This is a genomic window from Pseudomonas sp. KCJK9111 (assembly GCF_046231935.1).
Lineage (GTDB): Bacteria > Pseudomonadota > Gammaproteobacteria > Pseudomonadales > Pseudomonadaceae > Aquipseudomonas > Aquipseudomonas parafulva_B.
This window is the reverse complement of the sequence record NZ_JBJJMO010000006.1, coordinates 1-55,470: the sequence shown is the minus strand read 5'-3', so window position 1 is coordinate 55,470 and position 55,470 is coordinate 1. Positions and strand designations below refer to the sequence as shown.

Below are 55,470 nucleotides of genomic sequence, written 5' to 3'. Positions count from 1 at the left end.
CACCTGGACGGTCTGGGCCTCGAAGCCTTCGACCAGTTCCATGGTCTTGGGGTCCAGTGGGATCTGGCCAGACATGTACACGGTGTTACCGGCCTTGATCGCCTGCGAATAGGTGCCGATGGCGGCAGGGGCCTTGTCGCTGTTGATGACGGTCTTGCTCATGATGACTCCTTGCGGTTGGCGGACTACGTACGCATGCGGGTGATGCGAACCACACCGGTCAGGGTACGCAGCTTCTTGATCACACGCGCCAGGTGCACGCGGTCGTGCACGCTGACCACCAGTTGGACCACGCTGATACGGCCGTCGCGTTCGTCCATGCTGATCTTCTCGATGTTGCCATCGGCCGCGTTGACGCTGCTGGCCAGCAAGGCAATCAGGCCGCGCTGGTGCTCCAGCTCTACGCGCAATTCGACGTTGAATTCGCCAGTGATGTCCTTGGCCCAGGAAAGCTGGACGCATTTCTCGGGGTTGTGGCGAATTTCACTGATGTTTCGGCAGTTCTCAAGGTGCACGACCATGCCCTTGCCCGCCGAAAGGTGACCCACGATCGGGTCGCCCGGAATCGGCGTGCAGCACTTGGCATAGCTGAGCACCAGGCCTTCGGTACCGCGAATCGCCAGCGGACCTTCGGGGGCCGGCAGTTGCTCGCCTTCTGCAGACAGCAGGCGGCGCGCGACCACGTAGGCCATGCGGTTGCCCAGCCCGATGTCTTCAAGCAGGTCTTCAATCAACTCCAGGCGGTATTCGCTGAGGATGGCCTGCACGCGCTCGCGGGGAATCTGCTCCAGCGCACTGTCGAAACCAGTCAGTACCTTGTTGAGCAGCCGCTCGCCCAGGCTGATGGATTCGGAGCGGCGCTGCTGCTTGAGCGCATGGCGAATATGTGTGCGCGCCTTGCCGGTGACCACGAAGTTGAGCCAGGCCGGATTGGGTCGAGCCCCCGGTGCGCTGACGATCTCTACCGTCGAGCCACTCTGCAACGGCTCGGAGAGCGGTGCCAGGCGTCGGTTGATACGGCATGCGATGCAGCTGTTGCCAACGTCGGTGTGCACTGCGTAGGCGAAGTCCACGGCAGTGGAGCCCTTGGGCAGCTCCATGATGCGCCCTTTGGGCGTGAAGACGTACACCTCGTCCGGGAACAGGTCGATCTTGACGCTCTCGATGAACTCCAGCGAGTTGCCTGCACGCTGCTGCAATTCAAGGATGCCTTTGACCCACTGCCTGGCACGGGCATGGTTGCCCTTGGGCTGCTCATCCCCATTGGCCTTGTACAGCCAGTGCGCAGCGATACCGTTATTGGCCATCTCTTCCATTTCGCGCGTACGGATCTGGATTTCGATGGGCACGCCGTGCATGCCGAACAAGGTGGTGTGCAACGACTGATAGCCGTTGGCCTTGGGAATGGCGATATAGTCCTTGAACCGCCCTGGCAGCGGTTTGTACAGGTTGTGCACGGCACCGAGGACGCGGTAGCAGGTATCGACCTTGTCGACGATGATGCGGAAGGCATACACGTCCATGATTTCGTTGAAGGCGCGACGCTTGCCGCGCATCTTCTTGTAGATGCCATAGAGGTGTTTTTGCCGGCCACTGATCTCGCCTTCGATACCGTCGGCAGCCAGGCAGTTGGCAAGCGACTGCTCGATCTTGGCGACGATTTCCTTGCGGTTGCCCCGTGCACTTTTGACGGCGCGATGAATCAGCGACGAGCGCATCGGGTGCATGGCCTTGAAGCCAAGGTCTTCGAACTCGACGCGTACCGTGTGCATCCCCAGGCGGTTGGCGATGGGGGCGTAGATCTCGAGGGTTTCCTTGGCAATCCGGCGTCGTTTTTCGCCGGACAGCACTTCCAGGGTGCGCATGTTATGCAGGCGGTCGGCCAGCTTGACCAGGATCACGCGAATGTCGCGTGCCATGGCCATGGCCATTTTCTGGAAGTTCTCGGCTTGCGCCTCGGCCTTGGTTTCGAAGTTCATCTGGGTCAGCTTGCTGACGCCGTCCACCAGCTCGGCAACCGTCTCGCCAAACTGCTGGCTGAGGGCTTCCTTGGCAATGCCGGTGTCTTCGATCACGTCATGGAGCATGGCTGCCATTAGGCTTTGATGGTCCATGTGCATGTCGGCAAGGATGCTGGCCACGGCCAACGGGTGCGTTACGTAGGGCTCGCCACTGCGGCGACGTTGCCCATCGTGCGCTTGTTCTGCGTAGAAGTAGGCACGCCGTACCAGGTTGACCTGTTCGGGGCCCAGGTAAGTCGACAGCCGTTCGGCCAAGGCCTCTATACCCGGCATGGCTTAGCCTCCTGCCGAGATAGGGGGCCTTGCGCCTTGCGACGTCGACCGGGCATCAATCAGACAGCCTCGTTCGACTCGTCCTCGAACGCGGCAAAGACCGGATCCTCGGTGACAATTTCTTCAGCGGCGATGAATTCGTTGGTCACGATGCCTTCGGCGATTTCGCGCAGGGCAACGACGGTGGGCTTGTCGTTTTCCCACGCAACGCGTGGCTCTTTACCGCCGGTCGCCAGCTGGCGAGCGCGCTTGGTCGAGAGCATGACCAGCTCAAAACGGTTATCCACGTGTTCCAGACAGTCTTCAACAGTTACGCGGGCCATGGTCTTCCTCAGTAGCAAATGCGGTAGGCGTGCAGCCCATTAGTGGGCAGGCGGACTCGATAGTATAAAAATTCACCAGCCAATAGGGAAGCGCTGTTTTGTCGAGCGCCGCCGTGCGGTGCGCTGCGAGTCATTCAGGTACTGCGGTGCATGCCCGCGTTTGCCAGGCCTGACGATACCTCTGGGACACAGTGCAAGGACCGCCATAGACGCCTTGCAATGGCCCCGACAATAACCTCAGAGCATTGCGTCGCGCAACCGCGGGGTGAGCTCCTCGAAAAGGGTTTGGACCGAGCGCAGCGCGCGGCAGTCCGGTCGGGTCAAGAGCCACAACTGGGTGTCGCAACCTGGCAGCGGCCCGCTGAGTGCATCGACCCCTGGCAGGCTATGCACCATGTAGTCCGGCAGCGCTGCCACGCCCAGGCCAGCGGTGACCAGTTGGGCAATGGTGGACATGCCGCTGCACTGGTAGCGCGGGCTCAGGCCAGGGTGTTGCTGGTTGCGCCAGACCACCGTCGGATGGTCCTGCATGGCGTCATCCGGCGCGATCCATGGCACCGCGCTGGCGCTTTCACCGAGGCGGTCGCGCCACTGAGGTTGGCCACATATCACGTAGGACGTTGACCCCAGGTTGCGCCCCACCAGGTGTTCGGGAGGCGTGTTGGTCAGGCGCAGGGCGATGTCTGCATCTCGCCGACTGAGGTTGGCGAACACGTTTGAGGTGCCCATCTCCAGCGACAGCGCGGGGTAATTCTGCATGAAGTCGGCCAGTGCAGGCAGCAGCAGGCTGTGCATGACGGCCTCAGTGCAGGTCAGCCGCACGGTGCCGCTGACGACCTGTTCACCGCTGGTCATGGCAATGCGCGCCGCCTCGAGTGCTTGCTCGGCGCGCTCGGCCTGCTCGGCGAGGGCCTGTGCAGTATCGGTAGGCAAGTAGCCTTTGCGGCTCTTGACGAACAGAGCCGTGCCCAGCGCCGACTCCAGGCGGCGTATCGACCGGAAAACGGTCGATACGTCCACTTTGAGCAACTCGGCCGCCTTGGCCAGAGAGCGCCCGCGTTCCAACGCCAGGACCAGGGAAAGGTCGGCATGGGTAATTTGATATTGCATCGGTGCACGCTCTCGTTGCCGAATTGCCAATGTCTGTTGCGTCAGGGCCATTTTATAGTGAAACGACCCCCGGGAATCAATGCGCCCGCTGCGGTTACCAATCCCCACGATGGGAAAGTGAAAACAACAACAGCTGCAACCATCGTCGCCTACCAGGCGCCAGCCGTCTCTCCACATCGCCGCAGCCCAGCAAAGGATGTACAGCCATGACGTCGGTAGCCCCGTGCGCCCGTTCCTCACGCGAGATGAATGACTTCCTGCAGGCACACCCCGACACCCAGTACGTCGACTTGCTGATTGCCGATATGAATGGCGTCGTGCGCGGCAAGCGCATCGAGCGGGCCAGCTTGCACAAGGTGTATGAGCGAGGCATCAACCTGCCGGCATCGCTGTTTGCGCTCGACATCAACGGCACCACCGTGGAAAGCACCGGGCTGGGCCTGGATATGGGCGATGCCGATCGCATCTGCTACCCCATTGCCGGTACGCTTGCGCACGAGCCCTGGCAGAAGCGTTCCACCGCCCAGTTGCTCATGACCATGCACGAACTGGACGGTCAGCCGTTCTTCGCTGATCCGCGCGAGGTCTTGCGTCAGGTCGTGAGCCGGTTCGACGCGCTGGGCCTGTCACTGTGCGTTGCGTTGGCGCTCGAGTTCCATCTGATCGACCAGGACAACCTCAATGGGCGACCGCAGCCGCCGCGATCGCCGTTATCCGGAAAGCGTGCCCATTCGACCCAGGCCTACTTCATCGACGACCTGGACGAGTACGCCGACTGTTTGCAGGACATCCTCGAAGCGGCAAAGGCCCAGGGCTTGCCGGTGGATGCCATCGTCAAGGAAAGCGCGCCTGCGCAGTTCAAGGTCAATCTGCATCACGTGGCCGACCCCCTGAAAGCTTGTGATCAAGCGATCCTGCTCAAGCGCCTGATCAAGAACGTTGCCTACGACCACGAAATGGACACGACATTCATGGCCAAGCCCTATCCCGGCCAGGCGGGCAGTGGTCTGCATGTTCACCTGTCGCTGGTGGAAAAACACAGCGGCAGGAACCTCTTTGCAAGCGAAGATCCACTGAGGTGCGACGCGTTGCGCCATGCTATCGGCGGCATGCTGCAGACGCTCCCTGCGTCCATGGCCTTCCTGTGCCCGAACATCAATTCGTATCGCAGGTTCGGCGCCCAGTTCAATGTGCCAAATGCCCCAGGCTGGGGCTTGGATAACCGTACCGTCGCCCTGCGTGTACCGACGGAAAACAGCCGAAGCACGCGCCTGGAACATCGCGTGGCAGGTGCAGACGCCAATCCTTACCTGATGCTTGCGGTGATTCTTGCTGGCGTTCACCATGGCCTGACCCACCAGATCGAGCCGCAGGCGCCCATTGAAGGCAATGCTTTCGAGCAACTGGAGCAGAGCCTTGCGAACAACCTGCGCGACGCGTTGCGTGCGCTGGAAGACAGTGACGTACTCAGGCAATACATCAGTGCGCACTACATCGATATCTTCGTGGCCTGCAAGGACAGCGAGCTGGCCGAATTCGAGGCGTCGATTTCCGACCTCGAATACAACTGGTACCTGCACACCGTGTAGCGCCAAGGCGCCTGCATGAGGCCAGGGGAAGGTTTTGCAGCGGGCTCTGAGTGGGCAGGCCTTGGCGAGAGGCTTGTTAAAAACAATTCCAACATCTACGGCTGATACTCATGAGCGATTACACAGAAGCCGGCCGCCCACCCGATGTGGCGGCTGGCGAAAGCATCCAACAGGGTGGCAAGGGCCTGGCCAAGGGCCGATTGGGGCTGTTGGCCAGCGTGGTGCTGGGCATCTCCACCATTGCGCCGGTCTACACCCTTACCGGCGCCTTGGGCCCGACCGTGCGCGAGGTCGGGGCTCACCTGCCGGCGGTGTTCATCGTCGGGTTCCTGCCCATGCTGCTGGTCGCCCTGGGTTATCGCGAGCTGAATTCGGCCGAGCCGGACAGCGGTACGTCGTTCACCTGGTCGGCGCGAGCCTTCGGCCCGATGATCGGGTGGATCGGCGGTTGGGGGCTGGTGGTGGCGACTACCATCGTGCTGTCGAACCTGGCCGGTGTGGCGGTGGATTTCTTCTACCTGTTCCTCGGCCAGATCACCGGCAACCCTGAGCTGGCGGCGCTTGCCGACAACTTGATGATCAACATCGTGACCTGTTGCGTGTTCATTGCCTTGGCAGTGTGGATCTGTTGCCGGGGCATGACCACGACCATGACCGTGCAGTACGGTCTGGTGGCGTTGCAACTGCTGGTACTGGTGGGCTTTGCCTTCGCAGCGTTCGGCGAAACAACGGCGCCACCACCCCTGGCGTTCGATTTCGCCTGGTTCAACCCGTTCGGGGTCGAATCCTTCTCGGCGTTCGCCGCCGGCCTATCGTTGTCGATCTTCATTTTCTGGGGCTGGGACGTATGCCTGACTGTCAGTGAAGAGTCGGTAGGCAGCGAAGAGGTTCCGGGCAAGGCAGCCACCTGGACCGTGCTGTTGATTCTGGGCCTGTACCTGCTGACGGCCATTGCCACCTTGCAGTTCGCCGGCATCAGCGAGTCGGGGCTGGGCCTGAACAACCCGCGCATCCAGGAAAACGTGTTCGCCCATCTGGCCGGCCCGGTCATGGGGCCGCTGGCAATCCTGATGTCCATCGCGGTACTGGCCAGCACTGCCGCTTCCTTGCAATCGACCTTCGTCTCGCCTGCGCGCACCCTGCTTGCCATGGGCTATTACGGGGCGGTACCGCAGAAGTTTGCCAAGGTCTGCCCGCGCTCACAGACGCCGCGTTACGCCACGATCTGCGCCGGGGTCGCCGCCGGACTTTTCTACGTCACCATGCGCACGCTCAGCGAGAACGTACTGGCCGACACCATCACCGCCCTGGGCATGATGATCTGCTTCTATTACTCACTCACGGCCTTCGCCTGCGTCTGGTATTTCCGCAGCAGCCTGTTCGGCAGCCTTCGGCATTTACTCATGCGCGGGCTGTGCCCTTTGGTGGGCGGGGTGATCCTGTCGGTGATCTTCGTGCGCACGGCCATAGACAGCGCCTCGCCGGACTTCGGCAGTGGCTCGCACGTGGGCGGGGTCGGGCTGGTGTTCGTGATCGCGGCGATCATCTCCGTCCTGGGGATCGTGTTGATGCTGATGTCCCGGCTGCGAGCCCCGGCCTACTTCCTGGGGGCCACGCTGCGTCAGCACGCCACCTTGCCGTTGCAGGACTAACCAGGGCCGGGGCCCTGCCTATGACGTGCTGAAGGTTATGCAAGGGCCTCCCAGGAGGCCCGTGCACATCAGCCGATCAACTGCTCGAGCAGTGCCCCATGACGGTGTTGCTGCTTCTTCAGGAGCAGGCGATTGGCACGGAACACGGCCTTCAAGTCCGCCAGTGCCGTATCGAAAACATCGTTGATGATCACGTAGTCGTACTCGTCGTAATGCACCATCTCGCTGACGGCCTCTTTCATGCGCCCAGCGATGATCGCGTCACTGTCCTGGCCTCGGCCATCAAGGCGCTCGCGCAATGCGGCCTGGCTTGGCGGCAGGATGAAGACCGACAGCGCCTGTGGCATCAGCTTGCGCACCTGCTGCGCGCCTTGCCAGTCGATTTCCAGGATCAGGTCGAAGCCTTGGTCCAGCGTCTGCTGCAGGGCGCTGCGCGAAGTGCCATAGAAGTTGCCGAACACTTCGGCATGCTCCAGAAAATCGCCCTGTTCAATCAGTGCCCTGAAGGCATCATGCTCGACAAAGTGGTAGTTCACACCATGCTGCTCGCCAGGACGCATGGCGCGGGTGGTGTGCGAGACGGAAACACGGATCTGCTTGTCGTCCTGGGTCAGGGCGTTGACCAGGCTGGTCTTGCCGGCGCCGGACGGAGCGGAAACGATATAGAGGGTGCCGCTGGTGAGGTTCATGGTCGGTGTGGCCTTACTCGATGTTCTGTACTTGTTCACGCATCTGTTCGATCAGTACCTTCAGGTTGACCGCCGCCTGCGTGCTGCGGGGATCGAAGGCTTTGGAACCGAGCGTGTTGGCTTCGCGATTGAGTTCTTGCATCAGGAAATCCAGACGACGCCCGGCGGCACCTGCACCCTTGAGTACGCGTCGTACTTCGGCGACATGGGTGTCGAGGCGATCAAGCTCCTCGGCCACGTCGCTCTTCTGGGCCAGCAGGACCATTTCCTGTTCCAGGCGCTGCGGGTCGATTTCAGCCTGAAGGTCGTTGAAGCGGTCCAGGATCTTCTGACGTTGCGCGGCCAGCATCTGCGGCACCAGCGCTCGCAGCGTCGTGACCTCTTCGGCCATGCTGTCCAGGCGCTCGTTGATCAGACGGGCCAGTTCCTGGCCTTCGCGCTGACGCCCGGCCTTGAGTTCAGCAAGCGCGTCGTTGAACAGCGCCATGGCCTGGGCATTTAGTGCCTGTGGGTCGCTGGCATCAGCGACCAATACGCCTGGCCAGGACAGCACTTCCAAGGGGTTGAGCGGCGCCGGCTGCTGGATCAACGCCGCCACTTGCTCGGCGGCGGCCACTAGCTGCGCAGCGCGCTCGCGGTCGACCTGCAACGGCTTGCCGCTGCTGTCCTCGTTCAGGCGCAGGGTGCACTCCACCTTGCCTCGGGAAAGGCCTTGGCGCAGGCCTTCACGCACGCCACCTTCAAGGTCGCGCAGGGCGTCGGGCAGGCGCAGGTGCGGCTCCAGGTAACGGTGGTTGACCGAGCGCAGCTCCCAGACCAGGGTGCCTTGGCTGCCGGCGCGCTCGACCCGTGCGAACGCGGTCATGCTGTGCACCATGGGGGTACCTCGCGTATAGGTTGGACATTGCAGCCTGCTGGCTGCGAGGCGCAGGATTGTAGCGCACTGGGGCCTTGCGGCCCAATGCGCCGCTGCGCCTGAGCGACGGACAGGACCGCCGCAAATGCAGGCGTGCTGGACCGTCAGCGACGATAGGCGTGTCCTCACTAGGCTACGGGCTCTATAATGCCTGCCAGATTCAATGTCCCAGTACAGGTATCCCAGATGAAACGTCCAAGTGGTCGCGCCGCCGATCAGCTCCGCTCGATCCGCATCACCCGCAACTACACCAAGCACGCCGAAGGGTCGGTACTGGTCGAGTTCGGTGACACGAAAGTCATCTGCACGGTCAGCGTGGAAAACGGCGTGCCGCGCTTTCTCAAAGGCCAGGGCCAAGGTTGGTTGACCGCCGAATATGGCATGCTGCCACGCTCGACGGGTGAACGTAACCAGCGCGAAGCCAGCCGTGGCAAGCAAGGTGGTCGCACGCTGGAGATCCAGCGCCTGATCGGCCGCTCATTGCGCGCGGCGCTGGACATGAGCAAGCTCGGTGACATTACGCTTTACATCGATTGCGACGTCATCCAGGCCGATGGCGGCACCCGTACAGCCTCCATTACCGGTGCCATGGTTGCCGTCTGCGATGCCCTGGCCGTGATCAAGAAGCGTGGTGGCCTGAAGGCGGGCAATCCGCTCAAGCACATGATCGCCGCCGTGTCGGTGGGTATGTATCAGGGTGAAGCGGTACTCGACCTGGACTACCTGGAGGACTCGGCAGCCGAAACCGACTTGAACGTGGTCATGACCAGCGCTGGCGGGTTCATCGAGGTGCAAGGTACGGCAGAAGGTGCGCCGTTCCAGCCAGAAGACTTCAACGCCATGCTTGCCCTGGCGCAGAAAGGGATGGACGAGATCTTCCAGCTGCAGCAAGCCGCGCTGGCAGACTGAACCTGATCAGGAGGGTGCAGGCATGACCGATCCGAATCTTTCGATCATCCCGCCCAGTGCCGAGGTCAGGCAGTGGGCGATGCTCTGCCACCTTTCCGCGCTCCTTGGCCTGGTGATCCCGCTCGGGCACCTGCTGGGGCCGTTGGTGCTGTGGCATCTGAAGCGCGAGCAGGACCCGTTCATCGATGCGCAAGGCAAGGAAGCGCTGAATTTCCAGATCAGCGTGACCGTGGCAGGGTTCATCTGCCTCCTGCTGATATTCGTGGTGATCGGGCTGGTGCTGTTTGCCGTGCTGTCAGTGGCGGTGATGATTCTGATCGTCATTGCTGCGGTACGGGCCAACGAAGGCAAGCCTTACCGCTACCCCATGATCTGGCGACCGATCAAATAGCCAGGTGGGGCTGCAAGGCAGCCCCACTGGTTGCTCAGATGGTCAGCGTCCAGTCGTAGTCGACGATCAGCGGCGCATGCTGGGAGAAGCGCGGCTGGCGTGGCAAGCGCGCGTTGCGCACGAAGCGGCGCAGGCCGGGGGTAAGGATCTGGTAGTCGAACCGGTAGCCCAGGTTCAGCATTTCGGCCTGCTCGTTGTCCGGCCACCAGCTGTACTGGTCACCCTCACGGCTGACTTCTCGCAGGGCATCCACGTAACCCATCTCGCCGGTAATGGCATCCATCCAGGCACGCTCTGGCGGCAGGAAGCCCGGCGACTGCTGGCTGTCACGCCAGTTCTTGATGTCGAGCTTCTGCTGGGCCACATAGAACGAGCCGCAATAGATGTACTCGCGGCGCTTGCGACGCTGCTTGTCCAGGTACTTGGCGAAGTCGTCCATCAACTTGAATTTCTGGTTCAAGTCTTCATCCCCGTTCATGCCCGAAGGCAAGAGCAGGCTGGCAATACTGACTTTGTCGAAATCTGCTTGCAGGTAACGCCCGTAACGGTCGGCTGTCTCGAAGCCCAGGCCGGTGATGACTGCCTTGGGCTGCATGCGCGAATAAAGGGCCACACCACCTTGGGCAGGCACCTCCGCGTCGCAGGCATAAAGGAAATAGCCATCGAGCTGGAAAGCTGGGTCATCGAGTTCAAAGGCCGAGGCGCGGGTATCCTGAAGGCAGATGACGTCGGCATTCTGGGCCTGTAGCCAGCTGAGCAAACCACGCTCGGCCGCAGCCTGAATGCCATTAACGTTCACACTGATGATCCGCATAAATGGCCCCATAAATCTCGTGCGTGTATGATACCCGAGCTCAACCCATTTAGCTAAATCCGTGGTGTCCGGGACTTTCCATGCAGCCGTATCAGCGCGACTTCATCCGTTTTGCCATCGATCGCGGGGTCCTGCGTTTCGGTGAATTCACTCTCAAGTCCGGGCGTACCAGCCCGTACTTCTTCAACGCTGGCCTGTTCAACACAGGTTCGGCGCTGGCCGAGCTGGGGCGTTGCTACGCCGCCGCCATCGTTGACAGCAAGATCTCGTTCGACGTGCTGTTCGGCCCGGCCTACAAGGGTATTCCCCTGGCCGCGACCACTGCCGTCGCGCTGGCTGACCAGCATCGGCAAGACGTGCCCTGGTGCTTCAACCGCAAGGAAGCCAAGGACCACGGCGAAGGCGGCAGCCTGGTCGGTGCGCCCCTGGCAGGCGATGTGCTGATCATCGACGACGTGATCACTGCCGGTACCGCCATTCGCGAAGTCATGCAGATCATCAAGGCGCAGCAGGCCAACGCCGCTGGCGTGCTGATCGCATTGAATCGTGAAGAGCGTGGCAATGGTGAGCTCTCGGCCATCCAGGAGGTGGAGCGCGACTTCGGCATACCGGTGGTCAGTATCGTCTCGCTGACTCAGGTACTGGAGTTCCTGGCTGACGATCCGCAGCTCAAGCAGCACCTGCCGGCGGTTGAGGCCTATCGGGCGCAGTACGGGATCTGACCCAGGGCCTGGAAGCGAAAAAGGCGACCTCGGTTTGAGGTCGCCTTTTTTTGTGTCGCCAGTTTGGCCCTGTCACCGGCTGCCGGCGACAGGGCCATGCAGGTCAGGAAAGCGACTTGTGGTTGGTGATCAAGGTACCCACGCCGCTGTCGGTGAAGATTTCCAGCAGCACCGCGTTCGGCACGCGGCCATCGATGATGTGTGAGCTGTTCACGCCGCCTTGCACCGCATCCAGGGCGCATTTGATCTTCGGAAGCATGCCACCGTAGATGGTGCCGTCGGCGATCAGCTCGTTGACCTGCTCTGTGGTCAACCCGGTCAGGACCTGGCCCTGCTTGTCCATCAGTCCGGCGATGTTGGTCAGTAGCATCAGCTTCTCGGCCTGCAGCGCTTCGGCGACCTTGCCTGCTACCAGGTCAGCATTGATGTTGTAGGACTCGCCATTGATGCCGACGCCGATGGGGGCGATCACGGGAATGAAATCACCCTTGACCAGCATGTTCAGCAGGTCGGTGTTCACGCTCACCACTTCACCCACATGGCCGATGTCGATGATCTCGGCGGTGGTCATTTCCGGCGTCTGGCGGCTGACGGTGAGCTTGCGTGCACGGATCAGCTCCGCGTCCTTGCCGGTCAGGCCGATGGCGCTGCCGCCGTGCCGGTTGATGAGGTTGACGATGTCCTTGTTGACCTGGCCGCCCAGTACCATTTCCACAACGTCCATGGTCGCCGAATCGGTCACGCGCATGCCGTCGATGAAATGGCTTTCGATGGAGAGACGCTTGAGCAGATCACCGATCTGCGGGCCGCCACCGTGCACCACCACCGGGTTGATGCCCACGGCCTTCATCAGCACGATGTCGCGGGCGAAGCCCGTCTTGAGCTCCTCGCTTTCCATCGCGTTGCCGCCGTACTTGATCACCAGCGTCTTGCCGACGAAGCGGCGAATGTAGGGCAAGGCTTCGGACAGCACTTCGGCTACGTGGGTGGCGGCATCGCGATCGAGGGTCATGCAGGGCTCCTGTGAGGCCAGATAGTCGGTCAGAACGGCAGTTGCAGATCAGGTTCTACCCGCAGCAACTGAGTGCGAAAAACATCCTTGATACGCTGCAACTGCGCATGGCTGTCGGCCTCGAAGCGCAGTACCAGAACCGGCGTGGTGTTGGAGGCACGCACCAGGCCCCAGCCCTGTGCATAGTCCACTCGCACACCGTCGATGGTGGTCAGGCGCGCGTCACCCCAATCGGCGTCGCGTTGCAGTGCATCAATGATGCTGAATTTACGTTCGTCGGTCACATCAATATTGAGTTCCGGCGTGGAAATATCGTTGGGGAACGCGGCGAACACGGTTTCGGCGCTCTGCTCGGTCTTGCTGAGGATTTCCAGCAGGCGCGCAGCGCTGTAGATGCCGTCGTCGAAACCGTACCAGCGTTCCTTGATGAAGATATGACCGCTCATCTCGCCTGCGAGCAAGGCGCCGGTCTGCTGCATCTTCTTCTTCATCAACGAATGACCGGTCTTCCACATCAGGGTACGACCGCCCAATCGTTCGATCAGGGGGATCAGGCGTCGGGTGCATTTGACGTCGAAGATGATTTCGGCGCCTGGGTTGCGAGCCAGGACATCCTGGGCAAACAGCATCAGCAAGCGGTCGGCGTAGATGATGCTGCCGGCCTCGGTTACCACACCGACGCGATCCGCGTCGCCGTCGAATGCCAGGCCGAGGTCCGCCCCCGTGCGCCTGACGGTGTCGATCAGCACCTGAAGGTTCTGCGCCTTGCTGGGGTCGGGGTGGTGGTTCGGGAAGTTGCCGTCCACTTCGCTGAACAGCGCAATCACCTCGCAGCCCAACGCTTCGATCAGTTGCGGTGCGATCACGCCAGCGACGCCATTGCCGCAATCCACGACCACCTTGAGCTTTCTGGCCAGCCTCACGTCACTGACGATCCGCTGGAAATAGCGCTCCAGAATCGCTACCTGTTGCACATGCCCTGTGCCGAAGGTCAGGTCATTGGCCTGCAAGCGGCCGAGCAGCGCCTGGATCTGCTCGTTGGCCAGGGTGTCGCCGGCAATGACGATCTTGAAGCCGTTGTAGTCCGGGGGGTTGTGACTACCGGTGAGCATCACGCCCGACTTGCCGCCTAGTACGTGGGTGGCGTAGTACAGCGCCGGCGTGGGGACCAGACCGAGGTCGTTCACATGGCAGCCTGCCTCGACCAGGCCGCGGATCAGAGGCTCGACGAGCAATGGGCCGGACAGGCGACCGTCGCGGCCCACGCTGACCTGGGGTTCGCCCATGGCCAGGCTCTGTGCGCCGACGGCGCGGCCTATCCAGTAGGCAGTATCGGCGTACAGCGTCTTGCCGACGATGCCGCGGATGTCGTAAGCGCGAAAGATACCTGGCGGCAAGTGGGCGCGAACCGCCGGGGCCATGTCGTTCATCTGGAAAACCCCATCAGTCAGAAGCGCTCGGTTGCAGGCGCACGCAGAGCGCTTGGACGAAGGTTACGGCCCGGAGTTCGCCATCCGTGGCGATTTTGCTCATGTCCGGTTCAACGGGTGCCGGAATGACCAAAGCCACCGGCGCCGCGCTGGCTCTGGTCGAACGACTCGACGATCTCGAACTGCGCCTGTACCACGGGCACGAGCATCAGTTGGGCGATACGCTCACCGACTGCGATGGTGAAGGTGGTGGTACCGCGGTTCCAGCACGACACCATCAGCTCGCCCTGGTAATCCGAATCGATCAGCCCAACCAGGTTGCCCAGCACGATGCCATGCTTGTGGCCCAGGCCCGAGCGCGGCAGCACCAGTGCGGCAAGACCCGGGTCGCTGATATGGATGGACAGGCCTGTCGGAATCAGCACCGTCTGGCCGGGTTCGAGCACCGTGTCTTGCGCGAGCAGGGCGCGCAGGTCCAGGCCGGCAGACCCCGGCGTGGCGTATTGCGGCAACGGAAATTCGGTACCCAGGCGTGGGTCGAGGATCTTGGCTTGTAATGCGTGCATGTAACTTATTGAACCTGGTTGAGCCGTTCGGCGATGAAGGCAACCAGCTGGCGGGCGATCTTGCCCTTGCTGGTCTGCGCGAAGAGGGTCTGGTGCTGCTGGCGATCGATCACGGTCAAGGCGTTCTCTTCACTGTTGAAGCCGATGCTGGGGTTGGCCACATCGTTGGCGACGATCAGGTCGAGGTTTTTATCCTTGAGCTTGCGCGTGGCGTAATCGAGCAAGTGTTCGGTCTCGGCGGCGAAGCCGACACTGAAAGGGCGGTCGGTGCGACCGGCCAGGGTGGCAAGGATATCGGGATTGCGCACCATCTGCAGCAGCATGCCATCGCCAGTCGTGGGATCTTTCTTCAGTTTTTGTGGCGCTATCACCTCTGGGCGGTAGTCCGCCACCGCCGCCGACGCGATGAACAGGTCGCATGGCATGGCCGCCTCACAGGCCGCCAGCATGTCCCGCGCGCTGACCACGTCGATACGGCTGACCCGGTCGGGGGTGGGTAGGTGCACAGGGCCGGTCACGAGGGTCACCCGAGCCCCGGCTTCGGCGGCCGCCTCGGCTAGGGCAAAGCCCATCTTCCCGGAGCTATGATTGGTGATGTAGCGCACCGGGTCGATGTTCTCCTGGGTGGGGCCGGCGGTGATCAGCACGTGCTTGCCGGTCAATGCCTGGCGCTTGAAGCTCTCGGCGGCGCACCAGGCCAGGTCGGTGGCCTCGAGCATGCGGCCCAGGCCTACGTCGCCACAGGCCTGGCTGCCCGAGGCAGGGCCGAACACCTGAATGCCGCGGCTCCTGAGCACCTGGAGGTTGGCCTGGGTCGCAGCGTCACGCCACATGGCCTGGTTCATGGCCGGGGCGACGGCAACGGTGGCATCGGTGGCCAGTACCAGGGTCGTCAACAGGTCATCGGCCATGCCCTGGGCCAGGCGTGCCATGAGGTCGGCGGTGGCCGGAGCGATCAGTACCAGGTCAGCCCATTTGGCCAGCTCGATATGGCCCATGGCCGCCTCTGCTGCCGGGTCGAGGAGGTCCAGGTGCACCGGGTGGCCGGACAGCGCCTGCAAGGTCAGCGGCGTGATGAATTCAGCGCCACCGCGGGTCATGACGACACGCACCTGGGCGCCGTGCTCCAGGAGTCGGCGGATCAGTTCGGCGCTCTTGTAGGCGGCGATGCCACCACCGACGCCAAGAACGATGCGCTTGCGATACAGCCGCTGCATAGGGTTGCCTTTTTCCAGTGAAAGCGGGCGGCGACAGGAACTGCGTGCGGCAGAGCGTCGCATGTACGAGGGCAAATAGATTAACACAGGGCCGAAATGGGCCGCAGCAAGGGCAGGGCAGCGATGAACATCAGGGAATGGCCGGCTCAGGATCGGCCAAGGGAAAAGCTACTGCAGCGTGGGGCGGCGGTGCTGTCTGACGCCGAACTGCTGGCTGTGCTGCTGGGGTCAGGCGTTGCAGGGCGCAATGTGCTTGACCTGGCGCGCGGCCTGCTGGTGCGCTTTGGCGGCTTGCGGCCGTTTCTCGAGGCCGATCGGCGGGCGGTCTTGCGCGAGCCTGGCATAGGGGAGGTCAAATACGCACAGCTGCAGGCATTGCTGGAAATCGGTCGTCGCTACCTCGATGAAGGGATCACCCGCGCCGCGGCGCTGGAGGAACCCCAGGCCGTACGGCGCTACCTCAAGGCCATGCTGCGCCATGAACCCAGCGAGGTGTTCGGTTGCCTGTTTCTGGACACCAAGCACCGACCGTTGGCGTTCGAGATCCTGTTCAGGGGTACCATCGACCGAGCCAGTGTCTATCCGCGGGAAGTGGTGCGGCGTGCATTGATGCACAACGCCGCGGCGCTGATCCTCTGTCACAACCACCCTTCGGGCAACAGCGAACCCAGCAAAGAGGATGTGCACCTGACCCTTTCGCTCAAGCGTGGGCTGGCCTTGATCGATGTACGCGTGCTGGATCACATCATCATTGGCGACGGGGAGCCGCTGTCCATGGCCGAGCACGGGTGGGTCGTAGCTTAGGGCACGCCACCGCGAGCGCGGCGCAGTTCAGGATGACCTGTCATGACCGGGGGTAAGGGTGGCGCCTTACCCGATCGCCGCAACGCTCAAGCGTACTAAGGCCTACTTGGTCACGCTCACCTTGCTGAAGTCCAGCCGGCCGAACGGGTTGACCTGATAACCCTCGACACCCTGACGCAGCAGGGCCGCCGCCGTGGGATGCGCCAATGGCACCCACAGCGCCTGCTGCTGGATCAGGGTCTGCGCCTGCTGGTACAGCCGGCTGCGCACGCTCTGATCATTGGTGGTGCGACCGGCACTGATCAGCTGATCCAGGCGATTGTCACAGAACCGCGCGAAGTTGGTCCCGGACTTGACCGCTGCACAGGAGAACTGCGGGGTGAGGAAGTTATCCGGGTCGCCGTTGTCGCCTGCCCAGCCCATGAACAGCAGGTCATGCTCGCCGGCCTTGGCGCGGCGGATGAGTTCGCCCCATTCGATCACCCGAATTTCAGCCTTGATGCCCACCTTGGCGAGATCAGCCTGCAGCATCTGCGCGCCCAGGCTGGGGTTGGGGTTGAGCAGGCTACCGGAAGGGCGTGTCCAGATCGTTGTGCTGAAGCCGTCCGCCAGGCCGGCCTTGGCCAGCAGGGCCTTGGCTTTCTTCACATCCAGTGGGTAACCGGGCAGGTCCTTGGCATAGCTCCAGGTATTGGGCGGATACGGGCCATTGGCCGCAATCGCCGAGTCTTCGAAAACAGCCTTCACGTAGGCCTGTTTGTCGAAGGCCAGGTTGATGGCCTGGCGCACCTCTGGCTTGTCCAATGGTGGGTGCTGGCTGTTGAGCGCGATGAATGCCGTCATGAACGCTGGCGTGCTGGCCACCTTGAGGCTGCTGTCCTGGCTGGCCTCGGCAATGTCCAGTGGCTTGGGCGACAGGGCTACCTGGCACTCGTTGCGCTTGAGTTTCTGCAGGCGCACGTTCGCATCGGTGGTGATGGCGAAGATCAGTGGGTCGACGGCTGGCTTGCCGGCAAAGTAGTCAGGGTTGGCGCGATAGCGCACCACCGCGTCCTTCTGGAACCGCTGGAAGACGAATGGCCCGGTGCCGATGGGTTGGCTGTTGAGTTTCTCGGGCGTGCCCGCCTTGAGCAACTTGTCGGCATATTCGGCTGAATAGATCGAGGCAAAGCCCATGCTCAGGGTGGCCAGGAAGGTCGCATCCGGGTGGGTAAGGGTAAAGCGCACGGTATTGGGCGCCGGCGCGTCGATCGTCTTGATCAGGCTGCCCAGTTGCAGCGACTGGGCATGGGGGTAGCCGCCGGGCGCTGTCTTGTGCCAGGCGTGAGCGGGGTAGAGCATGCGCTGGAAGCTGAACAATACGTCGTCGGCATTGAGCGTACGGCTGGGCTTGAAATAGGCAGTGGTATGGAACTTCACGTTGTCGCGCAGGGTGAAATCGTACACCAGGCCATCGGCTGACACCGTCCAGCTGGCGGCCAGGCTCGGCACCACCTTGCCTTTGCCTGCGTCGAATTCCACCAGGCGGTTCATCAGCACATCGGCCGTGGCATTGGTGGTGGTCAGCGAGTTGTACTGCACCACGTCGAAGCCTTCGGGGCTGGCTTCGCTGCAAACGCTCAGTGGCGCTGCCTGGGCTGCACCCACGGCAAGCAGGGAGGTGAACAATAAGGAAAGGGCGGCGGCACGCATGGTGGCTCCTTGGCTGTCAGTGGCCCATCTGCCAGTGCAGTCTGGAAAAGGCCTACCCTAGTGTGACTGCCAGAAAATGACCACACTCTTTTTTACAATATTGGCGACGAACGGTCGGCGCCTGATAGGGCCTTCGGTCATGCTGCTCGCGGCGGTTCGCCTCGGCTCGAATGTTGATCAGGTATTGTTGCAATCGAGTCTTTCTGGTATAAAGCAGCGCTCTTTTCTAGGGGCTCGGCCTGTCGCATCAGCGAATCCGGTCGATAAGACCTCCAGAATCACGGCGCCTCGGCGCCAAAGACTGAGAGATTAAGCGGCCAACCCATGCCGGGTTGGGCATGTGGTTTTAGAGGGCTGAGTCATGTCGAGAGTCTGTCAAGTTACTGGTAAGGGTCCAGTAACCGGGAACAACATTTCCCACGCAAACAACAAAACCCGTCGTCGTTTCCTGCCAAACCTGCAGCACCACCGTTTCTGGGTTGAATCCGAGAAGCGTTTCGTGCGTCTGCGCGTTTCCGCCAAAGGCATGCGCATCATCGACAAGCGCGGCATCGATGCCGTACTGGTTGACATCCGTAAAGCTGGCGCCAAGGTTTAAGGGAGAGCATCATGCGTGAATTGATCCGTCTGGTTTCGAGTGCCGGTACCGGCCACTTCTACACCACCGACAAGAACAAGCGCACCACCCCGGACAAAATCGAGATCAAGAAATACGATCCCGTTGTTCGCAAGCACGTGGTGTACAAGGAAGCCAAGATCAAGTAATTGATCGGCGACCTGAAAAAAACCCGCCCCTGAAGAGAGGCGGGTTTTTTTATGTCTGGCCGAAAGGGTCAGCTGGCCAGGGATCACTTCTGCTCGAACAATGCATAGATCTTGCGGCAAGGCTCCAGCACTTCCCATGTCCCTTTGAATCCGGCGGGTATGACGAACCGATCACCCGCACGCAGCGTCTTGCTGGCGCCCCGTTCGTCGCGCAGCACCGACACGCCCTGCACGATTTCGCAGTACTCATGCTCGGTGTAGTTGACCTCCCACTGGCCCACTTCCCCCTCCCAGACGCCAGCGGCAAACTGCCCGCAGGGGCTTGCATAGTGGTTGTACACGGCCTGGTCCGGCTCGCCTTTGAGCACTTTTTCGGCGGCGGGGCGATAGCGCTCGGCCTCGGTGATGGCCTGGGCGAAGTCGATGATACTGTCGATACTCATAAAGAGGCTCCTGCATGTTCAATAAAATTAACATCACTGGGCGTTTGAGCTGATAGTGTCAAATATATTGATAGTTTGAAAGCGCTGGTTTAGGGTATCGCATGCCTGTGTGCGCCTGCCGCACGCCCGGACCCTGACAACGCCTGCAAGTCCTCAGTGCAGCGTTGCACCTAAACAAGAGGAGGAGTTTCGTATGACCACCCTGACTCGTGCAGACTGGGAACAACGTGCCCAGCAACTGAAGATCGAAGGCCGCGCCTTCATCAACGGCGAATACACCGATGCCGCATCCGGTGAAACCTTCGAGTGCCTGAGCCCGGTCGACGGACGCTTCCTGGCCAAGGTTGCCAGCTGCGACCTGGCCGACGCCAACCGCGCGGTCGAAAACGCCCGCGCGACCTTCAACTCGGGCGTATGGTCACAGCTGGCCCCAGCCAAGCGCAAGGCCATCCTGATCCGCTTCGCCGACTTGCTGCGCAAGAACGTCGAAGAGCTGGCGCTGCTCGAAACACTGGACATGGGCAAACCGATCGGTGACTCCTCCAGCATCGATATCCCAGGCGCTGCCAATGCCATTCACTGGACAGCCGAAGCCATCGACAAGGTGTACGACGAAGTCGCTCCGACGCCGCACGATCAACTGGGCCTGGTCACACGCGAGCCAGTGGGCGTGGTGGGTGCCATCGTTCCCTGGAACTTCCCGCTGCTGATGGCGAGCTGGAAGTTGGGCCCAGCGTTGGCTACGGGCAACTCGGTCGTGCTCAAACCTTCCGAGAAGTCACCGCTGACCGCTATACGCATCGCTCAGTTGGCAGTGGAAGCCGGTATCCCAGCAGGTGTGCTGAACGTGCTGCCTGGCTATGGCCACACCGTGGGCAAGGCCCTGGCCCTGCACATGGACGTCGACACCCTGGTATTCACCGGTTCGACCAAGATCGCCAAGCAGCTGATGGTGTATGCAGGCGAGTCGAACATGAAGCGCATCTGGCTGGAAGCCGGTGGCAAGAGCCCGAACATCGTCTTCGCCGACGCGCCAGACCTTGAGGCCGCCGCCCAGGCTGCTGCCAGCGCCATCGCCTTCAACCAGGGTGAAGTGTGCACCGCAGGTTCGCGCTTGCTGGTGGAGCGCTCGATCAAGGACACCTTCCTGCCCATGGTGGTCGAGGCCCTCAAGGCCTGGAAGCCCGGCAACCCGCTGGACCCGCAGACCACCGTGGGTGCACTGGTCGATACCCAGCAGATGAATACCGTGTTGTCGTACATCGAGGCGGGCCACAAGGACGGCGCCAAGCTGCTGACCGGCGGCAAGCGGACGCTGGAAGATACCGGCGGCACCTACGTCGAGCCGACCATCTTCGACGGCGTGACCAATGCCATGAAAATCGCCCAGGAAGAAATCTTCGGCCCAGTACTGTCCGTGATTGCCTTCGACACGGCCGAGGAGGCGGTTGCCATCGCCAACGACACACCCTATGGGTTGGCGGCAGGCATCTGGACTTCGGACATTTCCAAGGCGCACAGGACGGCCCGTGCCGTACGCGCCGGCAGTGTCTGGGTCAACCAATATGATGGCGGCGACATGACCGCGCCATTCGGTGGCTTCAAGCAGTCGGGTAACGGCCGTGACAAGTCGCTGCACGCGCTGGAGAAGTACACCGAGCTCAAGGCCACCTGGATCAAGCTGTAAGTCCAGCGGCCCCTCGGCAGGTCGGCTTCCAAGGCCCTGGCACGCTTTCGCGAGCTGAGCCGGGACTGAGCAAGCTCGACTGCCCGAGGGGCCTGACATTCCAACACTGGCCGGGGCGGCGCATACCGTCCCGGCTTCGTCGTTTCTGCCGTACAAGAATGCTGCCTGGGAGGCCGTCATGCGTTGGGGAACCTATTTTGCCGTGCTGGCATCGGTGCTGAGTGTCGGGCTCGCATTGGGTGTGAGCATGCCGTTGGTGTCCTTGCGTCTGGAAGCCTGGGGTTATGGCAGCTTCGCCATTGGCGTCATGGCCGCCATGCCTGCCCTGGGCGTGCTGGCCGGCGCCAGCCTGGCCAGCCGGCTTGCCGGGTGGGTGGGCGTGCCTGCGGCCATGCGCCTGTGCCTGTGGGGCGGGGCATTGTCCATTGGCCTGTTGGCCCTGCTGCCAAGCTATCCGCTTTGGCTGGTGCTGCGGCTGTTGATCGGCATGGCGTTGACCGTGGTGTTCGTGCTGGGTGAGAGCTGGATCAACCAACTGGTGGTCGAGCAGTGGCGCGGACGGCTGGTGGCTCTGTACGGGAGTAGCTATGCGCTTAGCCAACTGGCGGGTCCGCTGGTGCTGGGCATGCTGGGGTCGGATGACGACTTCGGCTTCTGGGCGGCGACCGGCCTGCTGCTGGTATCGCCCTTGCTGTTGCTGGGCCGCGGGGGCGCGCCCTCTACAGAGGCTTGCAACGTCACCTTTGCCGACCTGTTCGCCTTCTGCAGAAGGCTGCCCGTGATCGCCTGGGCCATTGCGTTGTTCGCTTCGTTCGAAGCCATGATCCTGACCCTGCTGCCTGTGTACTGCCTGCAACAGGGCCTGAGCACGGAAATCGCGTTGTTCATGGTCAGTACGGTAGTGGTCGGCGATGCGGTGCTGCAGTTGCCCATTGGCGCACTGGCGGACCATATGTCGCGGCGCGCGCTGTTCACCGGTTGCGCGCTGGCATTGCTGGGGTCGAGCCTTGCCATCCCCCTGCTGTTGCACACCTGGGCCATCTGGCCTGTGTGGGTATTGTTCGGCGCTAGCGCTGGGGGGTTGTTCACCTTGTCGCTGGTGTTGATCGGCGAGCGCTATCGAGACGATGCCCTGGTGCGGGCCAATGCCCACGTGGCCCAGCTGTGGGGCATCGGTTGTCTGCTGGGGCCGTTGCTGGCCGGCGCAGGCAGCCAGTGGATCAGTGGGCATGCCTTGCCGCTGCTGATGGCAGCAGGCGCCGCTGGGCTTGTGGTGCTGACCCGGCGACGCGGAGCGTTCGAGCCAGCGGCTGCGTGACGGTGCAGCGCTAGAGCATCTTTTCCAGCCCGACCGCCTTGCTGATCCAGGCATTGAACCGTCGCCACAGGCTACCAGGCTCTGACGTGAGCACCCGCCGCTGCCCGTCTTGCTCGGTCACCCAGACCAGCTTGCCGGCCACGAGCTCAGGCTGGTAGCTCAGGGCCGGTGCCATGCCCTGCACCGCCAGTGCACGGGTGTATTCGGCAAGTTCGGGGCTGTCGACCAATACGCCGACTTCGGTGTTCCACAGCACCGAACGTGGATCGAAATTGAAAGAGCCAATGAACGTCTTGTGACGGTCGAACACGATCGCCTTGCTGTGCAGGCTGGAGTTGGAGCTGCCATGGAAACTCAGTTTGCCCGCGCTGGGGTCTCCGGGCTGGCGGCGCATTTCATACAGCTTCACCCCGTGCTCCAGCAGCGCCTTGCGGTAAGGTGCATAACCGCCGTGTACGGCAGGCACATCGGTAGCCTCCAGTGAGTTGGTCAACAGCTTTACTGAAATACCCGCGTCGGCACTCTGGGTGAGGTAAAGCAGCCCCGGTTCGCCGGGTACGAAATAAGCGGAGACCAGAATCAGTTCGTGACGCACATCGCGCAGGTCAGGGCCCAGTTGTCGGGTCAGCAGTAGCTGTGGATCAGGCTCGTCATCGGCCAGCACCTTGCTGGGGGCGTCCCATAGCGCCTGGGCATGAGCCCAGATGAGTTCGTTGCGCCAGGCGTCCAGTCGCGGCTGGGATTGGTAGGCCATCAAGCGGTCGTACAAGACCTTGCGCCGGGTTCTGGCTTCGGCCAGCGAGACTTCCAGCCGATGGCGGCTGGTGCGCAGGTCGCTGGCATTGGGCTGGTGCCAGAGGAAATCGGTGATCGGGCGGCTCAGGGCGCTGTTCCAGTACTGATCGAAGCTGTGTCCCAACTGTTCTGCTATAGGGCCCACACCCAGCAGATCGATGTCGGTGAAGTTCAGGTTGGGCTCGGCATCGAAGTACTCGTCGCCCAGGTTTCGCCCGCCGACGATGGCCATGCTGTTGTCCACCAGGAACAGCTTGTTGTGCATGCGTCGGTGCTGACGCGACAGGTTGAGCAACCGGCCCATGGCGCGCGTGACCCCGGTGGCGCGCCCCAGGTGCAGGGGGTTGAACACACGGATCTGGATGTTCGGGTGGGCGGCGAGGGTGCCCATGATTGCATCCAGGCCGTCACTGGTGGTGTCGTCCAGCAGGATGCGTACGCGCACGCCCCGGTCGGCCGCCCGCAACAGCTCATGGACCAGGGCGCGGGTGCTGAGCCCGTCATGGACGATGTAGTACTGCACGTCGATGCTGGCCTGCGCATTGCGTATCAGCTCGGCGCGCGCCCGGAAAGCCTCGTTGCTGTTGGGGAGTAGGCGAAAGCCGGAACGGCCTTCATAAGGGGCTGCCTGGCGCAGCACCGAGCGGCCGAACGACGAGCCATCGGCGGGCAGGGCTTGACTGGTTTGGCGCGGCGTATCGACGCTGGCGCAGCCGCAGACGCCGAGCAGCAGCGTCAGCAGCAAGGGTAGGGCTCGCTGGAGTTTCAACGGTGGATCGTCCTGTGCAGCAGGGCTTTGGGATTGGACAGTGGCGGGCAACGCAAAGTTACGTCGCGATGATGTCCTCGTCCAGCAAGCGTTGGGCGGTCTCACCAACCTTGCGCACCGCCGCCTCGATTTGCGCAGTGGGCCTGGCGGCGAAGTTCATGCGCAGGCAGTGACGGAACTTGCCGGAAGCGGAAAAGATGCTGCCCACGGCCACTTGTACGCCTTGCTCCAACAAGGCGTGATTGAGCTGCAAGGTATCGAAATGTTCCGGCAATTCCACCCACAGCATGAAGCCGCCTTGCGGACGGCTTACGCGGGTGCCTTGCGGAAAATACCGGGTCACCCAGTCGCTCATCAATTCACGGCTGCGTTGGTACTGGCTGCGCATGCGCCGCACATGGGGTTGGTAATGCCCGTTGGCGATGAAGTCCGCCACCGCCAATTGAGGCTGACTGGCGGTGCTGCCCGTGCTGATGTACTTCATGTGCAGGACCCGCTCCAGGTAGCGCCCAGGCGCTACCCAACCGACACGCAGGCCAGGGGCAAGCGTCTTGGAAAATGAACTGCACAACAGCACGCGGCCTTGCGTATCGAATGACTTGACCGTCCGTGGCCGAGGGTAGGTATAGGCCAGGTCACCGTAGACATCGTCCTCGAGAATGGCTACGTCGTAGCGCTGTGCAAGGTTCAGCAGGGCCTTTTTACGAGCCTCGGGCATGATGTACCCCAGCGGGTTGTTGCAACTTGGGGTGATCTGGATGAGCTTGATCGGCCACTGCTCAAGGGCCAGTTCGAGCGCCTCGAGGCTGATGCCCGTCACCGGGTCTGTGGGGATCTCCAGCGCCTTCATGCCTAGGCCCTTGAGCGTCTGCATGGCGCCATGGAAGCTGGGCGAGTCCACCGCAACGATATCGCCAGGCTCGCACACGGCGCGGATGCTGCACGACAGGGCTTCGTGGCAGCCTGTCGTCACCACCAACTCAGAGGGCGAGAGCCTGCAACCAGAGTCCAGGGCCAGGCGTGCCACCTGTTCACGCAAGGCCAGGTTGCCGTGGATATTGTCGTAATACAGCCCGGGCATGTCCTGGCGACGGCTGAGCCTGGCGAGGCTGCGCAACAGCGGCTTGAGGGTAGGGCTTTCAATGTCCGGCATGCCCCGTCCAAGCTGTATCACCCCCGGTTGCGGGGTACTGCGCACCAGCTCCAGAACCTGCTCCCATTGGGAAATGTCCACCGGGCGCTGGGCTGGCCGGCTGACCGCCGGCAAGGCCGGCAGATGGCGATGGTCGCTCACGAAGTAGCCGGACTTTGGCCGTGGCGAGACCATGCCACTGTCTTCGAGCATGCGGTAGGCCTGCTGCACGGTGCTCAGGCTCACCCCATGCTCCACGCTCAGTGCCCGCACCGATGGCAGCCGCTGGCCGGGCCGATAGAGGCCCTGTTCGATACGCGCGCCGAGTACCTCGGCAAGGTTCAGGTAGAGTGTCACGTCATACTCCTGGGCTGCGCCGGTCAACGCACCATACAGATTGGCAGAAAAGGCAGCATTCAGTTACCTGTAAGTCGGATCTGTATCCAAATAATAACGCTTTTTTGGATCTGTATTGTCAGGCCGTGCACCCGGCATGCTGTCCCCACATTGTCATCGAAAGGGAGACAGCAGCGATGGGAAGCTTGAGCGATGTGCGCATCGAACAGTCGGTAGGCGAAAAAAAGGCCCTGCAGCGAAGCAAAACCCACGTTGCGCCCCAGGCTTTGAGCCGCTGGCGGCTGATGCTGCGCCGCTGGCACACCCGCAGGGCGCTATTACAGTTGAGCGACCATGAACTGCGCGATGTGGGTCTCAGCTGGCAAGAGGCGCGCTCAGAAGGCTGCAAGCCTTTCTGGAAGCCGTGACTGTTTTCACACCAGCTCCTTGAGCCTGTGCCACAGCATGCCCAAGGCCAGTAAAGGTGAGCGCAAGTGCTTGCCGCCTGGGAAAGTCATGTGTGGCACCTTGGCAAACAAGTCGAAACGCCCGCTCTGCTGGCCGCTGATGGCTTCCCCGAGCAGGCGGGCGACCAGGTGAGTAGCGTTCAGCCCGTGGCCTGCGTAGGCCTGGGCGTAGTAAACGTTCGGCTGATCAGGCAGGCGGCCCACCTGAGGCAGGCGGTTGGCGCCGATCCCGATCATGCCGCCCCACTGGTAATCGATGCGTACGTCGGCCAGCTGAGGGAACACGCGCAGCATCTTGGGCCGCATGTAGGCGGCGATATCCTTTGGATCGCGCCCGGAATAATGGCAAGCGCCGCCGAACAGCAGCCGGTGATCTGCGCTCAGGCGGTAGTAGTCCAGCGCCACGCGCTGGTCGCACACGGCCATGTTCTGTGGCAACAGCGAGCGTGCACGCGCTTCACCCAGCGGCTCGGTGGCGATGAGGTAACTGCCGGCGGGCAATACCTTGCCGCCCAGCTCACCGTTCAAACCATTGAGGTAGGCGTTGCAGCACAGGACCAGCGTTTGCGCCCGGACCCGGCCCTGGGCGGTGTGTACCTGCACCTGCGGGCCATAGTCGATGCGGGTCACCTCGGACTGCTCGTGGAGTTTCACACCCAGGCGCGCGGCTGCCGCGGCTTCGCCCAACGCCAGATTAAGGGGGTGCAAGTGGCCAGAGCCCATGTCCACCAGCCCGCCTGCATAGCGCTGCGAGCCCACCACATCGTGAATGTCATCCTTTGCGACCAGCCGCAGTTCGTGGGCGTAACCCAGGCTGCGCAAGTGTTCGGCCTCTTCGGCCAGGCCCGCCATTTGCGCCGGCTTGTTGGCCAGGTCGCAATAGCCCCAGGTCAGGTCGCAGGCGATGGCGTGCCGCGCTACACGATCGCGCACGATCTGCACGGCCTCCAGCCCCATCAGTTGCAAGTCGCGAACGCCCTGCTCGCCGATAACCGGCAGGAACTGCTCCAGACCATGGCCGACCCCGCGGATCAACTGCCCACCGTTGCGCCCACTGGCGCCCCAGCCGATCTTGCGCGCTTCGAGCAGGATCACCGAGAAGCCACGCTCGGCCAACTCCAGGGCCGTGTTCAAACCGGAGTAGCCACCACCGATGATGCACACATCGGCGGTGTGCTCGCCTTGCAGGAAGGAGTAGTCAGGGTGTGGCGCGCTGCTGGCGGCGTAATAAGAGGCGGCGTGCCGCGCGCTGTGTGTCATTGAGCGGATCCTGAAGTTATCGGCCAGCAGAGGAAGACAAGCCCGAGGGTAGAGGGAGCAACCTGCTATAAGCCCAACGCCTGCGGGTGATTCAGCTGCGCCGTATTGATGAGACATTTAGGAAATAGGTTTGAGACTGTACATGGCGGGAACCATTTCTATCGTAGAGCTGGTGAGCTGTACGAACCGCATCCATGATCCCATTATCCGTCTGCATGGGAAGGGTGCTTTTTATATTTATCTTCAGTGTGCTCATGGCTCTGGATTGGGCAGAGAGTGACAGCCGATTATCTCGGGCATCGTCCATCGCCTTATAATACTCGGTGAGTGACTTGACTTGTATTAATTCGTCATTTCTGAGTTCCAGAACTGCTTCGCCCCTAGCGGGCACCATCAGATAGGAAGGAACATTATCTGTAACTGATGGGTTGCCTCCTGGCGAGTAATCCGGAGGTGGGTCCCCGTAGCCGAAGTAATTGGGCGGGCGTCTTTGATTTGGCCCATAGACAATCGCATCAGGTGCCGCCGGTGAATAGGCAGGTGGCCCTGCCGTGTCTCGAGCAGGTGGTATGAAAATCGATTTGATCCTTTTGATGGTGCCTCTAATGCGGCCTGTAGGGTCTACGTAGTTGACCGGATCGTTTGAGCAATAGGCAAACCCATTGATGTCACCTTTACCGAACGGGCTGAGCATGTCGTAACTGATGAAACGCATCAGGCGAGTGCTGTAGCAGCGACGCCCCGCACCTAATAGATAACCACCAATTTGGAGATCCAGATGCTCACCATTATAGCCGACAGGCTGTGTCTCATCCGCAATTCCAAAGCCAAAGGGCCCTAGACTTGGAACTGTCATTTTGGATCTTGAGTACGCCATCTGGGGTGTTTGTTTGGGATCGACGGCAAGCAACGTGACATCAAGCGGACCTCTGGTCCCGCACAACAGACCTGCCGCTTTGAACAACCGAAGATGCTTCTCGCGGTCCAGGATCAGTGCCAAATTGCCGCTGCAGTAGAAAAAATAATTTGGCGTTATCATGAGAAGCGCTCGCGGGTGATCGAGTCCCATACGGCATGGTAGTAAGTCTTGCACGCGGCCACAACTGGCAAAAATGTTAGGGCCTGGGTGGAAGTCTTGGACGAAGATCAAGCAAGGCGAAAACAGTCGAGGAAGCAGAGTTTAGGGGTTGTGACTAACCATTGCGAAGCTGTCTTCAACGCAGCATCACCGAGTATCATGGCTTTTCGTACAGACCTTAAACCCCACGTCCCCGCTCGTAAACCCGAACCGTTACCCATCCAAAACATGTCCTGTAACCGCCACAAAATTCACTTCCTGCGCGAACTCATCCCTTCGTTCGAATGCGAGCCTGGCTGCCATGACTGCTGCGGGCCGGTTACCACCTCGGCGCAAGAGATGGCTCGGCTGCCGCGCAAATCCCAGGCCGAACAGGACGCTGCCCTGGAGCGCCTGGACTGCGTGCACCTGGGGCCCCAGGGCTGCACGGTATATGAAGAGCGGCCACTGATCTGTCGCCTGTTCGGTACCACCCCACGACTGGCCTGCCCGCGTGGGCGTGGGCCCGAACCCATGATCGACCCTGCGGCCGAGCAACTGGTGCACCAGTTCATTGCCACCACCCGGCAAGTGCTGGTCTAGGCGTTTGCGGTAGGGCCCGGCGTCAGTCCGGGATCGGCAGGCAGAGGCTTTCCTTCACCTCCTCCATCACGATGTAGCTTTTGGACTCACGCACGTGGGGCAGCTTGAGCAGGATGTCGCCAAGCAGCTTGCGATACGAAGCCATTTCCGAAATGCGCGCCTTAACCAGGTAGTCGAAGTCGCCGGAAACCAGGTGGCATTCGAGCACGTGCGGCAGCTTCAGGACCGCCCGGCGAAACTCCTCGAAGGTATCGCCAGACTTGTAGTCCAGGCTGATTTCCACGAAGACCAGCAGGCTGCCCTTGAGGTGCTGTGGGTTCAGGCGGGCGTTATAGCCCATGATGATGCCTTCACGTTCCAGCCGGCGCACGCGCTCGGTGCACGGCGTGGTGGAGAGGCCGACCTTTTCGCCCAGTTCGGTGAAGGAGATACGCCCGTCGTTCTGCAGGATGCGCAGGATGTTCCGGTCGATCTTGTCCAGTTCACGCTTACTTTGATGCTGGGTTCTCATAGGGGATGCCCCTCCGTCAAAGGCCATTGTGCCGAGAATTCTCGCCAATAATAGGCTTTTATATAGTGAATTGCACTGCTCTCGAATTCCTATACTTCGCCCATCAATGGCAGTCCAACAACACACCGCGGCAGGCCGCGAGGGGAAAGAAACGATGCGAGTTCTGGTACTTGGTAGCGGCGTGATCGGAACCGCCAGTGCCTATTACCTGGCCCGGCAAGGGTTCGAAGTGACGGTGGTGGACCGCCAGCCAGCGGTGGCCATGGAAACCAGCTTTGCCAACGCCGGCCAGATCTCGCCTGGCTATGCCTCGCCGTGGGCGGCGCCGGGGGTGCCTCTGAAAGCCGTTAAGTGGCTGCTCGAGCGCCACGCTCCGCTTGCCATCAAGCTGACCGGTGACGTAGACCAGTACCTGTGGATGGCCCAGATGCTGCGCAACTGCACGGCCAACCGCTATGCCGTGAACAAGGAGCGCATGGTGCGGTTGTCCGAGTACAGCCGCGACTGCCTCGACGAACTGCGCGCCGAAACCGGCATTGCGTACGAGAACCGTAGCCTGGGGACTACCCAGCTGTTCCGTACCCAGGCCCAGGTCGATGCAGCTGCCAAGGATATCGCTGTGCTTGAGCAGTCAGGCGTGCCTTATGAATTGCTCGACCGCGATGGCATCGCCCGCGTCGAACCTGCCCTGGCCAATGTGAAGGGCATTCTCGCCGGCGCCCTGCGCCTACCCAACGACCAGACCGGCGATTGCCAGTTGTTCACCACCAAGCTGGCAGAAATGGCCCGCAACCTGGGCGTGGAGTTCCGCTTCGGGCAGGACATACAGCGCCTGGATCATGCAGGTGACCGCATCAACGGTGTCTGGATCGATGGCAAGCTCGAAACCGCCGACCGCTACGTGCTGGCATTGGGCAGCTATTCGCCGCAGATGCTCAAGCCCCTGGGCATCAAGGCGCCGGTCTATCCGTTGAAGGGCTACTCCCTGACCGTACCCATCACCAACGGTGATATGGCACCTGCCTCGACCATCCTCGACGAAACCTACAAGGTCGCCATCACCCGTTTCGACAACCGTATCCGTGTTGGAGGCATGGCTGAGATCGCCGGCTTCGACCTGTCGCTCAACCCCCGTCGACGCGAAACGCTGGAGATGATCGTCAACGACCTTTATCCTCGCGGCGGGGATTTGAGCCAGGCCAGTTTCTGGACTGGGCTGCGTCCCGCCACGCCAGACGGTACCCCCATCGTGGGTGCAACCGCCTTCCGTAACCTGTTCCTCAATACAGGTCACGGCACGCTGGGCTGGACCATGGCCTGTGGCTCGGGTCGTCTGCTGGCTGACCTGATCGCGCGCAAGAAACCGCAGATCAGTGCAGAGGGGCTGGACATCTCGCGCTATGGCAGTAGCCGCGAAGTGGCCCGTCATGGGCATGGTTCGCCTGCCCATCAGCAGTAAGCCATCCATTGGGGTATTCGCCGGTGACCTGCGAATGCTCCAGCTTCGATTTCAACCCGTATGACTTTTAAGGCAGCCGCATGCGCCCCGCCCGTGCCCTGATCGACCTCCAGGCCCTGCGCCACAATTACCGTCTCGCCCGTGGACTGACCGGCGCCAAGGCGCTTGCCGTGATCAAAGCCGACGCCTACGGCCATGGTGCCGTGCGCTGCGCGTTGGCGCTCGAGCCCGAAGCGGACGGGTTTGCGGTGGCCTGCATCGAGGAGGCGCTGGAGCTGCGTGCGGCCGGCATCAGGGGCCCGGTCCTGCTGCTGGAGGGCTTCTTCGAAGCCAGTGAGCTGCCGTTGATCGTCGAGCATGACCTGTGGTGCGTCGTGCATTCGGCCTGGCAATTGGAGGCCATCGAGAAAAGCCCGCTGGCCAGCCCGCTCACCGTCTGGCTCAAGCTCGATACCGGCATGCACCGTGTAGGGCTGCATCCCAAGGACTATCGCGATGCCTATGAGCGCCTGCTGGCCTGCGGCAAGGTAGGGCGCATCGTGCTCATGAGCCATTTCGCCCGTGCCGATGAGCTGGGTGCGCAGGCCACGGCCGAGCAGATTGCCGTTTTCGAAACCGCGCGCCAGGGCTTGGCAGCAGAGTGCAGCCTGCGCAACTCTCCAGCCGTGCTGGGTTGGCCCCAGGCAGCCGGTGATTGGGTGCGCCCAGGGCTGATGCTCTACGGCGCAACGCCGTTCGATATGCCTCAAGCTCAGGCCCAACGCCTGCAGCCGGTCATGACACTGCAGTCACGGGTCATCAGTGTGCGGGAGCTGCCGGCCGGCGAGCCGGTAGGTTACGGCGCCACGTTCGTCAGCACGCGGCCCACCCGTGTAGGCGTGGTCGCCATGGGCTACGCCGACGGTTACCCTCGCCAGGCGCCCAACGGTACGCCGGTCATGGTTGCTGGCAGCCGGGTCCCGCTCATCGGTCGCGTGTCGATGGACATGCTGAGCATCGACCTGACCGACGTGCCGCAGGCGACCGTCGGCAGCCCAGTCGAACTATGGGGCAAGCAGGTCCATGCCGCTGAGGTGGCGAGCCAGGCCGGTACCATTCCTTACCAGATCTTCTGCAATCTCAAGCGGGTGCCCCGGGAATACATTGGGGACTAGGGCGTCAGGCGGGTGGTGTGTTGTAAATACTGAACGGCGTTGCCATGATATCGCTCACATCCACCCGCATACCCGTCTCAGGAGGCTCCAGCTTTGGACGTCGGCGAACGACTGCAAGCCATCCGCACGCTCAAGGGCCTGTCCCAGCGTGAACTCGCCAAGCGCGCGGGGGTTACCAACAGCACCATCTCGATGATCGAGAAAAACAGTGTGAGCCCGTCGATCAGTTCGCTGCGCAAGGTACTGAGCGGCATTCCCATGTCCATGGTCGAGTTCTTTTCCGTGGAGCTCGAACCCGAGAGCCCTGCGCAGATCGTCTACAAAGCCCACGAACTGATCGACATCTCCGATGGTGCAGTGACCATGAAGCTGGTTGGCAAATCGCACCGCAACCGTGCCATCGCTTTTCTGACCGAGGTGTACCCGCCCGGCGCCGACACCGGTGCCGAAATGCTGACCCATGATGGCGAAGAGACTGGCATTCTGCTTGAAGGCCGCCTGGAATTGGTGGTCGGTACCGAGCTGTTCATTCTCGAAGCAGGCGACAGCTATTACTTCGAAAGCACCCGCCCGCACCGTTTTCGTAACCCGTTCGAACAGCCAGCACGCTTGATCAGCGCCGCCACCCCCTCGAACTTTTGATCCAGCGCAGTGCATTGACGCGTCAATACCCCTTTCCTGTGTAGGGTCGTTTCCCGGCTTCGGGCTTGCCGTTATACTTTTCGGCGCTCGAGGATCCGTGGCCGCGAGCATGATTAGCCACCATGAGGGTGTTCGCGTGAATCAAGTCAAGAAGATGCTGGCCATCCCGGCCGCCGTACTGGCCCTGTGGGCAATTACCGCTACCGCTGCGACCAATGACGATATTGCCAAGCGCCTGGAACCGGTCGGTAAGGTGTGTATCCAGGGCCAGGAATGCAAGGGCATGGCCGTGACCGCCAGTGCTGGCGCCGGGTCTGCCAGAACGCCCGACGACATCATCGCCAAGCATTGCACGGCTTGCCATGGCACGGGCCTGCTCGGCGCGCCGAAAGTGGGCGACAGCGCAGCCTGGAAGGAGCGTGCCGACCACCAGGGTGGGTTGGATGGCATCCTGGCCAAGGCCATAACGGGCATCAACGCCATGCCGCCGAAGGGCACTTGCGCGGATTGTTCGGATGATGAGCTCAAGGCCGCTATTGAGAAGATGTCTGGCCTGTAAGTTACTGCAATGTGCAGCGTAGCAGTCCCAGTATTTTAGCTTCGCATCTCGTCTTGCCGGGGCCGCTTCGCGGCCCATCGCGGCCGGTCCGGCGTCCCGGCGAGGCCGCTCATACAGGCACTGCGTACGCTTAGACCGGCGCTGCGCCTGAAGACCACCGAGTTGTCGATTGCCCCAGGTGTCCGCGGCTTCCTCTTCCCGCCCAGGCAACCAACCAGTCCACCTGCCTGTCGAACCTCCTGAACCCAAGCACGAACCAGGAGGCCTCGATGCACCTCAGTTCCATCGACCAGGCCGTCGAACAGGTCCTGTCCCGCCTGCCAACCCATATCCACATGGGCCTGCCGCTGGGCCTGGGCAAACCCAATGCGTTCGTCAACGCACTTTATGCCCGCATCCGTGAGTTGCCCGAACGCCGTCTGACCATCTATACAGCCCTCTCCCTGGGGCGACCAGCGCTGGGTGATGGCTTGCAGCAACGCTTGCTCGAGCCCTTCGTCGAGCGCGTGTTCGGCGACTACGAAGAGCTTCACTATCTGGTCGATCTGCGCAATGACAGCCTGCCGCCGAACATTCGCGTAGAACAGTTCTTCATGCAGCCTGGCAGCCTGCTTGCCAGTGAGTCGGCCCAACAGGATTACGTCAGCAGCAACTACAGCCATGCCGCGCGAGACATCAATGCCAAGGGCCTGAACCTCATCGCCCAGCTGGTGGCGGCTACGCCGGAGCGGCCCGTCCACCTGAGCCTGGCCTGCAACCCGGACATCACCCTGGACCTGTTACCCATGGTCGAACGCCGTCGTGCCGCCGGCGAGACCATTCTCATGCTGGGCCAGGTGCATGCGCAGCTACCGTACATGCCCGGTGATGCCGAGTTGCCAATGGATGCGTTCGACCTGTTGTTGGACGAAGCCGAGCAGCGCCAACTGTTTTCAACGCCCAACATGCCGGTCACCACGCAGGACCACTGCATTGGCCTGCATGCCAGCAGCCTGGTGCGCGACGGCGGCACCCTGCAGATCGGCATTGGTGCCATGGGCGATGCGGTTGCCGCCGCGCTACTCGCCCGCCAGAGCGATAACGTTGCCTACCGTGCAGCGCTCGACGGCCTTGGCGCGGGCACCACGCAGGCACTGATCGAGCGGGAAGGGGGGCTCGCGCCCTTCGACCAGGGGCTGTACGGCTGTAGCGAGATGTTCGTCAACGGGCTGTTGGCGCTGGCCGAGGCGGGCGTGCTGCGGCGTGCTGTGGATGACCGGGGAGTGATCCTGCACGGGGGGTTCTTCCTCGGCCCGCAAGCGTTCTACCAGCGCTTGCGCGACATGACCCTTGAGCAGCGCGCACGGTTTGCCATGACCGGGATCAATTTCGTCAACGAGCTCTACGGTGACGAACAGCTCAAGCGTCGCCAGCGACAAGACGCACGCTTTATCAATACGGTGTTCGGCATGACCCTGCTCGGTGCGGGTGTGGCCGATCAGCTCGAAGACGGGCGAGTGTTGAGCGGGGTAGGTGGGCAGTACAACTTCGTCGCCCAAGGGCACGCGCTGGAAGGTGGCCGCTCGATACTGCTGCTGCGCAGTTGGCGCGAAGCGGGCGGCGAGGTGTCGTCGAACATCTTCTGGAACTACGGCCATTGCACCATTCCCCGCCACCTGCGCGATATCGTGGTGACCGAATATGGCATCGCCGACCTCAGGGGGCAGACCGACAGCGAGGTCATTGCGCGATTGCTTGCGGTGTGTGACGCCCGGTTCCAGGAGAGCCTGATCGAGCAGGCCAAAAACGCTGGCAAATTGGCGGAAGATTTTCAGCTCGACAGGCGTTTTGCCGATAACACGCCGCAGCGCCTGGCCGCGGTCCAGGCACAGCACCCACAGCTGTTCCCGGAATACCCCATGGGGACCGATTTCACGGTTGAAGAGCAGGACTTGCTACGGGCACTGAACTGGTTGAAAAGCAAGTTCAAGCTCAGCGAGGCGCTCGAACTGGGCAAGGCCACGCTGGAGGCGCCAGAGCCGCAAGGATATGAGCGGCATCTGGCACGGATGCAACTTGACCAGCCTCAGGGGCTAAAAGAAGCGCTGTACCAACGGTTGCTGTTGGCGGGCCTGGCGGCGACCTGAAAACGACAGGGGCTGCCACGCAGCCCCCTGTGCCCGGATGCGAGCGAGCCGATGCCGCATCACTCGATGAAGCTGACCACACCGCCTTCCAGCGATTTCACTCGCGCCAGCGACTCCACGCGATAGCCTTGGCGATCCAGCTCGGCGCGTCCGCCCTGGAACGATTTCTCGATCACGATCCCCAGGCCTACCACGGTCGCCCCGGCCTGCTTGATGATCGATATCAGCGCCTGGGACGCCTTGCCGTTGGCCAGGAAGTCATCCATCACCAGCACCCGGTCGCTGCTGCTCAGGTGGCGCGGCGAAATGGCCACGGTGTTCTCGGTCTGCTTGGTGAACGAATACACAGAAGCCGTCAGCAGGTTTTCGGTGAGGGTCAGCGACTGGTGCTTGCGCGCGAAGATCACCGGCACGCCCAGCTTCAACCCGGTCATCACCGCAGGCGCGATGCCCGACGCCTCGATGGTGACGATCTTGGTCACGCCGGCATCGGCGAACAGGCGGGCGAACTTGTCACCGATCAGCTGCATCAGCGCCGGGTCGATCTGATGGTTGAGAAACGCATCGACTTTGAGAACCTGGTCGGAAAGCACGATGCCTTCTTCGCGAATCTTCTGATGCAGTGCTTCCACTATGGTATTCCTCGGAACAAAAATGGCCGCAAACAGCGGCAGTGTTTAAGAGTAATGGTTGATCAGCGTTTGAGCATCGCCCGGATGTCGGCCAGGGCATTGTTGCCGCGTGCGGCCTTGACCTCGACCGGTGCATCGTCCAGCCCTTCCCAGGACAGGTCTTCGGGGGGCAGTTCGTCGAGGAAGCGACTGGGCGTGCAGTCGATGATTTCCCCGTATTGCTTGCGTTTGGCGGCGAACGTGAAGGCCAGCGTCTGGCGTGCGCGGGTAATACCCACATAAGCCAGGCGGCGCTCTTCCTCGATGGTGTCGGCCTCGATGCTGGAGCGGTGAGGCAGGATCTCCTCCTCCATGCCCATGATGAACACGTAGGGAAATTCCAGGCCCTTGGACGCGTGCAGGGTCATCATCTGCACACCGTCGGCGTTTTCTTCCTCTTCCTGCTGGCGCTCGAGCATGTCGCGCAGCACCAACTTGCCGATGGCGTCCTCAATGGTCATGTCACCCTCTTCGTCCTTCTCGAGGGTGTTCTTCAGCGCTTCGACCAGGAACCAGACGTTGCTGATGCGAAACTCCGCGGCCTTGTCGCTGGCGGTCTGCTGGCGGATCCAGTTTTCGTAGTCGATGTCGCGGATCATTTCATGCAGGGCGGCTATGGGGTCGTCCAGCGCCACCTTGTGGCGCACGCCGTCCAGCCAGTGCTTGAAGCGCTGCAGGCGCTCGGTGTAGCGCGCATCCAGGTGCTCGCCCAGGCCCAGTTCCTCACTGGCGGCATACATCGAAATGCCCCGGCCGGTGGCATAGTTGCCGAGCTTTTCCAAGGTGGTCGAGCCGATTTCCCGGCGCGGCACGTTGATGACACGTAGATAGGCGTTGTCGTCGTCAGGGTTCACCAGCAGGCGCAGGTAGGCCATGAGGTCCTTGACTTCCTGACGGCCAAAGAAGCTGTTGCCGCCGGAAAGACGGTAAGGCACCTGGTGGTGCTGCAACTTCAGCTCGATCAGCTTGGCCTGGTAGTTGCCGCGGTACAGGATGGCGAAATCGCTGTAGGGACGGTTGGTGCGCAGGTGCAGCGTGAGGATTTCCATCGCTACGCGCTCGGCCTCGGCATCCTCGTTCTTGCAACGTATCACCCGGATCTCGTCGCCCACGCCCATCTCGCTCCACAGCTGTTTCTCGAACGCGTGCGGGTTGTTGGCGATCAGCACGTTGGCGCAGCGCAGGATGCGGCTGGTGGAGCGGTAGTTCTGCTCCAGCATGACCACTTTCAGTGAGGGATAGTCCTCCTTGAGCAGCATCAGGTTCTCGGGGCGCGCGCCGCGCCAGGCGTAGATCGACTGGTCGTCGTCGCCCACCACGGTGAACTGGTTGCGCATGCCGATCAGCATCTTCACCAGCAGGTACTGGCTGGCGTTGGTGTCCTGGTATTCATCGACCAACAGATAACGCACGCGATTCTGCCAGCGCTCGAGCACCTCGGGGTGTTCCTGGAACAACTTGACCGGTTGCAGGATCAGGTCGTCGAAGTCCACGGCGTTGAACGCCTTGAGCGTGCGCTGATAGTGGGTGTAAACGACCGCAGCGGTCTGCTCGCGCGGGTTGCGTGCTTTCTCCAGGGCCTCGGGAGGCAGGATCAGGTCGTTCTTCCAGGCACCGATCATGTTCTTGATTTCGTCGATGCCGTCGTCGCCGGAGTACTCCTTCTGCATGATGTCCGACAGCAGGGCTTTGATATCCGACTCGTCGAAGATCGAAAAACCAGGCTTGTAGCCCAGGCGTTCGTGCTCCTTGCGGATGATGTTCAGGCCCAGGTTGTGAAATGTGCAGACCGTCAGCCCTCGGCCTTCGCCCGGACGCAGCAGGCTGGCAACCCGCTCCTTCATCTCGCGGGCGGCCTTGTTGGTGAAGGTCATGGCCACGATGTACTGGGCGCGAATACCGCAGTTCTGGATGAGATGGGCAATTTTGCGCGTGATGACGCTGGTCTTGCCCGAACCTGCACCGGCGAGCACCAAAAGAGGGCCGCCGACATAGTCACGGGCTTCCTGCTGCCGGGGATTGAGTCGGGACATGCTAGAAACCGGGGGTCGCCAGAAAATAGCCGCGCATTCTAACAGGCATGCGTGTTCATGGCGTGACCGTCTGACGTTCGAGTCAGACTTTCGAAACGATCATTAGCGCCGCTAATGCTTGCGCCTGAAAAAATCGTATTTGCTGGTTTGTCTGCTTTCGCGCAGGATGCACGACAAAATACGTCGGACCAGGCTGTTAAAAGGCGCGCTTACAAGTGAAAATCATTTCCATTGAATGCGTCGGCCTATTCATCGGTCTACGTTGCATCGTCGAGCCTTAAGGAGCCGTCTTGTCCGCGCCTGTCGAACCTATGCGTTTGCTGCTGTTGGCCAGTGAGCCCGAGTGGGCGGCCTTGCTGCACGCGTGCATGCCTGCCTTGAAGGGCGCGGCCGTACTGCTCACGGCACCCGACTGGGATGCCGTCGACAGTCTGTTCAGCCGCGACCGGCAGGCCGTGGTGCTGACCACGCCGGCGTTGCAGCCAGCACCCGGTCGTTGTGACCTGCCGACCATCCTGCTGTTGCACAGCGAGCCAGAGGCGGCGCCCAGCGGCGTCAGCGACTGGCTGGTGAGCGACCAAGTCAATGTCGACAGCCTGCGTCGGTGCCTGCGCCACGTGCGCGAGCGAGGTGTACTGGTAGCCACCCTGCAACGCTTGGCCGAGCAAGACCCTTTGACTGGCATCGCCAACCGCCAGGGCTTCCAGGCCTTGCTGGCCACGCGTTTGGCCGACCATGACGGGCGCGGCGTCGCCCTTGGGCATCTGGACCTGGACAACTTTCGCCATGTCAATGACGCCCTGGGGCACCAGAGTGGGGATCGCCTCATTCTGCAGGTGGTGCTACGTCTGAAGCATCAACTCGAAGCAGGCGACCAGCTGGCACGCCTGGGCAGTGACGAGTTCGCCTTGCTGATCGACACCCGCCGCGACCCAGGGCGTGCCGAGTGGATGGCCGAGCGCATCGTCGAGGCATTAGCCGAGCCCTACTGGGTCGATGGCGAAAGCCTGCTGCTCGGTTGCAGCCTGGGCCTGGCCCACGCCCGCGCCCAGAGTGGCGCCGACCCGCTGATGTGGCATGCGCACATCGCCATGCGTCAGGCCAAGGCCACCCAGGGCTGTACCTTCCATGTCTTCAACGAGCGCATCAATCGCCACGCACGCAGCCTGGCCGATCTCGAAAGCGAGCTGCGCCGGGCCTTGCGCCGTGACGAGCTGGAACTTCACTATCAGCCGCGCTTGAACCTGGCTGATGGGCGGGTCGTCGGTCTCGAAGCGCTGGTGCGCTGGCGCCACGCCGAACGGGGCTTGCTGCCGCCCAGTGAGTTCGTGCCATTGGCCGAGCAAAGCGGGCTGATCGTGCCGCTGGGTTACTGGGTCATCGCCCGTGCCCTGCGCGACATGCAGGCCCTGAACACGCAGGGGCTTGCGCCGTTGCACATGGCGGTCAACCTCAGTTTCCGGCAGTTTCAGGACAGCCAGTTGCTGGCAACCTTGAGCCGGCTGATCGCCGAGTACGGTGTCGATGCCCACTGGCTGGAATTCGAGCTGACCGAAACGGCCGTGATGCGGCGCAATGAGCGGGTGCGTCAGACCATGGATGCACTGGGGCGCCTGGGCGTGCGCTTCTCGCTGGACGACTTTGGCACAGGGTTCTCTTCGTTCGTGCACCTCAACAGCCTGCCGATCACCTTGCTCAAGGTGGACCGCAGTTTCGTTGCGCAGATGGATATGCGCGAAGAGAACCGCAAGCTGGTGCATGCCATGATCAACCTGGCCCACAATCTCAACCTCGAAGTGGTGGCCGAGGGCGTCGAAAGCGAAGCGCAATTGGCCTTGCTGCGCGGGTTTGGCTGCAACCAGGTACAGGGTTTCCTGGTCAGCAAGCCTCTGCCGGTAGACGCGCTGATCCCGTTCCTGCTGCAGTCGTCACACCGCCAAGTGGGGGTTGCAGGCTAGCTGTCCGCCCCCCTGGCCAATGCGCAAAGCCACCTCAATGGGTTGAAATCAGGCAGATGTGGCCGTTGCGGCGCGTGTTCCGGCGTGGCGCAACAGCCGCCGCATCCGCCATTCGAAGCCGAAGGTCAGCGCCACCGAGGCGCACGCCAGCCCCAAGGCCAGCCCCCACCAGACGCCCACCGCGCCCCCGCCAAAGACGAAAGTGAACAACCAGGCGCTGGGTGCCCCGATGAGCCAGTAGCACACCAGCCCGATCAGGAACGTAGTCTTGGCGTCTTTCAGTCCACGAATAGAGCCCATCGCGATGGTCTGCACGCCATCGAACAGCTCGAACCAGGCGGCTACCATCAGCAGCTGGACCGCCAGCTGGAAGATGGCGGCAAACGCCGGGTCGGCCCTGTCGATAAACAGCCCTACCAATGCGTCTGGCAGCAACCAGAACAGCGCAGCGAAGGCGAACATCAGCATGGCCCCGAAGCCGATCCCCACCCGGCCAGCGCTGCGCGCGGCGAGCAAGTTGCCCGCACCGTAGTAATGGCCTACGCGCATGGTCACGGCATAGGACAGGCCAGTGGGCACCATGAAGGCGGTCGACACGATCTGCAGGGCGATCTGGTGCGCGCCCAACTCGGTACTGCCCAGTACGCCCATGCACAGCGCCGCAAAAGCGAACAGCCCTACTTCCACCATGTAGGTGCCGCCGATCGGCAGCCCCAGCCGCCACAGCTCGCCCAACGCTGGCAGCGATGGCCGCGACAGGCCCTTGCGCAGCGGGTAGGCGGCATAGGCCGGGTGCCAGCGGATGTACAGCGCCAGGGCAATGGCCATGCCCATCGAGACCACCGCAGTGACCAGGCCGATGCCCATCAGACCAAGCTTGGGCAGGCCGAACATGCCTTCGATCAGCGCAACGTTCAGCAAGTAGTTGAGTACGGTGCCTACCAGGCTGATCACCATTACCGGCGTAGAGCGGCCCAGGGCGCTGGTGAAGCCACGCAAGGCCATGAAGGTCAGGTAGCCCGGCAACGCCAGCGGCAGCAGGGTGAGAAACTCGGCCGCCGAGGCGACGTTGTCAGGCTGCTGCCCGAAAAGCAGCAGCACAGGTTCGAGGTTCCACAGCACCAGCGCCGCGAACAAGGCCAGGCCCCAGGCCAGCCACAGGCCGCTTTGCGCCAGCCGTGTGGCGCCCTCGATGTCATTGGCGCCTCGGCGGAAGGCTACCAGGGTGCCGACCGCCGCGATGACGCCCAGGCAGAAGATGGACACGAACGAATAGCCCGCCGCGCCCAACCCGCCACCGGCCAAGGCCTGCGGGCTGATGCGTGCCATCATCAGGGTGTCGGTCAGTACCATGAGCATGTGCGCCAGCTGCGAGGCGATCAGCGGGCCTGCCAAGCGCAGTAATGCCTTGAGCTCGTGGGTAGGTGCGACGTGCATGGATGTGATCCTTGGCGAAGACGGTGGCGGACGAAGGGCGATTCTGAAGCTTGGGTCAGCTTTTAACAAAAGGATAAATGCGATCATTGGCATGAGTTTTAATCATGGCGATATGATGCGCAGGTCGCCGTTTCTCCGCCGAACAAGGAACCTCATGACCCGAAAGCTACCGCCCCTGTATGCGCTGCGTGCATTCGAAGCTACGGCGAGGTTGAACTCATTCACCCGTGCTGGCGAAGCGTTGTCCATTACCCAAAGCGCGGTCAGCCGGCACATTCGCACGCTGGAGGATCACTTTGCCTGCCGACTGTTCGTGCGCAGTGGCCGCAGCCTGCAACTGACCGAAGCTGCACGGGTGCTGCTACCGGGTGTGCGCGAAGGCTTTGCAGCGCTTGAGCGTGCTTGTGACACGTTGCGCGGTGAAGACGAGATGCTGCGCATGAAGGCGCCGTCCACCTTGACCATGCGTTGGTTGCTGGCCCGGCTGAGCCGCTTCCGTCGGCTGCAACCTGGCAATGAAGTGCAACTGACCAGTGCCTGGATGGACGTCGACCATGTGGACTTCAACCAGGAACCTTTCGATTGCGCGGTGCTGCTGGGCGATGGGGTGTTCCCGGCGGAGTGGGAGGTACGCAAGCTGTTCCCCGAACTGCTGGTGCCGGTGGGTGCACCAGGGCTGTTGGATGACGGGCCCTGGAACGCGACGCGCCTTGCGAGTAGCGAACTGCTGCACCCTACAATGGACAAGCGTGACTGGCGGGTATGGCTGGAGCGCCTGGGCCTGAGTAGCAGGGTTTCGCTCAAGGGCGGGCAGGTGTTCGACACGTTGGAACTGGGCATGATTGCAGCGGCCCGAGGCTACGGTGTTTCAATTGGTGACCTGATGATGGTGGCCGAAGATGTGGCGCAGGGGCGCATGAGCCTGCCATGGCCGACAGCAGTCCCCAGCGGCATGGACTACTACCTGGTATGGCCGCGGACCCGGCCGGGCGGCGAGCGCCTGCGCCGCCTCAGTGCCTTCCTGCAAGCCGAGGTGAATGCCATGGCGCTACCCGAGGTGGTGATCCTGCCAGCCCTTTGATTACGAGCGCTATATCCCGGTCCGACACTCAAGTATTCGGCGCCGACGCCGATCAAATGGCACCAGCGTCCCGGAAGAGGGCGCGCTTCCCGTCAAATAAAAGCGGGTGGTCAGCGTGATCAGGATGATCCCGGCCTCTTGCCAGGAGCTTGCCCATGCCTCAACCGCGTGCCCGGATTGCCTCGCAACTCGGTATCGCCCTCGCCATCGTGCTGGCGCTGGTGATTTCCGGCAGTACCCTTTTTGCCCTGCGTTCACTGGACGATGCCAACCTCGCTACGCGCCAGGCCCACCTGGCCAGTGAGGCGCGCTTGCTGGCCGACCAGCTTGACACGTTCCACGGCTCGCTCAAGGACAATACCCAGCGCTTGAGCGGCTTGTTCGAGCGACGCTTCGCATCAGGGCTGTCGCTGCATGCAGGGCAGACCGTGCAGGTCGCAGGGTACGCAACGCCGGCCCTGTACCTGGGCGATCAGTTATTGAACAACGACTTCCAGCAAGTGGACGACTTCCAGCAGATGACTGCCGGTATCGCCACGGTGTTCGTGCGCAGTGGCGACGATTTCGTGCGCATCAGCACCAATTTGAAGAAACAGGACGGCAGCCGCGCCATCGGTACCCAGCTCGACCGCCAGCACCCCGCTTACGCCAAGTTACTGGCCGGGCAGATGTACGTTGGCCGTGCCGTGTTGTTCGACCGCAACTACATGACGCGCTATGTGCCGATGACCGACGGTAATGGCCGGGTGATCGCGGTGCTGTTCGTGGGTTTCGATTACACCGATGCGCAGAACGCCCAGTTCGCCAACCTCAAACGCTTCCGCATTGGCCAAACCGGTTCATTGGCACTGCAGGATGAAAAGGGCCAGTGGCTGGTGCCGCCGGCCAATGCCGAGCAGCCGCTGTACAGCGCGACGGCGCCCTTTGCCCAAGGACCCTGGACGGTGGTTGCGAGCATGCCCCTGGCAGAGATCCGCGAGGTAACCTGGAGCGTGGGTCTGCGCCTTGCCGTCGGCAGCGTGCTGGCCATGCTCATGGCCGTGGCTGCAACGCTGTGGTTGCTCAGGCGCAAGCTGCGCCCGCTGGATGATCTGGTACGGCAAGCACAAGCGCTCGGAGCGGGTGACCTGAACGCACGGCTGAACGTGACCAGCCACGATGAAATCGGGCAGTTGGCGCGCAGCTTCAACACGATGGGTGAAGCCCTCTCCAACATGGTCGAGCACATCCGCAGTGCCTCCGAGCAGGTCAGCACCCGCGCCCGCTCGCTGTCAGGCCTGTCGGCTGGCGCCTGTGTGGGCATGGACCAGCAATCAGGCGAAATCACCAGCATGGCGGGCGCGGTGGAAGAGTTCAGCGCCACGTCCATGAACATCGCCGACAACATGGCTGGTACCGAGCGCATGGCCCGCGACAATGCCCAGCAGACCCGCGTGGGCCGCGGCGCCATGGACGAAGCGTCGCACTCGCTCAAGCAGATTGCCGATGCCCTGGGTGACACAGCCACGGTCGTGAACAGCCTGGGTGCACGTTCGCAAGAGATCGGCAGCATCATAAGTGTCATCACCGCCATCGCTGAGCAGACCAATCTGTTGGCTTTGAATGCTGCCATCGAAGCGGCCCGTGCCGGTGAGCAGGGGCGTGGCTTTGCAGTGGTGGCTGACGAGGTGCGTGGGCTGGCAGCGCGAACCCGTCAGGCCACCGATGAAATATCCGGCATGATCACCAGCATCCAGCAGCAGACCGGGCATGCCATCACCACACTGGAGCAGAGTAACCAGCTGATGCAGGACGGCCTGGAGCGCAATGGCAAGGTCGCGCAGGCACTTGCCCGCATCGACGAACAAAGCCGTGCGGCGGGTGAGCAGTTTGCCGTGATCAGTACGGCGACCCAGGAGCAGAGCAGCACAGCGACCGTGCTGAGCCGCAATTTGCAGAGCATCGCCCAGGCCAACGGTGAGCAGCGCGAGGTGGCCAACGAGCTGGCATTAACAGCGCGGGAGCTGGAAGGGTTGGCAGCGCAGTTGCGTCAGGAAGTGGACCGTTTCCGCTGACACGGTGGGGCACCCAAGTGCCCCTTCAACTTGTCGCTTTACAGCGATACCAGGTTCAGTGCCTGCGCGCACGCCTGCAGCGAGCGGCGCTCGCTTTGCGCATAGAGCGCCAGTTCATCCTGCACCTGCAGCCCCAGCGCCGCTTCGAAGGCTGCGCGGTTGGCGTTGCTGCCGTACTCGGCCCGGGCATCGTCGCCCAGGTTGGACTGGAAGATCCCTGCGGCGCTTACCGGCAAGAAATCTTCGTATACCAGTGCCTCGAAATGCACGTGGTCTGCGTCGATCAGCTCTTGCAGGGTAGTTGGCCTGCCTTGTTCACCGCGCGCGGCCAGGCCTTTCTCGGTCGCGAAGTAGCGAAAATACGCCAGGCCCTGCTCACGCATCTGCATCAGGTCGTCCGGGAAGGCGGCGAAGGTGTCTGTGAGCATCGCCATGTACTGTGGGGCATTGGCCTCGGCGGGTGCACCACCCAATGCAAGGCGAGTCCTGTCGAGCAGCTTGTCATAGAGCTGGCGCCCCTTCGGCGTCAACGCCGCGCCACGTTGCTCGATTTCCCCAAAGCGCGCGGTGTGGCTACCTTCGCTACCGTGCTGACCGCAGAATACGACCTTTTCCTGCAAGGCCTTGAAGCTGGTCTGGCGCAGTAGAATTGGGTGGCGGCGGGGAGGGGGGCCTTCGACCACGGCCTTGGGCGTGATGCCCTTGGCCGGCATGCCGAGCTGGATGGCATCAATATCCAGGGTGCGCGGAGTAAGGTGATTGATGTGCGGGCCCTTGAACGCGACAACATCGGCAAGCAGGCGGTGCTGGTCGTGCAGCTGCTGGTACTGCTCGGCGGTGACGGTAGCGTCGCGGTGCCAGCGGAAGGTGTGCAGGGCTTCCTGTACGAAAGTCTGGGCATCTGCGGTATTCAAGCCGCCATCGCGTTCGCGCTGCTCGATCAGATGGAGTACGCGAGGGGTGAAGATCTGGCGTTTGGCCAGGATATCCTTGGCCATTTCCCGCAACTGCAGGTTGTCGATCAGCTCCAAGCGCAACAGCGAGGTGAAGACACGGAACGGGCTGACGTGCAGCGACTGCTCATGCACGGCACGGAATGCGGTGGAGTGCACCGGGACCCCAGCACTGCTGAGGTCGTAGTAGCCCACTGGCTGCATGCCCATGACCGCAAAAAGTCGCGCGATGGTCGCCAGCTCCTCGGCCGTACCCACGCGGATGGCACCATGGCGTTCATGGCCCAGCCGCTCGAGTTCCCCTGTCCAGCGCAGCGCCTGCGCCACTTCTGGTTGCTCGGCCATCACCTGCTGGTTGATTTCGCTCACCAGCGCCAGCAGCGTGCCGTACAACGGCACTTCCTGTTTGTACATGAGCGACATGGCGGCAGAAAACTGCGCACGGATGCTGTCGGGGCTGACGAAATCATGGGCGGGCATCGCTGGATTCCTGGTTAATGGCTGACCCTTACATGAAAGCGGGGAATGCACCCGGGCCACAAGCGAAAAAAAGTAGGCGTGTCATTCCTTTTTTGATCGACATCGACAGGCGTAGGGTGCTCCTCCTGTCGAGGGCTTCATGCCTGCAGCTGCTCACCGATCCAGTCCACCAGCGCCCGCACCTTGGGCACTTCCGCGGCATGTTCGGCATACGCCAGGTAGTGCGCGCCGGCACTGCGCATCGCATGATTCCAGGGCACGACCAGGCTGCCCTCGGCCAGCTCCTTCGCCACCAGGTAGCGCGGCACCAGTGCCACCCCGCAACCGGCCTGGGCAGCGCTCAGGGCCATGTAGAACGTGTCGAAGCGCGGGCCGTGGTACGCGCTGACGCTTTGCAGGCCCTGCTCCAGGAACCATTCGTGCCAGGCTTCTGGCCGTGAAGTGCTTTGCAGCAACACCAAGTCGGTCAATGCCTCGGCACTCGGCAGGTCACGGCCTGCCAGCAGCTCTGGCGAGCACACCGGCACGACTTCTTCACCGAACAGCTCGATGCAGCTGGCCCCCGGCCAGGTGCCCTGGCCGTAGAAGAACACGACGTCGGCCGAGCCCTGCAACAGTGAAAAGGGCTCCATTTCGTTGCGAATGTCCAAGTGAATGTTGCTGTGCCGCCGGCCGAAGCCCTTGAGGTGGGGGATCAGCCAGCGCACGCCGAAGCTTGGCTGCGTCGCGACCTTCAGGATCTCGGTCTGCTCCCCGTACGTCAGGACGTAGCGGCTGGACATATCGACCTGCGTGAGGATCTTGTTCACCTCGGCCAGATAGAGGCTGCCGGCTGGCGTGAGCTGTAAACGTCGGCGAATGCGCAGGAAAAGGTGGTGACGCAACAGGTCTTCGAGCTGCGCCACCTGCTTGCTGACCGCACTTTGGGTCAAATGCAGCTCTTCGGCGGCTCGGGTGAAGCTCAAGTGGCGGGCTGCAGCTTCAAAGCACTGCAGGGCGGTCATGGACGGCACCAGACGTTTTGACATAGCGTTCTCACGGGCTCGAATCATTACCTGACGGAATGATATGCGGAATAAAGGTCGTTTGTTGCGCTTAACTGATCGGATTAATACTGATCCACATCATATCCAACCTGTCTACCCATGTAGGAGAACACCAATGGTTGCTGGATTGCTCGAGCGCCTGGGCGTTGCTGCCCAGGCTTACACCCAAGGCGATTACGCTGTACACACGCCAATCGACGGCAGCCAGATCGCTTCGGTGACGCTGCTCGGTCAAGCCGAGACCACCGCGCGTATCGAGCAGGCCCAGCAGGCATTCGAGGCGTGGCGCAGCGTGCCTGCCCCACGTCGGGGTGAGCTGGTGCGCCTGTTCGGCGAAGTATTGCGCGAGCACAAGGCAGACCTGGGTGAACTGGTTTCGATCGAAGCAGGCAAGATTACCCAGGAAGGCCTGGGCGAAGTGCAAGAAATGATCGACATCTGCGACTTTGCAGTGGGGCTGTCACGTCAGTTATACGGCCTGACCATCGCCTCCGAGCGTCCTGGCCACCACATGCGCGAAAGCTGGCACCCGCTGGGTGTGGTCGGTGTGATCAGCGCGTTCAACTTCCCGGTGGCGGTCTGGTCCTGGAACACCGCCCTGGCTCTGGTGGCCGGCAATTCGGTGGTATGGAAGCCCTCCGAGAAAACGCCATTGACCGCCCTGGCGTGCCAGGCGTTGTTCGACAAGGCGTTGAAAGCCTTCGGTGATGCGCCGGCAGGTCTTGCGCAGCTGGTCATCGGCGGCCGTGAAGCAGGCGAAGCCCTGGTCGATGACCCCCGCGTAGCCCTGGTGAGTGCCACCGGCAGCACGCGCATGGGCCGTGAAGTCGGGCCGCGTGTAGCGGCACGCTTTGGCCGCAGCATCCTGGAACTTGGCGGCAACAATGCAATGATCCTGGCACCTAGCGCCGACCTGGACCTGGCCGTGCGGGGCATTCTCTTCTCGGCAGTCGGCACTGCCGGGCAGCGCTGCACCACGCTGCGCCGCCTCATCGTGCACCGTTCGATCAAGGATGAAGTACTGGCTCGGGTCAAAGCCGCCTACGGCAAGGTGCGCATTGGCGACCCGCGCAAGGACAACCTGGTTGGGCCCCTGATCGACAAGGCCTCGTTCGATGCCATGCAAGGCGCCCTGGCCAAGGCTCGCGACGAAGGCGGCCAAGTGTTCGGGGGTGAGCGCCAGTTGGCCGACCAGTATCCCAATGCCTATTACGTATCGCCTGCCATTGCTGAAATGCCTGGGCAAAGCGAGGTGGTGCGCCATGAAACGTTCGCGCCGATTCTCTATGTGCTGGCCTACGATGACTTCGACGAAGCCTTGCGCCTGAACAACGAGGTCCCCCAGGGCTTGTCGTCCTGCATCTTCACCACCGACCTGCGCGAGGCTGAGCGTTTCCAGAGCGCGGCTGGCAGTGATTGCGGTATCGCCAACGTCAACATTGGCACCAGCGGTGCTGAAATCGGCGGGGCGTTCGGGGGTGAGAAGGAGACCGGTGGTGGCCGTGAGTCCGGTTCCGATGCCTGGAAAGGCTACATGCGCCGTCAGACCAATACCGTGAACTACTCCCGTGAGTTGCCACTGGCGCAGGGCATCGTGTTCGACTGACTAGCGTGATTGTGTAGAACCAGGGGCACGGCCCTTGGTGGGCGACCAAGCCCGCCTCCATCAGGATCGGTGCGTATGCCTCGATGCCTGGGGACGCGGGCTTGGCTGCGAAAGGCCGCACGGCGGTCTCGAACAAGAATAAATTGCGGGAGCCGGGCCATGTCCGAACTGCGTCAAGAATGCTTGTGGGAATGCGTCACCGTGCCAAGCGTGACCGTCCAGGCCCTGGCGGGGGAACACCACGCCGATGTCTGCGTGATCGGCGGCGGCATTACCGGGTTGTCAGCGGCCATTCACCTGCTCGAGCAGGGTAAGTCGGTGATCGTGCTGGAGGCCTGGAAGGTGGGCCACGGCGGCTCTGGCCGTAACGTCGGGCTGGTCAATGCCGGTACCTGGATTCGCCCGGACGACGTTGAAGCCACCTTGGGCCAGAAGCAAGGCAGCCGGTTGAACACGGTGCTGGGTCAGGCCCCGGCCGATGTGTTCGCCATGATCGAACGCCTGGGCATCGACTGTCAGGCACGGCACCAGGGCACCCTGCACATGGCACATAACGCCACCGGCATCGCCGATCTGCAGGCCCGCCACGAGCAGTGGCGACGGCGCGGTGCCGATGTCGAACTGCTGACCGGCGCACAGTGCCAGGAATATTGCGGTACCGACAAGATCGCCGCCGCCTTGCTCGACCGCCGTGCCGGCACCATCAACCCGATGGGCTACACCCAGGGCCTGGCAGCTGCCGTGGTGCGCCTGGGTGGCAAGCTGTTCCAGCAGTCCTCAGTCCAGGGCCTGACGCGCGAGGGCGACGGCTGGCGTGTGCAGACCGCACGCGGTTCGGTGCGCGCCGAGAAGGTGGTGATCTCCACGGGCGCCTACACCGAAGGGGACTGGAGCAACCTGCAAAAGCAGTTCTTCAAGGGCTATTACTACCAGGTTGCCTCCAAGCCATTGCAGGGCGCGCAGGCCGACAAGATACTCCCTCACGGCCAAGGCTCCTGGGATACCCGCACCGTGCTCAGCAGTATTCGCCGCGATGACCAGGGCCGTTTGCTGCTCGGCAGCCTGGGCCGGGTCGACAACAAGCCCGCGTGGTTCGTGCGCAGTTGGGCCGACCGTATCCAGCGTCACTACTATCCTGCGCTTGGCAAGGTCGAATGGGACATGCATTGGACCGGCTGCATCGACTTTACGCCCGACCACCTGATGCGTCTGTTCGAACCCGCCCCTGGGTTGGTGGCGGTCACCGGCTACAACGGGCGTGGCAATACCACCGGCACCGTCATTGGCCGGGCGTTCGCCGAATTTCTGTCAAAAGGGGAAGCAGCCAGCCTGCCGATACCGTTCTCGACCATGAAAGGCGTGAGCGCGACCTCACTGCGCACGGCGTTCTATGAGTCCGGATTCTCGCTGTATCACGCCGGCCAGTGCCTGCGCGTGGTGCTGTGAGGCAACGCCCCACACCGGCAGGTAACGCGTCATTTGTGCAGCCAGCTCAGGAAACCGCCTTTGCTGATGGAAACAGGCTTGTGCAAGAGTAGCGATTCGCGGCCCTGACGCCGGACGCGTTGCAGTTTGCTCAAGGCGGTCTGCACATCGCCATGTTGCTGCAGATACGCTTTGACCCGTTGCTTGTCGATGCGATACAGCAGGCAACTGGTCAAGGTTCTGAACTCCACCAGCGAGTCGTCTTCATCAACGAGCCCGTCGATGCCCAGTACTTCACCTGGGCCCATGCGTCCGGCCTCCAGGCGCTTGCCATCCTCCAGCACCGCCGCCGATACGACACCTCGCCCTATGATCAGCACGTGCTCGGACTGCTTGCCCACCTCCAGAATCGTCGTATCAGCCAGGTACTCGACGGCGGTCATGTGCTGGCTCAGTGTGTCACGCTCTTCATCACTCAGGGCGCGAAACACCCGTACCTCGTCCAGCACCTCCCGTTGACGACTGCGCGGCGGCATCGTCAAGTCCTGGTTCCAGAGCACCCCGTTCGCTTCCAGGTGCCGGTGGGCCAGGTCGAACAACTGGTTGCGCGTAGCGTTCTTGCCACTCATGTCGGCGATGAAACCGCTGGCTTCGTATTCCACCGAATCGAGCGTCGAGGTCTTCACGGCTACCTTGGGGGCGGGTGCGGGGAGAATCGCACGGGTACCGCGCAGCGCCTTTTCCAGTGCATCGAACACCTTGCCAGGGCGCACGCTGGCAGGCACGACCACGCTGATTGACACCCCATGCACATCAGCCGGACGGCTATGGTTGAGTAAGCGGGCCTTGGCAGCCACGGAGTTCGGGATGACCGCCAGGCTGCCGCTGCTGGTGAGCAGCCGGGTCGCGCGCCAGTCGATGTCCAGCACCTTGCCCTCCGTGCCATCGATGGAAATGGCGTCACCGATCTGATAGGGCCGCGTGGTGTTGAGCACGATGCCGCTGAATACGTCTGCCAGGGTGCTCTGCAATGCCAGGCCGATGACGATGGCCATCACCCCCGATGTGGCCAGCAGCCCCTTGACGGGCAATTGCAGTACATAGCCGGCCGCCGCCACCACGGCGACGATGAAGATCAATGCGCCGAGCACATCCTGCAGCAAGCGGCCGCCGTGGCTGCCGCGCGCCACCAACAACAGGCCGAAAACCACTGTGACGGTACGCGCGCCAAACAGCCACCAGGCAATGGCAAGCACGGTGGCCAGCAAGTTGCGGGCAACGTCGTCCACCCAAGGCGCGGGCTGTAATAGGCCTGGCCGATCTCGGTCAGTGCGAAGTGGCGGCTGGTGCGCTGCAGCAAGCGCACGCCCAGACGCTCTTCGAGGTCGGCAATGCGTCGGCTGAGTTTCGACTTGGGCATGTTCAGCGCCCGACCCGCCGGGGCGAAGCCACCGTGCTCGACCACTTGGGTGAAGTAGTAGAGTGAGTTGAGGTCTTCCAAGAATGCGTCTCCACAGAACCCGCCAAGGGCGGCCTGCGCAGTTTAACGTTCCTGGCGGCTGGATGGTGGATCTGGCGCTTGGGGCGCGGAGCGCGCTCGGGCCCGCCCCGGCCCGAGCGCCCGTGCTGGTTCAGTTCTGGACGCTTTGCACCGAGCCGCCATCGACCCGCAGGTTGCTGCCATTGATGAACGAAGCCCGCTCCGAAACCAGCAGCGCGATCGCGGCCGCGACCTCTTCAGGCTTGCCTCGACGCTTCTGCACGATGCCGGGCCGCTCCTCTTCGAGGAAGCTTTCGATAGCCTCCTCGAAGCTCACGCCTTTCTCTTCGGCGCGCTGTTTCATCATGCCATCGGTCATGTTGGTTTCGATGAAGGCCGGCGACACCGTGTTGCACAGCACCCCATGCGCCGCCTCTTTGTAGGACAGGTTCTTGATGAACGCAGCCAGTGCGGCCTTGGCGACGTTGTACACAGCCTCTTCCCAGTAAGGCTGCACGGCATTCTCGGAGGTGATGCACACCAACCGTCCCCAGCCTCGCTTGCGCATCGCCGGAAGGGTGGCCCGCGCCACCCGCACGGCGGTGAAGAAGTCGGTATCCCAGGCTTCCTGGTAGTCCTCGTCCTTCATTTCCAGCGGGTCACCCTTGGCGCCTGTCACACCCGCAGTGTGCACCACGATGTCTACCTGACCGAAACGTTCTTCGGCTTGCCGGACCAAGTTGTTCACCTCGTCCTGGCGAGTCATGTCCGCCGCTATGAGCAAGGGCGCGCCACCCAACGCCTTGGCGGCATCTTCGAGTTTACCTTGGTCGATGTCAGTCAATACCAGCTTCACACCTTCCTCGGCCAGTAGGCGAGCGGTGGCCAGGCCAATACCGCCAGCTGCGCCGCTGATCAGGGCCACACGGTTGTTCAAACCTAAATCCATCAACGATCTCCCAGGGAAAGTTCAGCAGCGATAGGTCTTGCGAAATCAAGCATCGGCTCGGCCAATGCCTGAGGGGTCTGGTAAGGCATCAGGTGCCCCGCACCAGGCAGGGTAAGCACAGTGCTGTTAGGGAAGTGCGACAAGGTCGTGCGCCGCTGCTCTTGGGCGTCGGGCACCTGCCGGTCATCGGCGCCGCAGATCAGCAGGGCCGGATAGGGCAGCAGGCCGATGCGATCGCTCCAGTCCTCGCGGCTGCCGTGATCGACCCAGGCACGCCAGGCGTCGAGGTTGACGGCCTGGGCGTCGGCGATGGCGACTTCGCGCAGGGCATCGGGCAGCCTGTGGTAGCTCGAGTCGTCGACGAAGGCTTCGGCTTGCTCCCGGCTGGCGGTGTAGGCCCGTTGCTGGTCGCGGTCTTCATCGCTCATCGGCTGGGGGCCAGGGGGTGATGGGGCGACCAGGATCAGGCCCTGAAGGTAGTCCGGGCGGCGAGCGGCCAGCACGACCGCGACTTTTCCGGTCATCGAGTGGCCAACAAGGATGCAGTGCTTGAGCCCAAGCTCCCGGATGCTCGCATCGACCTGGTCGGCCATTTCGTCGACCGTATAGCCGGTGACGTCATTGGCGTCGCCGTACCCGGGTGTGTTCAGGGCGACGCAGGCATGCGCTCGGTCCAGGTAAGGGAGGGTGGCGGACCATGTTCGGTGCGAGCCGCCCAGAAAATGCATCAACACGAAGGTAACGGGACCGCGGCCTTGCTGGCTGTATGGGAGCATCGAGCACCTGAAGTCGTTCGCTTTATAGATGGAAAGCGGAGCGGCTGGGGAAGTTCATTCAGGCGCTGCGGGCACTGGGCAGCATTGTTTCTGCGGGGTGGGCATCCAGGTTTCCCCTCAGCCACCCCCAGGACGGTACTGCAGGGCCTCGGCCAGATGCGCCCGGCCAAGATTATTAGATCAGCAGCTCGTAGCTCGAGAGGTGCTTGACGATCTCTGGGAGCCGCTGCTTGAGGAGTATGTCCAGTAGCTCGCGGGGCGAGTAAACCGGATCTTTAAGGGATGCGCGCTGCTTCTGGACGGCCTTGAGCACAGCTGCTTGATCAAGGTCCCAGATGTCGGAAAGGAATACATCGGGATGCAACGCCTCGATCTCGAAACGTTTCAGGATCTTGGCCGGAAAATCTTTGAGGTTGTACGTGACAATCACCGAGGCGCCACATTTGATCGCCGCTGCCAAGACGTGTCTGTCGTCTCCATCAGGAAGGTCAAGCCCTTGCACAAGCGGCTCGTAGTCACTTACCAGGGAGTCAGGAATCGCCTGATTCATAAATCCGACGGTGCGATCAAGCTGTGTTTTTGACACATCAGGACGGTTTTTTAACACGTTTCGTGTCCATTCATCGTGGATTTTCTCGGACCAACGCGCGCGATATGCGCCAGTCAGAGCCAGATGCATCAACAAATCACGCAATGGTGCTGGATAAAGCACGCAGGCGTCGTAGATAACAGTAAAAGGTGAGTGCCTCATTAATAGCCCATATTGAGTTCTTGGGCTTGTGCAGCCAGTTCATCCATGGCGGCTTGGCTTGCTTTGTCACGATCAGCCTTGTAGGCCATTAGGTCGGTGAATTTTACACGGCGGTGGCTGCCGGTTTTGGTGTGTGGAATAAGCCCCTCATCCAGCAGCTTGACCAAGTGAGGACGCGAGACGTTGAGCATATCGGCACCCTCCTGAGTGGTCAGTTCCGCATGGATGGGCACCACTTTTACGGTGTTGCCCAAGGCCAGCTCGTTGAGTATGTCGCCGAGCAATCTGAGCGCGAACGTTGGCAGTTCAACGGTCTGCCGTTGCTCAGCTTCATCTACCAGCTCAATGCGCTGAGTATCCAACTTCGTTGAGACGAAAGCGGCAATCTGGCGGCTTGACTCAGTAGCCGCGGCGATCGCTTTTTCATCTGGAAGGATGGATCGAGCGAGATCGGCGGTGGTCATGGGTTTCTCCAGTCGTTAATAAGAATCCTGGCGGTTAGTACGACAGATAGCCCCTTTATATTCGAAACAAACGAAATGCACAATATTCGAAACAAACGAAACCGCGATTAGGTTTTCAGAGAGGCGCGTCTTCCAATCTAGAGGTTGATGCGATGTACATGAGGTAGGCTGCTTCCGCCTAGCCAAGCGCTTGCGGCTAACGGGTTCGCCCCTCAGCCACCCCCAGGACGGTACTGCAGGGCCTCGGCCAGATGCGCCCGGCCAATCGCCGTGCATCCCTCAAGGTCTGCCAGTGTCCTGGCGACCTTGAGCAATCGGTGTGCTGCTCGCAGCGACAGCGTCAGCCGTTCACAGGCGCCTTCCAGCCAAGCCTGATCAGGTGCTGCCAAGCTACAGTGCTGGCGCAGCCCGTCCAGGTTGAGAAATGCATTGGCGCACCCTTGCCGACGCTGTTGCACGTCCCGGGCATGCGCGACCTGGAGGGCGACGTCGGCACTGCTTTGTCCGCAGGGCCGATTGTTGAGTGTGGTGCTCTCGCGCGCCACGGTCAGGTGCAAGTCGATCCGGTCCAGCAGCGGGCCTGACAGTTTATTGCGATAACGGGAGATTTGTTCGGTGCTGCAACGGCATCGCCCTGTGGGGTCGCCCAGGTAGCCGCAGGGGCAGGGGTTCATGGCGGCGACTAACTGAAAGCGGGCAGGGAAGCGCACTTTATCCCGCGCCCTGGCGATCACGATCTCGCCTGATTCCAAGGGTAGGGTTATTTATCACACATTGATACTGGCTCAATGATGTCGCCTAGCTGCTTGGCTGGTAAGATAAAGCAGACCTCTATGGATTGAGACCTTCATGAGAAATATAAAGAAGTCAGAAACCTTCAATAAGTCTGAAAAGCTACTTGCTAAATTAGGTGATAAAGCATTTTTATCACTCTGGTCTTTTGCAAATGTTTATACCGATGAAGGTTTAAAAATAGATGAAAAAGGTCAGCGAAAGGGGCAAGGAGAAGAGCTGTGCGACTTGTTGGTTGTGTTTGGCAATCACGTTCTTATTTTCTCGGATAAAGGACAGATTGAATATAGGCCCACGGCTG

Annotated in this window: 49 protein-coding genes and 5 pseudogenes (1 of these 54 only partly in view); 24 read left to right on the top strand and 30 right to left on the bottom strand. The window is 61.9% G+C overall.

Features of this window, described 5'->3' with window-relative positions:
* The 4 genes from ACK59L_RS04445 to ACK59L_RS04430 form a co-directional block, all read right to left on the bottom strand.
* Nucleotides 1-162, bottom strand: partial view of a RidA family protein gene (locus ACK59L_RS04445; RefSeq protein ID WP_009684531.1) — the beginning only. It extends 219 nt beyond the left edge of the window; the window shows 162 of its 381 coding nt (coding positions 1-162); it begins with the start codon at nt 160-162; its stop codon lies beyond the left edge, outside the window.
* A 23-nt stretch (nt 163-185) separates the two neighbouring features.
* Nucleotides 186-2,294 (bottom strand): bifunctional GTP diphosphokinase/guanosine-3',5'-bis pyrophosphate 3'-pyrophosphohydrolase, encoded by a 2,109-nt coding sequence (gene spoT / locus ACK59L_RS04440; protein ID WP_027913364.1) that lies wholly within the window; start codon nt 2,292-2,294, stop codon nt 186-188.
* Nucleotides 2,295-2,353: 59 nt separating this feature from the next.
* Nucleotides 2,354-2,617 (bottom strand): DNA-directed RNA polymerase subunit omega, encoded by a 264-nt coding sequence (rpoZ, locus tag ACK59L_RS04435; RefSeq protein WP_012312123.1) that lies wholly within the window; start codon nt 2,615-2,617, stop codon nt 2,354-2,356.
* Nucleotides 2,618-2,854: 237 nt separating this feature from the next.
* On the bottom strand, nt 2,855-3,727 hold the full coding sequence (locus ACK59L_RS04430) for a LysR family transcriptional regulator (protein ID WP_058602769.1): 873 nt from the start codon (nt 3,725-3,727) through the stop codon (nt 2,855-2,857).
* A gap of 206 nt (nt 3,728-3,933) precedes the next feature.
* Between ACK59L_RS04430 and ACK59L_RS04425 the strand changes: the two genes are divergently transcribed.
* Both ACK59L_RS04425 and ACK59L_RS04420 read left to right on the top strand, forming a co-directional pair.
* Nucleotides 3,934-5,316: a glutamine synthetase family protein gene (locus tag ACK59L_RS04425; RefSeq protein ID WP_409272109.1), complete on the top strand. Its 1,383-nt coding sequence runs from the start codon at nt 3,934-3,936 to the stop codon at nt 5,314-5,316.
* A 110-nt stretch (nt 5,317-5,426) separates the two neighbouring features.
* Nucleotides 5,427-6,968, top strand: coding sequence for an APC family permease (locus tag ACK59L_RS04420; protein ID WP_196134675.1), 1,542 nt, complete (start codon nt 5,427-5,429; stop codon nt 6,966-6,968).
* A 68-nt stretch (nt 6,969-7,036) separates the two neighbouring features.
* Here ACK59L_RS04420 and gmk read toward each other — a convergent pair whose 3' ends face one another.
* Nucleotides 7,037-7,657 carry a guanylate kinase gene (gene gmk / locus ACK59L_RS04415; protein ID WP_196134676.1) on the bottom strand — a complete coding sequence of 207 codons (621 nt, stop codon included), beginning with the start codon at nt 7,655-7,657 and terminating at the stop codon, nt 7,037-7,039.
* A gap of 13 nt (nt 7,658-7,670) precedes the next feature.
* Entirely contained in the window at nt 7,671-8,534 is an 864-nt protein-coding gene (locus ACK59L_RS04410; RefSeq protein ID WP_027913369.1) for a YicC/YloC family endoribonuclease, read from the bottom strand.
* A 225-nt stretch (nt 8,535-8,759) separates the two neighbouring features.
* Between ACK59L_RS04410 and rph the strand changes: the two genes are divergently transcribed.
* Both rph and ACK59L_RS04400 read left to right on the top strand, forming a co-directional pair.
* Entirely contained in the window at nt 8,760-9,482 is a 723-nt protein-coding gene (gene rph, locus ACK59L_RS04405; RefSeq protein ID WP_023532860.1) for a ribonuclease PH, read from the top strand.
* 22 nt (nt 9,483-9,504) lie between these two features.
* Nucleotides 9,505-9,873: a DUF4870 domain-containing protein gene (locus ACK59L_RS04400; RefSeq protein ID WP_023532399.1), complete on the top strand. Its 369-nt coding sequence runs from the start codon at nt 9,505-9,507 to the stop codon at nt 9,871-9,873.
* Between the two features lie 34 nt (nt 9,874-9,907).
* Here ACK59L_RS04400 and ACK59L_RS04395 read toward each other — a convergent pair whose 3' ends face one another.
* Nucleotides 9,908-10,687: an exodeoxyribonuclease III gene (locus ACK59L_RS04395; protein ID WP_023532406.1), complete on the bottom strand. Its 780-nt coding sequence runs from the start codon at nt 10,685-10,687 to the stop codon at nt 9,908-9,910.
* Nucleotides 10,688-10,767: 80 nt separating this feature from the next.
* Between ACK59L_RS04395 and pyrE the strand changes: the two genes are divergently transcribed.
* Nucleotides 10,768-11,409: an orotate phosphoribosyltransferase gene (gene pyrE / locus ACK59L_RS04390; RefSeq protein WP_058602773.1), complete on the top strand. Its 642-nt coding sequence runs from the start codon at nt 10,768-10,770 to the stop codon at nt 11,407-11,409.
* A 103-nt stretch (nt 11,410-11,512) separates the two neighbouring features.
* Here pyrE and argB read toward each other — a convergent pair whose 3' ends face one another.
* From argB to coaBC, 4 genes are all read right to left on the bottom strand, one after another.
* Nucleotides 11,513-12,421, bottom strand: coding sequence for an acetylglutamate kinase (argB, locus tag ACK59L_RS04385; RefSeq protein ID WP_023532327.1), 909 nt, complete (start codon nt 12,419-12,421; stop codon nt 11,513-11,515).
* A gap of 29 nt (nt 12,422-12,450) precedes the next feature.
* Entirely contained in the window at nt 12,451-13,851 is a 1,401-nt protein-coding gene (locus ACK59L_RS04380) for a phosphomannomutase/phosphoglucomutase (protein ID WP_409272104.1), read from the bottom strand.
* 110 nt (nt 13,852-13,961) lie between these two features.
* Complete coding sequence (gene dut / locus ACK59L_RS04375; RefSeq protein WP_409272102.1) at nt 13,962-14,417, bottom strand: dUTP diphosphatase; 456 nt, start codon at nt 14,415-14,417, stop codon at nt 13,962-13,964.
* Nucleotides 14,418-14,422: 5 nt separating this feature from the next.
* The gene (coaBC, locus tag ACK59L_RS04370) at nt 14,423-15,634 is read right to left on the bottom strand and encodes a bifunctional phosphopantothenoylcysteine decarboxylase/phosphopantothenate--cysteine ligase CoaBC (protein ID WP_023532606.1); all 1,212 of its coding nucleotides are present in this window, start codon (nt 15,632-15,634) and stop codon (nt 14,423-14,425) included.
* 123 nt (nt 15,635-15,757) lie between these two features.
* Between coaBC and radC the strand changes: the two genes are divergently transcribed.
* Entirely contained in the window at nt 15,758-16,438 is a 681-nt protein-coding gene (gene radC / locus ACK59L_RS04365; protein WP_409272100.1) for a RadC family protein, read from the top strand.
* Between the two features lie 102 nt (nt 16,439-16,540).
* On the opposite strand, the gene ACK59L_RS04360 is transcribed toward radC, so the two are convergent.
* Nucleotides 16,541-18,130 (bottom strand): ABC transporter substrate-binding protein, encoded by a 1,590-nt coding sequence (locus tag ACK59L_RS04360; protein ID WP_058602777.1) that lies wholly within the window; start codon nt 18,128-18,130, stop codon nt 16,541-16,543.
* Between the two features lie 361 nt (nt 18,131-18,491).
* On the opposite strand from ACK59L_RS04360, the gene rpmB reads away from it, so the two are divergent.
* Nucleotides 18,492-18,728: a 50S ribosomal protein L28 gene (gene rpmB / locus ACK59L_RS04355; protein WP_003253504.1), complete on the top strand. Its 237-nt coding sequence runs from the start codon at nt 18,492-18,494 to the stop codon at nt 18,726-18,728.
* 11 nt (nt 18,729-18,739) lie between these two features.
* Complete coding sequence (gene rpmG / locus ACK59L_RS04350) at nt 18,740-18,895, top strand: 50S ribosomal protein L33 (RefSeq protein WP_003253507.1); 156 nt, start codon at nt 18,740-18,742, stop codon at nt 18,893-18,895.
* 83 nt (nt 18,896-18,978) lie between these two features.
* On the opposite strand, the gene ACK59L_RS04345 is transcribed toward rpmG, so the two are convergent.
* Nucleotides 18,979-19,338 (bottom strand): cupin domain-containing protein, encoded by a 360-nt coding sequence (locus ACK59L_RS04345; protein WP_392526910.1) that lies wholly within the window; start codon nt 19,336-19,338, stop codon nt 18,979-18,981.
* Nucleotides 19,339-19,531: 193 nt separating this feature from the next.
* On the opposite strand from ACK59L_RS04345, the gene ACK59L_RS04340 reads away from it, so the two are divergent.
* Nucleotides 19,532-21,025, top strand: a complete 1,494-nt coding sequence (locus ACK59L_RS04340) for an aldehyde dehydrogenase (protein WP_078479347.1) — start codon at nt 19,532-19,534, stop codon at nt 21,023-21,025.
* Nucleotides 21,026-21,203: 178 nt separating this feature from the next.
* Complete coding sequence (locus tag ACK59L_RS04335; protein ID WP_058638839.1) at nt 21,204-22,343, top strand: MFS transporter; 1,140 nt, start codon at nt 21,204-21,206, stop codon at nt 22,341-22,343.
* Between the two features lie 10 nt (nt 22,344-22,353).
* Here ACK59L_RS04335 and ACK59L_RS04330 read toward each other — a convergent pair whose 3' ends face one another.
* Together ACK59L_RS04330 and ACK59L_RS04325 are read right to left on the bottom strand one after the other, a co-directional pair.
* Nucleotides 22,354-23,907, bottom strand: coding sequence for a phospholipase D family protein (locus tag ACK59L_RS04330; protein ID WP_409272097.1), 1,554 nt, complete (start codon nt 23,905-23,907; stop codon nt 22,354-22,356).
* Nucleotides 23,908-23,965: 58 nt separating this feature from the next.
* Nucleotides 23,966-25,396 (bottom strand): PLP-dependent aminotransferase family protein, encoded by a 1,431-nt coding sequence (locus tag ACK59L_RS04325; protein ID WP_058638841.1) that lies wholly within the window; start codon nt 25,394-25,396, stop codon nt 23,966-23,968.
* Between the two features lie 176 nt (nt 25,397-25,572).
* Between ACK59L_RS04325 and ACK59L_RS04320 the strand changes: the two genes are divergently transcribed.
* Nucleotides 25,573-25,803, top strand: a complete 231-nt coding sequence (locus ACK59L_RS04320; protein WP_196134683.1) for a DUF1127 domain-containing protein — start codon at nt 25,573-25,575, stop codon at nt 25,801-25,803.
* A gap of 6 nt (nt 25,804-25,809) precedes the next feature.
* Here the strand turns inward: ACK59L_RS04320 and ACK59L_RS04315 are convergent, their stop codons facing one another.
* Both ACK59L_RS04315 and ACK59L_RS04310 read right to left on the bottom strand, forming a co-directional pair.
* The gene (locus ACK59L_RS04315) at nt 25,810-27,102 is read right to left on the bottom strand and encodes an NAD(P)/FAD-dependent oxidoreductase (protein ID WP_409272095.1); all 1,293 of its coding nucleotides are present in this window, start codon (nt 27,100-27,102) and stop codon (nt 25,810-25,812) included.
* A 91-nt stretch (nt 27,103-27,193) separates the two neighbouring features.
* Entirely contained in the window at nt 27,194-28,141 is a 948-nt protein-coding gene (locus ACK59L_RS04310; RefSeq protein ID WP_409272093.1) for an RHS repeat-associated core domain-containing protein, read from the bottom strand.
* Between the two features lie 267 nt (nt 28,142-28,408).
* On the opposite strand from ACK59L_RS04310, the gene ACK59L_RS04305 reads away from it, so the two are divergent.
* Nucleotides 28,409-28,762: a YkgJ family cysteine cluster protein gene (locus ACK59L_RS04305; RefSeq protein WP_409272091.1), complete on the top strand. Its 354-nt coding sequence runs from the start codon at nt 28,409-28,411 to the stop codon at nt 28,760-28,762.
* A 22-nt stretch (nt 28,763-28,784) separates the two neighbouring features.
* Here the strand turns inward: ACK59L_RS04305 and dadR are convergent, their stop codons facing one another.
* On the bottom strand, nt 28,785-29,273 hold the full coding sequence (gene dadR / locus ACK59L_RS04300) for a transcriptional regulator DadR (protein WP_003258963.1): 489 nt from the start codon (nt 29,271-29,273) through the stop codon (nt 28,785-28,787).
* Nucleotides 29,274-29,427: 154 nt separating this feature from the next.
* On the opposite strand from dadR, the gene dadA reads away from it, so the two are divergent.
* The 5 genes from dadA (at nt 29,428) to ACK59L_RS04275 (ending at nt 35,213) form a co-directional block, all read left to right on the top strand.
* Nucleotides 29,428-30,732 (top strand): D-amino acid dehydrogenase, encoded by a 1,305-nt coding sequence (gene dadA / locus ACK59L_RS04295; protein ID WP_409272089.1) that lies wholly within the window; start codon nt 29,428-29,430, stop codon nt 30,730-30,732.
* 80 nt (nt 30,733-30,812) lie between these two features.
* Nucleotides 30,813-31,886, top strand: a complete 1,074-nt coding sequence (gene alr, locus ACK59L_RS04290) for an alanine racemase (RefSeq protein WP_409272087.1) — start codon at nt 30,813-30,815, stop codon at nt 31,884-31,886.
* Between the two features lie 93 nt (nt 31,887-31,979).
* On the top strand, nt 31,980-32,528 hold the full coding sequence (locus ACK59L_RS04285) for a cupin domain-containing protein (protein WP_023532512.1): 549 nt from the start codon (nt 31,980-31,982) through the stop codon (nt 32,526-32,528).
* A gap of 109 nt (nt 32,529-32,637) precedes the next feature.
* Complete coding sequence (locus ACK59L_RS04280; RefSeq protein WP_228385158.1) at nt 32,638-33,087, top strand: cytochrome c5 family protein; 450 nt, start codon at nt 32,638-32,640, stop codon at nt 33,085-33,087.
* Between the two features lie 269 nt (nt 33,088-33,356).
* Entirely contained in the window at nt 33,357-35,213 is a 1,857-nt protein-coding gene (locus tag ACK59L_RS04275; protein ID WP_409272084.1) for an acetyl-CoA hydrolase/transferase C-terminal domain-containing protein, read from the top strand.
* Nucleotides 35,214-35,272: 59 nt separating this feature from the next.
* On the opposite strand, the gene xpt is transcribed toward ACK59L_RS04275, so the two are convergent.
* A complete protein-coding gene (gene xpt / locus ACK59L_RS04270) occupies nt 35,273-35,845 on the bottom strand; it encodes a xanthine phosphoribosyltransferase (RefSeq protein ID WP_409272082.1) in 573 nt (190 codons plus the stop codon).
* A gap of 62 nt (nt 35,846-35,907) precedes the next feature.
* The gene (gene rep / locus ACK59L_RS04265; protein WP_058638846.1) at nt 35,908-37,917 is read right to left on the bottom strand and encodes a DNA helicase Rep; all 2,010 of its coding nucleotides are present in this window, start codon (nt 37,915-37,917) and stop codon (nt 35,908-35,910) included.
* Nucleotides 37,918-38,207: 290 nt separating this feature from the next.
* Between rep and ACK59L_RS04260 the strand changes: the two genes are divergently transcribed.
* Entirely contained in the window at nt 38,208-39,875 is a 1,668-nt protein-coding gene (locus ACK59L_RS04260) for a putative bifunctional diguanylate cyclase/phosphodiesterase (RefSeq protein ID WP_409272080.1), read from the top strand.
* 48 nt (nt 39,876-39,923) lie between these two features.
* Here ACK59L_RS04260 and ACK59L_RS04255 read toward each other — a convergent pair whose 3' ends face one another.
* Nucleotides 39,924-41,312: a NorM family multidrug efflux MATE transporter gene (locus tag ACK59L_RS04255; RefSeq protein ID WP_197844308.1), complete on the bottom strand. Its 1,389-nt coding sequence runs from the start codon at nt 41,310-41,312 to the stop codon at nt 39,924-39,926.
* Between the two features lie 154 nt (nt 41,313-41,466).
* Here ACK59L_RS04255 and ACK59L_RS04250 point away from each other — a divergent pair, with 154 nt between their 5' ends.
* The 3 genes and pseudogenes from ACK59L_RS04250 (at nt 41,467) to ACK59L_RS04240 (ending at nt 44,447) form a co-directional block, all read left to right on the top strand.
* Entirely contained in the window at nt 41,467-42,393 is a 927-nt protein-coding gene (locus tag ACK59L_RS04250) for a LysR substrate-binding domain-containing protein (protein WP_409272078.1), read from the top strand.
* A gap of 155 nt (nt 42,394-42,548) precedes the next feature.
* Nucleotides 42,549-43,592, top strand: a pseudogene (locus ACK59L_RS04245) (Cache 3/Cache 2 fusion domain-containing protein); the annotation flags it as partial.
* The gene (locus tag ACK59L_RS04240) at nt 43,587-44,447 is read left to right on the top strand and encodes a methyl-accepting chemotaxis protein (protein ID WP_392515906.1); all 861 of its coding nucleotides are present in this window, start codon (nt 43,587-43,589) and stop codon (nt 44,445-44,447) included. The pseudogene ACK59L_RS04245 and the gene ACK59L_RS04240, both read left to right, overlap by 6 nt.
* 38 nt (nt 44,448-44,485) lie before the next feature.
* Here the strand turns inward: ACK59L_RS04240 and ACK59L_RS04235 are convergent, their stop codons facing one another.
* Both ACK59L_RS04235 and ACK59L_RS04230 read right to left on the bottom strand, forming a co-directional pair.
* Nucleotides 44,486-45,880 carry a VOC family protein gene (locus ACK59L_RS04235; protein ID WP_409272076.1) on the bottom strand — a complete coding sequence of 465 codons (1,395 nt, stop codon included), beginning with the start codon at nt 45,878-45,880 and terminating at the stop codon, nt 44,486-44,488.
* Nucleotides 45,881-46,017: 137 nt separating this feature from the next.
* Nucleotides 46,018-46,908, bottom strand: a complete 891-nt coding sequence (locus tag ACK59L_RS04230) for a LysR family transcriptional regulator (RefSeq protein WP_058602794.1) — start codon at nt 46,906-46,908, stop codon at nt 46,018-46,020.
* Between the two features lie 133 nt (nt 46,909-47,041).
* On the opposite strand from ACK59L_RS04230, the gene ACK59L_RS04225 reads away from it, so the two are divergent.
* On the top strand, nt 47,042-48,532 hold the full coding sequence (locus ACK59L_RS04225) for an aldehyde dehydrogenase family protein (RefSeq protein WP_058638851.1): 1,491 nt from the start codon (nt 47,042-47,044) through the stop codon (nt 48,530-48,532).
* A gap of 159 nt (nt 48,533-48,691) precedes the next feature.
* Nucleotides 48,692-49,978, top strand: a complete 1,287-nt coding sequence (locus ACK59L_RS04220) for an NAD(P)/FAD-dependent oxidoreductase (protein WP_409272074.1) — start codon at nt 48,692-48,694, stop codon at nt 49,976-49,978.
* A gap of 29 nt (nt 49,979-50,007) precedes the next feature.
* Here the strand turns inward: ACK59L_RS04220 and ACK59L_RS04215 are convergent.
* The 7 genes and pseudogenes from ACK59L_RS04215 to ACK59L_RS04185 form a co-directional block, all read right to left on the bottom strand.
* Nucleotides 50,008-51,264: pseudogene (locus ACK59L_RS04215) on the bottom strand (mechanosensitive ion channel domain-containing protein); the annotation flags it as partial.
* A pseudogene (locus ACK59L_RS04210) lies at nt 51,261-51,458 on the bottom strand (LysR family transcriptional regulator); the annotation flags it as partial. The pseudogenes ACK59L_RS04210 and ACK59L_RS04215, both read right to left, overlap by 4 nt.
* Nucleotides 51,459-51,588: 130 nt before the next feature.
* A complete protein-coding gene (locus ACK59L_RS04205; RefSeq protein ID WP_409272072.1) occupies nt 51,589-52,386 on the bottom strand; it encodes an SDR family NAD(P)-dependent oxidoreductase in 798 nt (265 codons plus the stop codon).
* On the bottom strand, nt 52,386-53,162 hold the full coding sequence (locus ACK59L_RS04200) for an alpha/beta fold hydrolase (protein WP_409272070.1): 777 nt from the start codon (nt 53,160-53,162) through the stop codon (nt 52,386-52,388). The genes ACK59L_RS04205 and ACK59L_RS04200 overlap by 1 nt, the downstream gene beginning before the upstream one ends.
* Before the next feature lie 175 nt (nt 53,163-53,337).
* The gene (locus tag ACK59L_RS04195; protein WP_409272068.1) at nt 53,338-53,913 is read right to left on the bottom strand and encodes a PIN domain-containing protein; all 576 of its coding nucleotides are present in this window, start codon (nt 53,911-53,913) and stop codon (nt 53,338-53,340) included.
* Nucleotides 53,913-54,377 (bottom strand): helix-turn-helix domain-containing protein, encoded by a 465-nt coding sequence (locus ACK59L_RS04190; protein WP_409272066.1) that lies wholly within the window; start codon nt 54,375-54,377, stop codon nt 53,913-53,915. Before ACK59L_RS04190 ends, ACK59L_RS04195 begins: the two co-directional genes overlap by 1 nt.
* Nucleotides 54,378-54,589: 212 nt before the next feature.
* Nucleotides 54,590-55,132 (bottom strand): annotated as a pseudogene (locus tag ACK59L_RS04185) (ATP-binding protein); the annotation flags it as partial.
* 94 nt (nt 55,133-55,226) lie between these two features.
* Here ACK59L_RS04185 and ACK59L_RS04180 point away from each other — a divergent pair.
* Nucleotides 55,227-55,470, top strand: a pseudogene (locus tag ACK59L_RS04180) (hypothetical protein); the annotation flags it as partial.

Excerpts from the sequence above, each read along its gene's own strand:
- dut (WP_409272102.1), bottom strand. The coding sequence starts at position 14,417 with ATGCACGCATTACAAGCCAAGATCCTCGACCCACGCCTGGGTACCGAA.
- ACK59L_RS04425 (WP_409272109.1), top strand. The coding sequence starts at position 3,934 with ATGACGTCGGTAGCCCCGTGCGCCCGTTCCTCACGCGAGATGAATGAC.
- ACK59L_RS04275 (WP_409272084.1), top strand. The coding sequence starts at position 33,357 with ATGCACCTCAGTTCCATCGACCAGGCCGTCGAACAGGTCCTGTCCCGC.
- ACK59L_RS04255 (WP_197844308.1), bottom strand. The coding sequence starts at position 41,312 with ATGCACGTCGCACCTACCCACGAGCTCAAGGCATTACTGCGCTTGGCA.
- ACK59L_RS04420 (WP_196134675.1), top strand. The coding sequence starts at position 5,427 with ATGAGCGATTACACAGAAGCCGGCCGCCCACCCGATGTGGCGGCTGGC.
- ACK59L_RS04395 (WP_023532406.1), bottom strand. The coding sequence starts at position 10,687 with ATGCGGATCATCAGTGTGAACGTTAATGGCATTCAGGCTGCGGCCGAG.
- rpmG (WP_003253507.1), top strand. The coding sequence starts at position 18,740 with ATGCGTGAATTGATCCGTCTGGTTTCGAGTGCCGGTACCGGCCACTTC.
- ACK59L_RS04220 (WP_409272074.1), top strand. The coding sequence starts at position 48,692 with ATGTCCGAACTGCGTCAAGAATGCTTGTGGGAATGCGTCACCGTGCCA.
- ACK59L_RS04305 (WP_409272091.1), top strand. The coding sequence starts at position 28,409 with ATGTCCTGTAACCGCCACAAAATTCACTTCCTGCGCGAACTCATCCCT.
- gmk (WP_196134676.1), bottom strand. The coding sequence starts at position 7,657 with ATGAACCTCACCAGCGGCACCCTCTATATCGTTTCCGCTCCGTCCGGC.
- ACK59L_RS04380 (WP_409272104.1), bottom strand. The coding sequence starts at position 13,851 with ATGAACGACATGGCCCCGGCGGTTCGCGCCCACTTGCCGCCAGGTATC.
- ACK59L_RS04410 (WP_027913369.1), bottom strand. The coding sequence starts at position 8,534 with ATGGTGCACAGCATGACCGCGTTCGCACGGGTCGAGCGCGCCGGCAGC.
- ACK59L_RS04235 (WP_409272076.1), bottom strand. The coding sequence starts at position 45,880 with ATGCCCGCCCATGATTTCGTCAGCCCCGACAGCATCCGTGCGCAGTTT.
- ACK59L_RS04280 (WP_228385158.1), top strand. The coding sequence starts at position 32,638 with ATGATTAGCCACCATGAGGGTGTTCGCGTGAATCAAGTCAAGAAGATG.
- ACK59L_RS04225 (WP_058638851.1), top strand. The coding sequence starts at position 47,042 with ATGGTTGCTGGATTGCTCGAGCGCCTGGGCGTTGCTGCCCAGGCTTAC.
- ACK59L_RS04310 (WP_409272093.1), bottom strand. The coding sequence starts at position 28,141 with ATGATAACGCCAAATTATTTTTTCTACTGCAGCGGCAATTTGGCACTG.
- spoT (WP_027913364.1), bottom strand. The coding sequence starts at position 2,294 with ATGCCGGGTATAGAGGCCTTGGCCGAACGGCTGTCGACTTACCTGGGC.
- ACK59L_RS04345 (WP_392526910.1), bottom strand. The coding sequence starts at position 19,338 with ATGAGTATCGACAGTATCATCGACTTCGCCCAGGCCATCACCGAGGCC.
- ACK59L_RS04205 (WP_409272072.1), bottom strand. The coding sequence starts at position 52,386 with ATGGATTTAGGTTTGAACAACCGTGTGGCCCTGATCAGCGGCGCAGCT.
- pyrE (WP_058602773.1), top strand. The coding sequence starts at position 10,768 with ATGCAGCCGTATCAGCGCGACTTCATCCGTTTTGCCATCGATCGCGGG.
- ACK59L_RS04190 (WP_409272066.1), bottom strand. The coding sequence starts at position 54,377 with ATGACCACCGCCGATCTCGCTCGATCCATCCTTCCAGATGAAAAAGCG.
- alr (WP_409272087.1), top strand. The coding sequence starts at position 30,813 with ATGCGCCCCGCCCGTGCCCTGATCGACCTCCAGGCCCTGCGCCACAAT.
- dadA (WP_409272089.1), top strand. The coding sequence starts at position 29,428 with ATGCGAGTTCTGGTACTTGGTAGCGGCGTGATCGGAACCGCCAGTGCC.
- radC (WP_409272100.1), top strand. The coding sequence starts at position 15,758 with ATGAACATCAGGGAATGGCCGGCTCAGGATCGGCCAAGGGAAAAGCTA.
- ACK59L_RS04195 (WP_409272068.1), bottom strand. The coding sequence starts at position 53,913 with ATGAGGCACTCACCTTTTACTGTTATCTACGACGCCTGCGTGCTTTAT.
- ACK59L_RS04230 (WP_058602794.1), bottom strand. The coding sequence starts at position 46,908 with ATGTCAAAACGTCTGGTGCCGTCCATGACCGCCCTGCAGTGCTTTGAA.
- coaBC (WP_023532606.1), bottom strand. The coding sequence starts at position 15,634 with ATGCAGCGGCTGTATCGCAAGCGCATCGTTCTTGGCGTCGGTGGTGGC.
- rpoZ (WP_012312123.1), bottom strand. The coding sequence starts at position 2,617 with ATGGCCCGCGTAACTGTTGAAGACTGTCTGGAACACGTGGATAACCGT.
- rph (WP_023532860.1), top strand. The coding sequence starts at position 8,760 with ATGAAACGTCCAAGTGGTCGCGCCGCCGATCAGCTCCGCTCGATCCGC.
- ACK59L_RS04360 (WP_058602777.1), bottom strand. The coding sequence starts at position 18,130 with ATGCGTGCCGCCGCCCTTTCCTTATTGTTCACCTCCCTGCTTGCCGTG.
- ACK59L_RS04250 (WP_409272078.1), top strand. The coding sequence starts at position 41,467 with ATGACCCGAAAGCTACCGCCCCTGTATGCGCTGCGTGCATTCGAAGCT.
- ACK59L_RS04240 (WP_392515906.1), top strand. The coding sequence starts at position 43,587 with ATGGGTGAAGCCCTCTCCAACATGGTCGAGCACATCCGCAGTGCCTCC.
- dadR (WP_003258963.1), bottom strand. The coding sequence starts at position 29,273 with ATGAGAACCCAGCATCAAAGTAAGCGTGAACTGGACAAGATCGACCGG.
- ACK59L_RS04400 (WP_023532399.1), top strand. The coding sequence starts at position 9,505 with ATGACCGATCCGAATCTTTCGATCATCCCGCCCAGTGCCGAGGTCAGG.
- ACK59L_RS04200 (WP_409272070.1), bottom strand. The coding sequence starts at position 53,162 with ATGCTCCCATACAGCCAGCAAGGCCGCGGTCCCGTTACCTTCGTGTTG.
- ACK59L_RS04340 (WP_078479347.1), top strand. The coding sequence starts at position 19,532 with ATGACCACCCTGACTCGTGCAGACTGGGAACAACGTGCCCAGCAACTG.
- ACK59L_RS04335 (WP_058638839.1), top strand. The coding sequence starts at position 21,204 with ATGCGTTGGGGAACCTATTTTGCCGTGCTGGCATCGGTGCTGAGTGTC.
- rep (WP_058638846.1), bottom strand. The coding sequence starts at position 37,917 with ATGTCCCGACTCAATCCCCGGCAGCAGGAAGCCCGTGACTATGTCGGC.
- ACK59L_RS04430 (WP_058602769.1), bottom strand. The coding sequence starts at position 3,727 with ATGCAATATCAAATTACCCATGCCGACCTTTCCCTGGTCCTGGCGTTG.
- ACK59L_RS04320 (WP_196134683.1), top strand. The coding sequence starts at position 25,573 with ATGGGAAGCTTGAGCGATGTGCGCATCGAACAGTCGGTAGGCGAAAAA.
- rpmB (WP_003253504.1), top strand. The coding sequence starts at position 18,492 with ATGTCGAGAGTCTGTCAAGTTACTGGTAAGGGTCCAGTAACCGGGAAC.
- argB (WP_023532327.1), bottom strand. The coding sequence starts at position 12,421 with ATGACCCTCGATCGCGATGCCGCCACCCACGTAGCCGAAGTGCTGTCC.
- ACK59L_RS04315 (WP_409272095.1), bottom strand. The coding sequence starts at position 27,102 with ATGACACACAGCGCGCGGCACGCCGCCTCTTATTACGCCGCCAGCAGC.